Annotated in this window: 48 protein-coding genes and 2 tRNA genes; 22 read left to right on the top strand and 28 right to left on the bottom strand. The window is 49.7% G+C overall.

The features are described from left to right. Positions 1–505: 505 nt before the first annotated feature. The 4 genes from K3G39_RS05160 to K3G39_RS05145 all read right to left on the bottom strand — a co-directional run bounded on the left by K3G39_RS05160 (position 506) and on the right by K3G39_RS05145 (position 4,713). Positions 506–1,030, bottom strand: coding sequence for an NADPH-dependent FMN reductase (locus K3G39_RS05160; protein ID WP_220625097.1), 525 nt, complete (start codon positions 1,028–1,030; stop codon positions 506–508). Positions 1,031–1,179: 149 nt separating this feature from the next. Continuing rightward, on the bottom strand, positions 1,180–1,932 hold the full coding sequence (locus K3G39_RS05155; RefSeq protein ID WP_220625120.1) for a succinate dehydrogenase/fumarate reductase iron-sulfur subunit: 753 nt from the start codon (positions 1,930–1,932) through the stop codon (positions 1,180–1,182). Between the two features lie 146 nt (positions 1,933–2,078). Next, the gene (locus K3G39_RS05150) at positions 2,079–4,013 is read right to left on the bottom strand and encodes a fumarate reductase/succinate dehydrogenase flavoprotein subunit (RefSeq protein WP_220625096.1); all 1,935 of its coding nucleotides are present in this window, start codon (positions 4,011–4,013) and stop codon (positions 2,079–2,081) included. Positions 4,014–4,032: 19 nt separating this feature from the next. Continuing rightward, positions 4,033–4,713, bottom strand: coding sequence for a succinate dehydrogenase cytochrome b subunit (locus tag K3G39_RS05145; RefSeq protein ID WP_220625095.1), 681 nt, complete (start codon positions 4,711–4,713; stop codon positions 4,033–4,035). A gap of 228 nt (positions 4,714–4,941) precedes the next feature. On the opposite strand from K3G39_RS05145, the gene K3G39_RS05140 reads away from it, so the two are divergent. The 3 genes from K3G39_RS05140 (at position 4,942) to fabD (ending at position 9,300) form a co-directional block, all read left to right on the top strand. Continuing rightward, positions 4,942–7,707 carry a gliding motility-associated C-terminal domain-containing protein gene (locus tag K3G39_RS05140; RefSeq protein ID WP_255594001.1) on the top strand — a complete coding sequence of 922 codons (2,766 nt, stop codon included), beginning with the start codon at positions 4,942–4,944 and terminating at the stop codon, positions 7,705–7,707. Beyond that, positions 7,707–8,135, top strand: a complete 429-nt coding sequence (locus tag K3G39_RS05135; protein ID WP_220625094.1) for a thiol-disulfide oxidoreductase DCC family protein — start codon at positions 7,707–7,709, stop codon at positions 8,133–8,135. Before K3G39_RS05140 ends, K3G39_RS05135 begins: the two co-directional genes overlap by 1 nt. A gap of 283 nt (positions 8,136–8,418) precedes the next feature. Next, on the top strand, positions 8,419–9,300 hold the full coding sequence (gene fabD / locus K3G39_RS05130; protein ID WP_220625093.1) for an ACP S-malonyltransferase: 882 nt from the start codon (positions 8,419–8,421) through the stop codon (positions 9,298–9,300). A 95-nt stretch (positions 9,301–9,395) separates the two neighbouring features. Here fabD and K3G39_RS05125 read toward each other — a convergent pair whose 3' ends face one another. The 3 genes from K3G39_RS05125 to K3G39_RS05115 form a co-directional block, all read right to left on the bottom strand. Beyond that, positions 9,396–10,016, bottom strand: coding sequence for a hypothetical protein (locus tag K3G39_RS05125; protein WP_220625092.1), 621 nt, complete (start codon positions 10,014–10,016; stop codon positions 9,396–9,398). Between the two features lie 154 nt (positions 10,017–10,170). After that, positions 10,171–10,665 carry a 2-amino-4-hydroxy-6-hydroxymethyldihydropteridine diphosphokinase gene (gene folK / locus K3G39_RS05120; protein ID WP_220625091.1) on the bottom strand — a complete coding sequence of 165 codons (495 nt, stop codon included), beginning with the start codon at positions 10,663–10,665 and terminating at the stop codon, positions 10,171–10,173. Beyond that, a complete protein-coding gene (locus tag K3G39_RS05115; protein WP_220625090.1) occupies positions 10,658–11,515 on the bottom strand; it encodes a S9 family peptidase in 858 nt (285 codons plus the stop codon). Before K3G39_RS05115 ends, folK begins: the two co-directional genes overlap by 8 nt. A gap of 179 nt (positions 11,516–11,694) precedes the next feature. Here K3G39_RS05115 and K3G39_RS05110 point away from each other — a divergent pair, with 179 nt between their 5' ends. From K3G39_RS05110 to K3G39_RS05100, 3 genes are all read left to right on the top strand, one after another. Beyond that, entirely contained in the window at positions 11,695–12,675 is a 981-nt protein-coding gene (locus tag K3G39_RS05110) for a polyprenyl synthetase family protein (protein ID WP_220625089.1), read from the top strand. A gap of 335 nt (positions 12,676–13,010) precedes the next feature. Continuing rightward, positions 13,011–13,634: a class I SAM-dependent methyltransferase gene (locus tag K3G39_RS05105; RefSeq protein ID WP_220625088.1), complete on the top strand. Its 624-nt coding sequence runs from the start codon at positions 13,011–13,013 to the stop codon at positions 13,632–13,634. Positions 13,635–13,739: 105 nt separating this feature from the next. Next, positions 13,740–14,315, top strand: coding sequence for a hypothetical protein (locus K3G39_RS05100; RefSeq protein ID WP_220625087.1), 576 nt, complete (start codon positions 13,740–13,742; stop codon positions 14,313–14,315). A gap of 65 nt (positions 14,316–14,380) precedes the next feature. Here the strand turns inward: K3G39_RS05100 and K3G39_RS05095 are convergent, their stop codons facing one another. Beyond that, complete coding sequence (locus tag K3G39_RS05095; protein WP_220625086.1) at positions 14,381–15,556, bottom strand: peroxiredoxin; 1,176 nt, start codon at positions 15,554–15,556, stop codon at positions 14,381–14,383. Positions 15,557–15,813: 257 nt separating this feature from the next. On the opposite strand from K3G39_RS05095, the gene K3G39_RS05090 reads away from it, so the two are divergent. Further along, entirely contained in the window at positions 15,814–18,093 is a 2,280-nt protein-coding gene (locus K3G39_RS05090; protein ID WP_220625085.1) for an aconitate hydratase, read from the top strand. Positions 18,094–18,217: 124 nt separating this feature from the next. On the opposite strand, the gene K3G39_RS05085 is transcribed toward K3G39_RS05090, so the two are convergent. Beyond that, entirely contained in the window at positions 18,218–21,538 is a 3,321-nt protein-coding gene (locus K3G39_RS05085) for a S8 family serine peptidase (protein ID WP_255593997.1), read from the bottom strand. Positions 21,539–21,712: 174 nt separating this feature from the next. On the opposite strand from K3G39_RS05085, the gene paaN reads away from it, so the two are divergent. Beyond that, on the top strand, positions 21,713–23,386 hold the full coding sequence (gene paaN, locus K3G39_RS05080; RefSeq protein ID WP_220625084.1) for a phenylacetic acid degradation protein PaaN: 1,674 nt from the start codon (positions 21,713–21,715) through the stop codon (positions 23,384–23,386). A gap of 65 nt (positions 23,387–23,451) precedes the next feature. On the opposite strand, the gene K3G39_RS05075 is transcribed toward paaN, so the two are convergent. Then, positions 23,452–23,748 carry a hypothetical protein gene (locus K3G39_RS05075; protein ID WP_220625083.1) on the bottom strand — a complete coding sequence of 99 codons (297 nt, stop codon included), beginning with the start codon at positions 23,746–23,748 and terminating at the stop codon, positions 23,452–23,454. Between the two features lie 219 nt (positions 23,749–23,967). Here K3G39_RS05075 and K3G39_RS05070 point away from each other — a divergent pair, with 219 nt between their 5' ends. From K3G39_RS05070 to K3G39_RS05060, 3 genes are all read left to right on the top strand, one after another. After that, the gene (locus K3G39_RS05070) at positions 23,968–26,298 is read left to right on the top strand and encodes a TonB-dependent receptor (protein WP_220625082.1); all 2,331 of its coding nucleotides are present in this window, start codon (positions 23,968–23,970) and stop codon (positions 26,296–26,298) included. Positions 26,299–26,313: 15 nt separating this feature from the next. Continuing rightward, entirely contained in the window at positions 26,314–27,522 is a 1,209-nt protein-coding gene (locus K3G39_RS05065; protein WP_255593995.1) for a PepSY domain-containing protein, read from the top strand. A gap of 229 nt (positions 27,523–27,751) precedes the next feature. Continuing rightward, complete coding sequence (locus tag K3G39_RS05060) at positions 27,752–28,192, top strand: response regulator (protein WP_220625081.1); 441 nt, start codon at positions 27,752–27,754, stop codon at positions 28,190–28,192. Positions 28,193–28,252: 60 nt separating this feature from the next. Here the strand turns inward: K3G39_RS05060 and K3G39_RS05055 are convergent, their stop codons facing one another. From K3G39_RS05055 to K3G39_RS05035, 5 genes are read right to left on the bottom strand one after another with little or no spacing between them, the layout of a single operon-like run. Beyond that, positions 28,253–29,623 (bottom strand): sensor histidine kinase, encoded by a 1,371-nt coding sequence (locus tag K3G39_RS05055; protein WP_220625080.1) that lies wholly within the window; start codon positions 29,621–29,623, stop codon positions 28,253–28,255. Between the two features lie 3 nt (positions 29,624–29,626). Next, a complete protein-coding gene (locus K3G39_RS05050; protein ID WP_220625079.1) occupies positions 29,627–30,658 on the bottom strand; it encodes a stage II sporulation protein E in 1,032 nt (343 codons plus the stop codon). Beyond that, on the bottom strand, positions 30,648–31,052 hold the full coding sequence (locus K3G39_RS05045; RefSeq protein ID WP_220625116.1) for an anti-sigma regulatory factor: 405 nt from the start codon (positions 31,050–31,052) through the stop codon (positions 30,648–30,650). Before K3G39_RS05045 ends, K3G39_RS05050 begins: the two co-directional genes overlap by 11 nt. Further along, the gene (locus tag K3G39_RS05040) at positions 31,045–31,455 is read right to left on the bottom strand and encodes an STAS domain-containing protein (protein ID WP_220625078.1); all 411 of its coding nucleotides are present in this window, start codon (positions 31,453–31,455) and stop codon (positions 31,045–31,047) included. The genes K3G39_RS05045 and K3G39_RS05040 overlap by 8 nt, the downstream gene beginning before the upstream one ends. A 4-nt stretch (positions 31,456–31,459) precedes the next feature. Beyond that, positions 31,460–32,332 (bottom strand): STAS domain-containing protein, encoded by an 873-nt coding sequence (locus tag K3G39_RS05035; protein ID WP_220625077.1) that lies wholly within the window; start codon positions 32,330–32,332, stop codon positions 31,460–31,462. 184 nt (positions 32,333–32,516) lie between these two features. On the opposite strand from K3G39_RS05035, the gene K3G39_RS05030 reads away from it, so the two are divergent. Continuing rightward, positions 32,517–33,068 carry a DUF4136 domain-containing protein gene (locus K3G39_RS05030; protein ID WP_220625076.1) on the top strand — a complete coding sequence of 184 codons (552 nt, stop codon included), beginning with the start codon at positions 32,517–32,519 and terminating at the stop codon, positions 33,066–33,068. Between the two features lie 76 nt (positions 33,069–33,144). Here K3G39_RS05030 and K3G39_RS05025 read toward each other — a convergent pair whose 3' ends face one another. The 8 genes from K3G39_RS05025 to K3G39_RS04990 all read right to left on the bottom strand — a co-directional run bounded on the left by K3G39_RS05025 (position 33,145) and on the right by K3G39_RS04990 (position 39,619). Further along, on the bottom strand, positions 33,145–33,966 hold the full coding sequence (locus tag K3G39_RS05025) for an IS982 family transposase (protein ID WP_220625075.1): 822 nt from the start codon (positions 33,964–33,966) through the stop codon (positions 33,145–33,147). 505 nt (positions 33,967–34,471) lie between these two features. Then, on the bottom strand, positions 34,472–34,630 hold the full coding sequence (locus K3G39_RS05020; RefSeq protein ID WP_220625074.1) for a hypothetical protein: 159 nt from the start codon (positions 34,628–34,630) through the stop codon (positions 34,472–34,474). A gap of 696 nt (positions 34,631–35,326) precedes the next feature. Next, positions 35,327–35,839, bottom strand: coding sequence for a DUF6252 family protein (locus K3G39_RS05015; protein ID WP_220625073.1), 513 nt, complete (start codon positions 35,837–35,839; stop codon positions 35,327–35,329). Between the two features lie 306 nt (positions 35,840–36,145). Next, positions 36,146–36,219 (bottom strand) — tRNA-Pro (locus tag K3G39_RS05010). Positions 36,220–36,321: 102 nt separating this feature from the next. Further along, on the bottom strand, positions 36,322–37,584 hold the full coding sequence (locus tag K3G39_RS05005) for an APC family permease (protein WP_220625072.1): 1,263 nt from the start codon (positions 37,582–37,584) through the stop codon (positions 36,322–36,324). 543 nt (positions 37,585–38,127) lie between these two features. Then, positions 38,128–39,078 (bottom strand): HipA domain-containing protein, encoded by a 951-nt coding sequence (locus K3G39_RS05000; RefSeq protein WP_220625071.1) that lies wholly within the window; start codon positions 39,076–39,078, stop codon positions 38,128–38,130. Further along, on the bottom strand, positions 39,075–39,410 hold the full coding sequence (locus K3G39_RS04995; protein WP_220625070.1) for a HipA N-terminal domain-containing protein: 336 nt from the start codon (positions 39,408–39,410) through the stop codon (positions 39,075–39,077). Before K3G39_RS04995 ends, K3G39_RS05000 begins: the two co-directional genes overlap by 4 nt. Then, positions 39,407–39,619: a helix-turn-helix transcriptional regulator gene (locus K3G39_RS04990; RefSeq protein WP_220625069.1), complete on the bottom strand. Its 213-nt coding sequence runs from the start codon at positions 39,617–39,619 to the stop codon at positions 39,407–39,409. The genes K3G39_RS04995 and K3G39_RS04990 overlap by 4 nt, the downstream gene beginning before the upstream one ends. Before the next feature lie 313 nt (positions 39,620–39,932). On the opposite strand from K3G39_RS04990, the gene K3G39_RS04985 reads away from it, so the two are divergent. Continuing rightward, positions 39,933–40,151: a hypothetical protein gene (locus K3G39_RS04985; RefSeq protein WP_220625068.1), complete on the top strand. Its 219-nt coding sequence runs from the start codon at positions 39,933–39,935 to the stop codon at positions 40,149–40,151. Positions 40,152–40,642: 491 nt separating this feature from the next. Here the strand turns inward: K3G39_RS04985 and K3G39_RS04980 are convergent, their stop codons facing one another. Both K3G39_RS04980 and K3G39_RS21130 read right to left on the bottom strand, forming a co-directional pair. Further along, positions 40,643–41,041: a type II toxin-antitoxin system HicB family antitoxin gene (locus K3G39_RS04980; RefSeq protein WP_220625067.1), complete on the bottom strand. Its 399-nt coding sequence runs from the start codon at positions 41,039–41,041 to the stop codon at positions 40,643–40,645. 35 nt (positions 41,042–41,076) lie between these two features. Next, positions 41,077–41,253: a type II toxin-antitoxin system HicA family toxin gene (locus K3G39_RS21130; RefSeq protein ID WP_220625066.1), complete on the bottom strand. Its 177-nt coding sequence runs from the start codon at positions 41,251–41,253 to the stop codon at positions 41,077–41,079. Positions 41,254–41,598: 345 nt separating this feature from the next. Here K3G39_RS21130 and K3G39_RS04970 point away from each other — a divergent pair, with 345 nt between their 5' ends. Then, positions 41,599–43,158, top strand: coding sequence for a T9SS type A sorting domain-containing protein (locus K3G39_RS04970; RefSeq protein ID WP_220625065.1), 1,560 nt, complete (start codon positions 41,599–41,601; stop codon positions 43,156–43,158). Positions 43,159–43,551: 393 nt separating this feature from the next. Here K3G39_RS04970 and K3G39_RS04965 read toward each other — a convergent pair. Beyond that, positions 43,552–43,625 (bottom strand) — tRNA-Arg (locus K3G39_RS04965). A 191-nt stretch (positions 43,626–43,816) separates the two neighbouring features. On the opposite strand from K3G39_RS04965, the gene K3G39_RS04960 reads away from it, so the two are divergent. Continuing rightward, positions 43,817–44,233: an organic hydroperoxide resistance protein gene (locus K3G39_RS04960; protein WP_220625064.1), complete on the top strand. Its 417-nt coding sequence runs from the start codon at positions 43,817–43,819 to the stop codon at positions 44,231–44,233. 74 nt (positions 44,234–44,307) lie between these two features. Here the strand turns inward: K3G39_RS04960 and sucC are convergent, their stop codons facing one another. Next, positions 44,308–45,510, bottom strand: coding sequence for an ADP-forming succinate--CoA ligase subunit beta (gene sucC / locus K3G39_RS04955; protein ID WP_220625063.1), 1,203 nt, complete (start codon positions 45,508–45,510; stop codon positions 44,308–44,310). 232 nt (positions 45,511–45,742) lie between these two features. On the opposite strand from sucC, the gene K3G39_RS04950 reads away from it, so the two are divergent. From K3G39_RS04950 to K3G39_RS04920, 7 genes are all read left to right on the top strand, one after another. Continuing rightward, positions 45,743–46,789 carry an AI-2E family transporter gene (locus K3G39_RS04950; RefSeq protein ID WP_220625062.1) on the top strand — a complete coding sequence of 349 codons (1,047 nt, stop codon included), beginning with the start codon at positions 45,743–45,745 and terminating at the stop codon, positions 46,787–46,789. Positions 46,790–47,196: 407 nt separating this feature from the next. Continuing rightward, a complete protein-coding gene (locus tag K3G39_RS04945) occupies positions 47,197–47,901 on the top strand; it encodes a PKD domain-containing protein (RefSeq protein WP_220625061.1) in 705 nt (234 codons plus the stop codon). Positions 47,902–48,068: 167 nt separating this feature from the next. Continuing rightward, positions 48,069–48,734 (top strand): ABC transporter ATP-binding protein, encoded by a 666-nt coding sequence (locus K3G39_RS04940; protein WP_220625060.1) that lies wholly within the window; start codon positions 48,069–48,071, stop codon positions 48,732–48,734. A gap of 329 nt (positions 48,735–49,063) precedes the next feature. Continuing rightward, positions 49,064–49,846, top strand: a complete 783-nt coding sequence (locus K3G39_RS04935) for a hypothetical protein (protein ID WP_220625059.1) — start codon at positions 49,064–49,066, stop codon at positions 49,844–49,846. Positions 49,847–50,028: 182 nt separating this feature from the next. Beyond that, positions 50,029–51,942 (top strand): ATP-dependent DNA helicase RecQ, encoded by a 1,914-nt coding sequence (locus K3G39_RS04930; protein ID WP_220625058.1) that lies wholly within the window; start codon positions 50,029–50,031, stop codon positions 51,940–51,942. Between the two features lie 698 nt (positions 51,943–52,640). Further along, positions 52,641–53,393 carry an AraC family transcriptional regulator gene (locus tag K3G39_RS04925; protein ID WP_255593991.1) on the top strand — a complete coding sequence of 251 codons (753 nt, stop codon included), beginning with the start codon at positions 52,641–52,643 and terminating at the stop codon, positions 53,391–53,393. A gap of 90 nt (positions 53,394–53,483) precedes the next feature. Then, complete coding sequence (locus K3G39_RS04920) at positions 53,484–54,545, top strand: methyltransferase domain-containing protein (RefSeq protein WP_220625057.1); 1,062 nt, start codon at positions 53,484–53,486, stop codon at positions 54,543–54,545. 12 nt (positions 54,546–54,557) lie between these two features. On the opposite strand, the gene K3G39_RS04915 is transcribed toward K3G39_RS04920, so the two are convergent. Continuing rightward, positions 54,558–55,019: a hypothetical protein gene (locus K3G39_RS04915; RefSeq protein ID WP_220625056.1), complete on the bottom strand. Its 462-nt coding sequence runs from the start codon at positions 55,017–55,019 to the stop codon at positions 54,558–54,560. Between the last annotated feature and the right edge of the window lie 46 nt (positions 55,020–55,065).

Genomic DNA, 55,065 nt, shown 5'->3' with positions numbered 1-55,065 from the left:
GGGGGAAGAGGACCACCTGGTGGCCCGCCTGCTCCTTGAAAACAACGTTCCTGCGTTTCATGCCCACTAAAATAGCAAAAGAGGGCTAAAAGCAAAAAAAGAGGCTGCCCTTTTTGGACAGCCTCTTTTGCTTTCGTCCTTACTCACTCCATGCTATACCTCTATACCTGTTATATTCATTCTATACCTAAACCTCTAGTACCCAATCTCAAGTATAGCTGCGCCTGAACTATACCTCCATTGCAGCAGGATGAGTATAGGCTCGGTTTCAGAATAGCAGTTATAAACAGCAGTGTCAGCAACTTCAATTGGCTCTGTGGAAGATAACCGTAGTTTGTAAATTGCTCTACTCTTGGGCTAGGCAATCAGGTATAACCATGATGGTAATACCATTGGAGCCTTGTTATACTTGTATACCTGGAAGTAGGAGGTATACCAGCTGACTTGGGTTGCCTGCCAAGTACCAATGTCCATTCGGAGCCGTTTTGCAGGTATAGCCTAGCGCTTAGAAATGAATAAACTGATCGATCTGTTGATTGAGCAACTTCAGGTATAGCTCGTTTGTGATCGTGGTGCCGTCGAAGTTTCTCTCTATTTGAGCCAGGCGCGGTTTAAGTGCCAGCACGTGCATGCCCAGGTAGTTGAAAATATCAGTCAGGTGACTCATGGCAAGACCGCTGCCCTGCACACCGGAAGAGAGGCCTACCAGGGCAGCTTTCTTATTGCGGAAAGTGTTCGGATAGGAGAGCCCGTCAATAAAAGCCTTGAGGACGCCAGGGAAAGAACCGTTATATTCCGGTACGATGAACACAAACTTTTCAGAGGCGCCGATGAGAGAACTAAGCTCGTTAAAGGCCGGGTTTGTGCCAATATTATCATAGAGCGCAGAAGTTGTGAAGTCGGCCGGAAGGTCAGCTAGATCCAGAATCTGATTGTCTATCTGACGGTCGTTCAGTAGTCCAGCATATAGGTTGGCCACAGCTCTGGAATTGGAAGAGGTTCTGTTCGTGCCCGTTATAATGGTGATCATAGTGTCGTGTTGATGTATTCCTGCAAACAGCTATCAGACGCCTACGGTTTACTGAAAGGTATAGATATCTGAATTATTGTGCGAATATAAAAGCAAAAGGCGAGAACAGTTTCCTGTCTCGCCTTTTAAGCTTATTAAAATCAGGTTAACTATACGTTCTCAGAGCTAGCTTTTGCTCCGAAATACTCCCGGTTCATCATCGCGATGTTATCAAGCGAAATACCCACCGGGCACTCAGCAGCGCAGGCACCAGTGTTGGAGCAGGCACCAAAGCCTTCCAAGTCCATCTGCGCTACCATGTTCTCCACGCGTGTTTTAGCTTCCACTTTGCCTTGCGGCAGCATGGCCAGCTGAGACACCTTCGCGCTCACAAACAGCATGGCAGAGGCGTTCTTGCAGGCCGCTACGCAGGCACCGCAGCCAATACAGGTAGCGGCGTCAAACGCCTTGTCAGCGATGGTCTTAGGTATAGCAATCTCGTTTGCGTCAGGTACACCACCTGTGTTCACAGATACGTAACCGCCAGCCTGCTGAATACGGTCGAAGGCAGAACGGTCTACAATCAGGTCTTTGTGCACCGGGAAAGCAGCTGCTCTCCAAGGCTCGATTGTGATTGTATCGCCGTGGTTGAAGTGACGCATGTGCAACTGGCAGGTGGTAGTGCCGCGCTCCGGACCGTGTGCACGGCCGTTGATGAATAAGCTGCACATACCGCATATACCTTCGCGGCAGTCGTGGTCGAATGCTACAGGATCTTCACCCTTCACTAGCAATTCTTCGTTGAGCACGTCCAGCATCTCCAGGAAAGACATATCCGGAGATATGTTCTTAAGCGGATAGGTTACCAGCTGACCTGCAGAATTTTTATCTTTTTGGCGCCAAATCTTCAATGTGAGGTCCATTGGTTTAGCATTTGGATTACTTCCAGCCATTTCTTTTAAATTAGAAATTATAAATTCTGAATTAGAAATTATCAGATATGAAGCGTATACCTTATAGGCTTTTGGCAGTCATTTCTAATTATTCATTCCTAATTATTAATTAATCATTACTTATAGCTACGCTGCGTTAGCTTCACGTTTTCGAACTTCAGGTCTTCCTTGTGCAGGATTGGGTTACCGTCGTTGCCGGTGAATTCCCAGGCTGCTACATAGGCAAAGTTCTCGTCATCGCGCAGTGCCTCGTTCTCAGGCGTCTGGTATTCCTCACGGAAGTGACCGCCGCATGACTCGTTTCTGTGCAGGGCATCGTCTACCATAAGCTCTCCCAGTTCCAGGAAGTCAGCTACGCGGTGGGCTTTCTCCAGTGTCTGGTTCAGCTCTTCGTTTACGCCTGTTACTTTTACGTTCTGCCAGAACTCGTCACGCAGCTTACGGATCTCCTGCTTAGCAAACTGAAGACCTTCGGCGTTACGGGCCATGCCGCAGTAATCCCACATAATTTGGCCAAGCGCCTTGTGGAAGTCGTCTACCGTGCGGTTTCCTTTAATAGAAAGGAGACGATCTGTAGTGGATTTCACGTTCTGCTCTGCTTCTTTAAAGGCAGGGTGATCGGTGCTTACTTTGTCGTAAGGAGTTTGTGCCAGGTAGTCGCCAATTGTGTAAGGGATCACAAAATAACCGTCGGCCAGACCCTGCATCAGGGCCGAAGCACCAAGGCGGTTAGCACCGTGGTCAGAGAAGTTACACTCACCCGTTGCGTACAGGCCAGGGATGTTGGTCATCAGGTTATAGTCTACCCAAAGGCCACCCATAGTATAGTGCACGGCCGGGTAGATACGCATTGGTTTATCGTACGGGTTCTCGTCCGTAATCTTTGCATACATATCGAACAGGTTGCCGTACTTAGCTGCGATGGCCGGCTGGCCTTCACGTCTGATTGCGTCAGCAAAATCAAGGAATACGGCCAGGCCAGATGCACCTACACCGCGTCCTTCGTCGCATACCAGCTTGGCGTTGCGTGAGGCCACGTCGCGCGGTACGAGGTTACCGAAGGCAGGATATTTACGCTCCAGGTAGTAGTCGCGGTCTTCTTCTTTGATGTCGTTTACAGAGATCTCACCTTTGCGCAGGCGCTGAGCAAGCTCTACGGTCTTAGGAACCCATACACGGCCGTCGTTACGAAGCGACTCAGACATCAGCGTCAGCTTAGACTGATACTCGCCCGATACAGGTATACAGGTCGGGTGAATTTGTGTGAAGCAAGGGTTGGCGAACAAAGCGCCTTTCTTGTGTGCTCTCCAGGCCGCCGTAGCGTTTGAGCCCATCGCGTTGGTAGAAAGGAAGAATACGTTACCGTAACCACCAGTTGCCAGTACTACGGCGTGTGCGCTGTGCGATTCTACTTTACCTGTGATCAGGTTACGCACCACGATACCGCGGGCTTTACCATCTACCATCACCAGGTCCAGCATTTCAGTACGTGGGTACATCTTCACTTTGCCGTAGGCTACTTGACGGTTCAGGGCAGAGTAAGCGCCCAACAGCAGCTGCTGTCCGGTTTGGCCACGTGCGTAGAAAGTACGCGACACCTGCGCACCACCGAATGAACGGTTGGCCAGCAGACCGCCGTACTCACGCGCGAAAGGAACACCCTGCGCCACGCACTGGTCAATAATATCTACTGATACCTGCGCCAGGCGGTAAACATTGGCCTCACGTGCACGGTAGTCACCCCCTTTAATGGTGTCGTAGAACAAGCGGAAGATTGAGTCACCGTCGTTCTGGTAGTTTTTGGCGGCGTTGATACCACCCTGTGCAGCGATAGAGTGCGCACGGCGTGGGGAATCCTGGAAGCAGAATGCTTTTACGTTATAGCCTAGTTCGCCAAGTGTTGCAGCAGCAGAAGCACCGGCAAGGCCAGTACCCACTACAATAATGTCGTATTTGCGTTTGTTGGCCGGGTTTACCAGCTTCACATTGAATTTATGTTTATCCCACTTTTCAGCTAAGGCGCCTTCCGGGATTTTAGAATCTAATATCATAGCAAGTATATTAGCTTAATTACAATTTAACGAAGAAAAAGAAGTAAAGCGGGATGAGCGCAAAACCCAGGCTGATAAGCACTGAGAAAGCCACACCGAAAGTTTTGATGAACGGCGTATACTTCTTATGTGTCAGGCCAAGCGACTGGAACGCGCTCTGGAAGCCGTGGATCAGGTGATAGGCCAGCGCTATCATAGAGATAACATAAAGGCCTACGTAAATTGGGTTTTGGAATGCTTTTACGACTTCAGCGTAAAGGTTCTCGTAGTCTTTGTCCGGAATAGCCTCCAGACCACCGAAGCGGGCCGGAACGAAGAAATTCCAAAGGTGTACAAGCAGGAAAACCAAAATAATGGTGCCCAGCAGGCCCATGTTGCGGGAAGACCAGGTACTGTTTTCCTGCGGATGATTTTCAGCATACCCAACAGGACGGGCCGACTTGTTGCGGCGTGTCAACACGATCGCATCGTAAATGTGGAACAGGAACCCGAGTACCAACACAATCTCCATAACACGGATAACCGGATTATGGGCCATGAACTCAGAATAGATGTTAAACGCCTCGCCGCCATCTTTGTAAAACAGCGTAAGGTTACCCACAAGGTGCACCACCAGGAAGGAGCACAGGAAAAGGCCCGTTACCGACATGATGATCTTACGTCCGATTGTACTGGAAAACGTTTTAGTAAACCAATTCATCTGTATTTGTTAGAAGGTTAAGTAATGAATGCTTTTTAATGCTCAAAGGTACAAGCGGAGCCTGTATAAAACAATTAAATAGCGTATTTTGAATCAATCTAAATTGCAATGCGTAGGACAGAAAACCATATATTGTAAACCCACTTTTCTTGCAATTGTTGATAATAAAAAGGTGAAAATTCAGTTTTCATTTTACCTTTGTTCAGCGCCAAATCTAACTCTACGCTTATGCCAAATAGTTTACGCTTGAGCTGTTGCTTGCCTGGCCGCATTGTGCTGTTGGTATTAATGTTGTTGTTGGGATATGCAAATCAGGCGCATGCAACGCACATCCGGGCAGGGGATATCACCGCCCGCCGGGATACCGGCCCTAACCCGAACCCCCGGAAGTTCTTTTTCACCATGGTGATGTACACCAAAACAGCCTCCTCAGCCGATGACCCCTTTGTGTTCATCTCTATGGGAGCCGGTGGTGATATTGTGCGGGTAGAACGCCTGTCTGTAACCAATATCAAGCCCGATGTAGACCGTGAGGTGTTTGAGTGGGAGTATACTTATCCGGCCAACGGCACCTTTACCGTAACATGGGTAGGCGAGAACCGGAATGGGGGTATCCTGAACATGGCTGCTCCAACCGATCAGCTGACCTTTGCCATTTCAACGACAATCTCCATTAACCCGCTCCGTGGCCTGAACAGTACGCCGATTCTGGAAGTGCCACCGATCGATGAAGCAACGGCCGGTGAGCGCTGGGTGCATAACCCGGGCGCAATCGATGCTGACGGCGACAGTCTTGCCTACCGCTTAATACAGCCGCAGCACCGCAACCAGCAAACCGGCACCATCACCAACGTGCCCGGCTACCGCGACCCGCATACAGTTGACAACTGCCGTAACTCCACTAACACTGGACCTTCTACTTTCACCCTCGACCCCATTACAGGACAGCTCACCTGGGATGCTCCCTGCCGCCTCGGAGAATATAACGTAGCCTTTGTGGTAGAGGAGTGGCGTACAACAGGTGCTGCCCCCGTGCTGATCAGTACGGTCGTGCGCGACATGCAGATCCTGGTGGTGGATGCCCGTAACCGCCCGCCGGTGCTCGTGCCCCGCGATACCTGTATTGTGGCCGGCGAAACGTTGCGCACTACCATCACCGCTACCGATCCGGATGGCCATTTGATCAACCTAACCGTACCGGGTACAGGTGGTATCTTGCCTCCGGCTACTTTCAGAGGAACTGTGAACCAACCGGGTCGTGCTGCCGGGCAATTAGTATGGAACACTTCCTGCAACGATGTGCGCGCCAACCCTTACCAGCTTATTTTCAGAGCTGAGGATAATCCGCCACCACCTGGCAGGCAGCTGGCCGACCTGCAGCCTTATCGCATCACTGTGATAGGTCCGGCTCCTCAAAACCTGCTGGCTACTGGCGAGGACCGGTCTGTGCGCCTGACTTGGGACAGTTACATTTGCCAGAATGCCTCTACCATCCGCATTTACAGGCGAGAGGGACCATCAGGCTGGCGACCAGGACCTTGCGAGACAGGCGTGCCGGCTAGTGCAGGTTATACCTTGATAGGCGAGGTAGGCAAGGACGCGACAGAGTTTTTAGACAATAACAACGGGCAGGGTTTAACCGCCGGAGCAGAGTATTGCTACGTGATCTATGCGGAGTTCCCAAGACCTGGCGGCGGACAAAGTATCGCCTCGCTGGAAGCCTGTGTCGTGCTCGAGCGTGACATACCTTATATTACCAATGTAACAGTAGAGCGTACCGCCACGACCAACGGGCAGATTACGGTTCGCTGGACACAGCCTGGTCCAGGTATAGAGCGCCTCAACCCGCCTTTCGAATACAGGCTATACCGCAAAGTAGGGCAGGAGCCGGGCGGAGCCTATCAGCAGGTGTTCTCATCTCGAAGACTAACCGATACCGTGTATGTAAACAGCGGCCTGAACACGGAGGCAAATGCCTATCGATACAAGCTTGAGTTTTACAGCACGCGTACGGCAGGTGGCGCTTCTCCGAATATGCTGCGCGATACAACTTCTGCTTCCAGCGTGCGATTGGCCGCCGAAGTGCAGGGTACAGACGATGAATTGAGCGTATCGCTCAACTGGACCTATAATGTGCCATGGCGAAACGAAGTACTGGAACACCAGATTTTCCGGGTAGTGGAAGGTGAACTGGTGCAGGTAGGAAGCGTTATGGCCTCTGCTACAGGCGGTACATTTGTCGATAGCGGAACCGATTCGGCACCGCTGGAGCGTGGGCAAACCTACTGCTACGTTGTGCGCACCCAGGGCACTTACCAGATAGAAGGCCTGCCGGAGCCACTGCAGAACCTGAGCCAGGAAGTCTGCGTGGAAACGCCGCTCGTTATCTGTCCGCCAGAGCTCTCCCTGGATGTACTGAACTGTGAAGTCTTCTTTGCCAACCCGACCAGGCCACCTTACCAAAATGTGCTGAACTGGGTGCCGCAGATCGGTAACGGCTGTACAGATGAGATCGACTTCTATACCGTGTACTTCAGAGGACCGGGCGAAACCGAATATCGTTCCATCGCCACGACCAAAGAAACCACCTATACCCATACCGGGCTGGAGTCTTTTGCCGCTTGCTACTACGTAACGGCTACCAGTTTGACAGGAGAGGAGAGCGAGCCGAGCAACGAGGAATGTAAGGACAACTGCTTCTTCTTCGAGCTTCCGAACATTATCACGCCGAACGATGACGGCAAAAATGATGTCTTCAGGCCAGATCCGAGGGCAGCGTTTATTCGCTCCACTACCTTTAAGGTATTCAACCGCTGGGGGGTGAAGGTATACGAAAGCAGCGCAGATCCGTATATCAACTGGCCTGGCACCGATAATGATGGTAAGCGCCTTACAGATGGCGTTTACTACTACGAAGCCGAGGTTGACTTTATATCCATTGACCCTGAGCGCAGCCGAAGTAAATACAAAGGCTGGGTAGAAATAGTACGCTAATGACAAACGAGGAACTGGAACGGCTGCAGGATTTGCCCATCGTATTTTACGATGGCACCTGCGGCTTTTGCCAGGCCAGCATACAAATCGCTTTGAAGTATAACAAGCGGCAGAACCTGCATTTTGCCGCTTTGCAATCGGGGTTGGTGGAGCAGCTTGTGCCGCAACAGCTTATACCTGATCCTTTGCCCGATTCCATTCTTTTTCTTGAAAACGGGCAGCTCTTTACCGAGTCAGAAGCTGCTCTTCGCATTGCCCGCCATCTCAATTTTCCGTGGTCGGAGCTTTACTATTTCAGGTTTATTCCCTTATCTTTCCGCAATTTTGTGTACCGCTTCATCGCGAAACACCGCTACCGCATAGCAGGGCGCAACGAAGCCTGCATGCTGCCAAGCCCCGAAGAAAGGGCCCGGTTTGTGGCTTATTAAATTGGATTAATTGTTAAATTGTTGAGGTTTAAATGGTTGTTGGGCTTTAGCTTGCCGAACGACTATTGACTCTGTGGCTGGTCCTTATACTTCTGATTCAGGTACAGGTATAGGTATAGGTATAGGTATAGGTATAGGGCATGCTGAACATGGGCTATACCTGTAAATCCATCCGACTCTAGTGTAAATTACCTTGATAGGAGTCATACTCAGCCATTCAACAATTTAACCATTAGCAATTTAACCATCAAACACCAGCAATCAACAATACAAAAATATCAACATGAAAAAGGCATACGTTTTCCCGGGACAGGGATCGCAGTTTGTAGGGATGGGCAAGGACCTGTATGAGCAGCACGAAAGTGCTCGTCAGCTGTTCGACAAAGCTAACGAAATCCTGGGATTCAACATTACAGAGATCATGTTCAATGGCACCGATGAGGAGCTGAAGCAGACCAGAGTAACACAGCCGGCTATTTTCCTTCACTCGGTAGCGCAGGCGGCCGTTGCCCAGGACTTTAACCCGGATATGGTGGCTGGTCACTCGCTTGGGGAGTTTTCGGCGCTGGTGGCCAGCAAAGTGCTGAGCTTTGAAGACGGCCTGAGACTGGTGTATAAAAGAGCGATGGCAATGCAGGCAGCCTGCGAAGCCAACCCATCAACAATGGCCGCTATACTTGGTCTGGACGATGCGAAGGTGGAGGAAGTTTGTGCGGCAATAGAAGGCGAAGTGGTAGTGGCGGCCAACTATAACTGCCCGGGTCAACTGGTAATCTCTGGTTCAAACAAAGGGATCGAGATCGCTTGTGAGAAGATGAAAGAAGCCGGTGCCAAGCGTGCCCTCCCGTTGCCTGTGGGTGGCGCATTCCACTCGCCGCTGATGAAGCCGGCAGAAGTGGAGCTGGCCAAAGCGATCAACGAAACCACCTTCAGCCAAGGTATCTGCCCGATCTACCAGAACGTGGACGCAAAGCCGCAAACTAATCCGGAAGAGATCAAGCAAAACCTGATCAGCCAACTGACAGCCCCCGTTCGCTGGACGCAATCGGTGCAACAAATGGTAGCCGACGGTGCGACGCACTTTATAGAGTGCGGTCCAGGTAAAGTGCTACAGGGTTTGGTAAAGAAGATTGAGCGCACAGCTGAAGTTAGTTCGGTAGCATAACACTTTGAGTGGAAAAGAAAAAGACCATGGCGGCATCTGCTACCATGGTCTTTTTTGTTTGCGTGAGTAGTGTGCTGAGGTCACTCAGGTATAGCCTACCTCTTATTCTTGTCCACGGTCATTGGGGTTACGCCCATCTCACTTAACTCGTCCGACAGTTTCAACAGCTCGTCTTTGATGGCATCGCTTTGCTGTAGCTGCGCTTCCGGCAGGCTGATCACACGGGACAGGTATAGGTTCTCCTTCAAATGTAGCTCCTGCATGAGCCTGTCCATCAACTCCTGGTTCTGACCGATGTAAATAAGTGGCGAGAGCTCGATCTGGACATGCTGCTGCTTCGGATTGATGATATTCACCCTGAAATAGTAATTGCCGACTTTGCCAAACAAATAAGTCGAGATCTCCTTCACGATGGCATTGTAATCCTCGACAGCTCCACTGAATTGTAACGATGCGAAGGCGGGAAAATCATACAGACGCTTTTTTTGGAGTAGCTTTTCGTAGTTGTTGAGCAGAAGCAGGACAATAATGCCAGCCGCAATCAGTGCCGCCACCAGGGCTTTTTGTGGTATCAGTTGGCTGAAAGTTTCTAAAGGTACGCGCTGGCCGAAGATGGCAGGTATAAAAGTAAAGGGGAGCACCAGTATAAACACAACCAGGAAGCCCCTCAAAAGGCTTCTTTTTTCGTTGCTGATGATGGTGAGCAGGTCGTTCATATGCTATTCAGGAGAGGCCTTTAACAGGCAAATCGGATAACTATACTTTACAAGTATAGTTATCTCACAATATAAGTAAAACTTTGTTTCTATAGCCTAGCCAATGTATAAAGTAAGGCATTTTTAGAAAAATTCATAACCCGCTTACGATCCCTTAGTCAGTGGCTGAAACATAGAGGTGAACGGGGAGTTTATCCGGGCAATCTCGTAAGAGCTGTGTTATCTGCAAGTTGAGCACAGGATGCAGCAGGTGAGGCGCGATCTCATTCAAGGGCAGCAGCGTAAACCGGCGCAGGTGCAGTTGGGGATGTGGAATGGTCAGGCGCTGCGTCTGTAAAATGAGCTGGTCATAAAAAAGTATGTCGATGTCGATGACACGGGCTCCCCAGTGCTCTTGGCGGATGCGCCCCAACTCCTGCTCAATCTGGTTTATACCTTGTAGCACTTGCTCCGGGCTGAGCGTGGTCTGTACTTCCAGCACCTGGTTCAGGAAAGCAGGTTGGTCGGTTTTACCCCAGGCGGCGGTTTCGTAGAGGGCGGAGCTTTGCACAATCAGGCCAATCTGTGCAGCAATCTGTTCACGGGCCTGGGACAGGTATAGCGGACGGTCACCGAGGTTACCGCCCAAGAGCAGGTATAGTTTAGGCATGTTTATTAAAAAAGGCGATGCTCAGATCGGCAGCGGCTTTGGCGGCTGTAGGTAATGCTTGTTTTTCGTAAGGGTGCTGTCCCCCGAAGGAGTGGTCGGCGCCGGGCAGCAGGTGCAATTCGGCGTCTGGTTTCCAGGTATGTAGGTCATGGGCCATCTGCACAGGCAGCGTTTCGTCTTCTTCGCCATGTAATATCAGCAAAGGTTGCTGCATTTTCTGTATCACCTTCGGAATTTCCAGCCGCTCCACATTGGCTAGGTAATCTTCCACAATCTGGTAATAGAGCGGCATGCGTATACCTGTTCGGGCATTGCTCACCCACTGTACTCCCTCTTTCTTCCAGGATTCCTTTTCCAACTCATCCCAGCGCTGGTCAAAATTATTGACGGCAGCCCAGGTAGCCAGGGCTCGTGCGCGCGTGTCCTCAGCTGCTTTGAGTATCACAGACCCGCCGCCGCGGCTGTGGCCGATGAGGTAGATGCGGTCGAGGTTCATCTCGTTTTGTGGCAACGGTCCTTCTTTGTCGTGCACCAAGTCGATGAGCGATTTCAAATCCTCGAGCTCAATGCTGAAGTTGTTGCGGCCAAAAGCTTCCATATCGTGCAGATCGGAGTCGTTGTCGATGCTGGTACCGTTGTGCGAAAAGTTGAATTTGATGAACACAAAGCCCTGACCGGCAAAGTAATCGGCCAGCAGGTTGAAGTGGCCCCAATCCTTAAAACCTTTGAAACCATGGGTGTAGATGACGACCGGTTTTTTGTTGTCATTCTGGGTATAAGTGGCGTCAGCGGTGAAAGGACGCTCGTGCTCCGGGTATACCACGAAGTCTACTTTAAGTGTGTCTGCCATGGCGCGATGTGCTGTATTATCAGAAGGCAATATAGTTATTTTAAGCAAGCGGTAAACCAGCACGAGGCTATGCTGTTGGTAAACTATACTTGCGGGCTCAACTTAAGATTATTTAAACGCTGATTTGCTTTACTTGTTTGGAAACGACCCCCACACCTTGTAATATTGCGGAATATCGCATGAGCATTAGCCTAAAGGAAATACAAGCGCCCATTGCCCAGGAGATGGAGCTGTTCGAGAAGAAGTTCAGGACTTCAATGAAGTCTAAGGTACTGCTGCTCGACAAGATCATGAGCTACATCGTAAAGCGCAAAGGCAAGCAGATGCGGCCGATGTTCGTGTTCTTTATGGCCAAGCTTTTCCGTGGCGACGCCATCGGCGATGCCACTTATCGCGGAGCCGCTCTCATCGAGCTATTGCACACGGCCACCCTTGTGCACGACGACGTGGTGGACGAAGCCAACTACCGCCGCGGTTTCTTCTCTGTTAACGCACTCTGGAAAAACAAGATTGCCGTGCTGGTAGGCGACTACCTGCTCTCCAAAGGCCTGTTGCTTTCGCTGCAAAACGATGACTACGAGCTGCTTAAGATCGTGTCGAATGCCGTTAAGGAAATGAGTGAAGGCGAATTGCTGCAAATTGAAAAAGCCCGCCGCCTTGATATTGATGAATCTGTTTATTTTGATATCATCCGCCAAAAAACTGCTTCGCTGATCGCTTCCTGTTGCGCCGTTGGCGCAGCTTCGGCCGGTGCCTCCAAAGAAGACATCGAGAAAGCCCGTTTGTTCGGTGAGAAAGTGGGCATTGCTTTCCAGATCAAAGACGACCTGTTCGACTACGGCACTGCCGAAATTGGTAAACCGGTAGGTATAGACATCAAGGAAAAGAAGATGACCCTGCCGTTGATACATGCCCTGCGCGAAGCCGACTGGATGACCCGCCGCCGTGTGATCTACAACGTGAAGAACAACAGCGGCGATAACAAGCGCGTGCAGCAGGTGATCGATTATGTGAAAGCCTCCGGAGGTATACAGTATACTATCGAGGCCATGAACCGCTACCATGCCGAGGCGCTGGCTATCCTCCATACCTTCCCGGCCTCCCCATCCCGCACCTCCTTGGAGCAACTGATTACCTATACCATCGAAAGGGAAAAATAGAATTGTTAAATTGCTGATGGTTAAATTGTTCTGACCTCGCGGTGCACGCAGCTCCCGCGAGTGTCTGAAGTAACAGCTATACCTGTCTGGCAGAGGTTGATATGCCTCGTAACTCCTGTGTCATTTCGAACGCTAGTGAGAAATCCGGGATAGTGCCTCTACTCCAAAATAACGCAGATCTCTCATTTCATTTGAGATGACAAATGAAAAGCAGATAGTTCTACCTGCTATGTCTATACCTGGAGTGAAAATATCTGTAAATTTTGGAATGAAATCTGTAAGCTTTTTAGGCAGGAACGCAGGTAATTTTGGGAGCACAAAATAACCTATGAAAAATGAGTTTCAACACCAACACCTGGAACCGGCTGCGTTATACCTTATACCTGCCGATTTACGATCTTGTAGCCGACCGTATCTTCCGAAGGTATAGGAAGCGCTCCATCGAACTGCTACAAGCCAAACCAGATGACACCATCCTGATCGTCGGTGCGGGTACGGGCCTCGATCTGCCATACCTGCAAAGCTATACCCGCATCACCGCCAACGACATTACACCCGGCATGATCACGAAACTGAAATCCCGTGCCGAAAAACTAGGTGTACCTTTCGAAGCGCATGTGATGAACGGACAGCAAATGACCTATGCCGACTACAGTTTTGACGCCGTCATCCTGCACCTGATCATCGCTGTTATACCTGATCCTGTGGCTTGTATCCGGGAAGTGGAGCGGGTGCTGAAGCCGGGAGGCACGGTCATAGTCTTCGATAAGTTTCTACCCGACGGACAGCAGCCCTCGCTACTGCGTCGCCTTTTCAACCAGGTGGCTAGTACGCTTTTCTCGGATGTGAACCGCAGCATAGGCACTATCGTTGGCCATACCTCGCTGCAGGTGGAACTGAATGAGCCAGCTGCTTTTGGCGGGACGTTTCGGATTGTGCGGTTGCGGAAGGTTGCGTGATGTTATTCTGGAATATTTGACTTTAATGGAGATATATTATATTGGGGTAAATTCAAATCCGCATCGCTTGTTGTGGCAGCTACTCAACCAAACATGTGTAAACAAATGAAGCACATTACCTTAGAAAATCTCCTTGAAGAAGGCTGGGTCACGTTAGTGAGCAATGTTTATAACCAGCCAGCTAAGCCGGATTTAACAACCTATTACAAATTGGTTGAAGAAAAGGACGCATACCGAGAGAATTGGAATTGCCTCCTGCACGAAGTAAGGGCGAGTAGCAAGTTTGGGCGGATTCGGGATATGGAGTTCAGCACGGGCTTACATGCTTTTAAACTGGTATTACCCCTTAAGGATAGTGCTCACCAGGGTATAATGCTTTGTATCAGTATGATGAAAAAGCATATTGGGCTATACTTTTCAGATCTCAATAAAGAAGCTTTGGTACCGATCATGAACTGTATTTTCCCTTTTCAGGTTTCCTATTATCCGTTTTCACAAGAGCAAGCGAGCCTGGGCAGGCAAGTTTTAGATCTGGCACTGAAGCACTTTCCCGACTTTCAAAAATTTGATAATGCCTTTGCGAGCGAGGAGATTTCTGATGTAATGATTGGCTCCGATTATTTTAAAAAGATAGATCCGTTTCAGGCCGTTTTCACAACTAATGTGCATGGAGTGATATAAATACACACGGGCCGCTACATTTTATGCAGCGGCCCGTGCTATACCTGCCGATCTAATAAATACAATTATTTTTGAGCCAGCAGCTCGTCCATCGTCTTGTTAAAGTCTGCTACCCATTCTTCGTAGTATTTGCCGGTGCCGGGGCCTGAGAAACCGGTGTGGATCTTGCGCACTTTGCCCTGGCGGTCGATAAAGATAGTGGTAGGGAAGGAGAGGACGTGGTTGAGGGCCGGTAGCGCCTGAGCGGCAGCTTCTTTGTCAGCAGGGCCAGCGTAGAGCAGGTCGTACTCGATGTCGAAGCGATCTTTCATTTTCTGAAGACGCGGCACGGCCTCCTCGTAACCTTTCGTGCGCTCAAAGCCCAGACCGATGATCTCCAGGCCGCGGTCTTTATTCTTGCTGTAGTAGGGCGCCAGGAACTGCGTTTCATCCATGCAGTTGGGGCACCAGGAGCCCAGCAACTGCACCAGCACTACCTTGCCTTTATACTTCTCGTCATTCAGCGATACCTCTTTGCCTTCCAGGTCGGGGAACGTGAACGCCAGCGATTCGTAACCTGGCTTCAAGTGGGTCATTTCGTTGGCATTGGCCAGTTGGGCGTTCTCATTGCGCTTGGCTACCCAGGTTTCGTGATGGGAAGGGCCAGCGTAAAAATGGCCGCTCAGGTTGTCCCCTTCTGTCGGTGTGGCCGTGAACAGGTATGCATGGTTGCCATCAAAAGTCGACACCTTCAGCTCGTTGCCTTCCACCTGTCCTTCGAGGTAGCGGTAATCGCCCGTCTCGGTCAGGAAGGTGCCGGTCACGTTGTTGTCGTTCTGCTCAAACATGCCAATCGCGTTGTACTGCTTGCCGTCCGGGTCAGTGAACACCACTTCCCATTTGCCGGTATAGGTATAACTGGCCGGTGCTGGGTTTGGCTTAAAGCGGTTGGCCTTGCCATGCTCTGCCGTAAACGGAACAGAATAAGGGTAGTCCAGGTCATTGCGGGTGAAGCGGCCGGCCATTTTATCACCGTCTACTTTGGCGATCAGGTCGGCATCGAAAATATGCAGTCGGATTCGGAGCGAGTCGCCTTCTTGATGAAATTCATCTACCAGGATACGCTCATCTGCATTTACCAAGTATAGCACAGTCTTGCCGTCTTTTTCCTCCGCTTCCATGATAAACGGAATCTCCTGCTCCTGGGCATGCAGTGCAACCCGCCACGGACCCGGCTTGATGGTGTTATCGGTAGATGTCATAGAGCCACAGGCGCTTAAGAGTTGCGTGAAAGACATAGCCAACAACAAAATCAGCCTTGTCGGGGTATTAAAACATGTACGTATCATAAGGCAAAATTACGAGAAGGAATCGTTAAATGCGAAACATCCGGACGAATAGCACAGGTAGTGGTGGAAATGTTATATTCATCGCGGCTAATGTTGTGCTTAAACTATCATATTTCGTACATTTGTAAACTTCACAACGAAGCATTAAAAATAATAACAATAGCAAAACTATGGCATTTGATTTAGGAATGATCAAGGCATTGTATGCCGGGATGGCCGAGCGAGTGAATGCTGCCCGTAACGCAGTAGGCAGACCGCTTACCCTGACAGAGAAAATCTTATACGCGCACCTCTACGGCGGTAACGCGACACAGTCTTTTGAGCGCGGGAAGTCCTACGTGGACTTCGCTCCGGACAGGGTAGCTATGCAGGACGCAACGGCGCAAATGGCCCTGCTTCAGTTTATGCAGGCGGGTAAGCCGCAGGTGGCTGTACCTTCCACAGTACACTGCGATCACCTGATCCAGGCACGTGTTGGTGCTGACCAGGACTTACAGGACGCTTACAGCGAAAACAAAGAAGTATACGATTTCCTTGCTTCTGTTTCAAATAAATACGGTATCGGTTTCTGGAAGCCGGGCGCAGGTATCATCCACCAGGTGGTACTTGAAAACTACGCCTTCCCGGGCGGTATGATGATCGGTACAGACTCTCACACGCCAAATGCAGGTGGTCTGGGTATGGTAGCGATTGGTGTTGGTGGCGCTGATGCCGTGGACGTAATGGCCGGTATGGCCTGGGAACTGAAATTCCCGAAAGTGATCGGTGTAAAACTGACCGGTAAACTGAACGGCTGGACTTCACCAAAAGACGTGATCCTGAAAGTAGCCGGTATCCTGACCGTAAAAGGTGGAACGGGCGCTATTGTGGAATACTTTGGTGAGGGTGCCGAGGCCATGTCCTGTACTGGCAAAGGTACCATCTGTAACATGGGTGCAGAGATCGGTGCTACGACCTCTATCTTCGGTTACGACGACAGCATGCGTGCATACCTGCGCGCCACTAACCGCGAAGAAGTGGTACAAATGGCAGATGAGGTAGCAGAGTATCTGCGTGCTGATGACGAGGTATACGCTGACCCGGCTGCCTTCTACGATCAACTGATCGAGATCGACCTTTCTACGCTGGAGCCACACGTAAACGGTCCGTTCACACCGGACGCAGCGTGGCCAATTTCTCAGTTCGCAGCTGTTGTAAAAGAGCATAACTGGCCAGCTAAACTGGAAGTAGGTCTTATCGGCTCGTGCACCAACTCTTCTTATGAAGACCTTACACGCGCTGCTTCTATTGCAGAGCAGGCGGTTACCAAAAAGCTGGTAGCACAAGCCGAGTTTACTATCACGCCAGGTTCTGAAATGGTGCGCTATACCACTGCCCGCGACGGCCTGTTGGATACATTCGCTCAGATGGGCGGTGTTGTGCTGGCAAATGCTTGCGGTCCGTGCATTGGCCAGTGGGCACGCCACACCGATGACCCGACCCGCAAAAACTCGATCATCACATCATTCAACCGTAACTTCGCCAAGCGTAACGACGGTAACCCGAACACACACGCGTTCGTGGCTTCCCCAGAGATCGTAACGGCTCTCGCGATTGCCGGTGACCTGACCTTCAACCCGCTGGTTGACAAACTGATCAACTCAGACGGTGAGGAAGTAATGCTGGACGAGCCAAGAGGCATCGAACTGCCAACGCAAGGCTTCGCTGTGGAAGACGCAGGCTATGTAGCCCCTGCAGAAGATGGAAGCAGTGTAGATGTAGTAGTAGATCCGAAGTCTGATCGCCTGCAGTTGCTGGAAGGCTTTAAACCATGGGAAGGCACTGATCTGAAAGGTCTGAAGCTGCTCATCAAAGCACAGGGCAAGTGTACAACTGACCATATCTCAATGGCTGGTCCATGGTTGAAGTACCGTGGTCACCTGGATAACATTTCCAACAACATGCTGATCGGCGCGATCAACGCCTTCAACGGTGAAGCCAACAAGGTATACAACGACATGACCCGTGGTTATGACACAGTGCCTGCGACTGCCCGTACTTACAAGGCTGCCGGTATTGGTACAGTTGTAATTGGTGATGAGAACTATGGCGAGGGTTCATCCCGTGAGCACGCTGCCATGGAGCCACGCTTCCTGGGTGTTCGTGCCGTTATCGTGAAGTCATTCGCGCGTATCCACGAAACCAACCTGAAGAAGCAGGGTATGCTGGGTCTTACATTCGTGAACAAAGCAGATTACGATCTGATCGAGGAGAATGACACGATTGATATCCTGGGTCTGGAGAACTTCACGCCAGGTCAACCGCTGAAAGTGGTATTGACGCACAAAGACGGTTCTCAGGATGCCTTCATGGTAAACCATACTTACAACGAAGGGCAGATTGAGTGGTTCAAGGCTGGTTCAGCCCTTAACCTGATCCGTTTACAGCAGAAGCAGTCAGCTAACGCTTAATTAACGAGCAGTTGCTCTCAATAGAAACGCCCCGTTCGAAAGAGCGGGGCGTTTTGTTTTGATACAGCTATAGGTATAGGTATAGATATAGCTCCTGTTGGGTTATACCTATACCTGTCATTTTTTATGGTCTGATGATCAGCAGGCGTTTGGTTGTGGTATTTTGCTCGTAGGTAAGCTGAAGGATATAGAGCCCTTCTGCCAAACCGCTCAGGTCGTAAATGGCCTTGTGCGGCATACGGCTGCGTAACTTTGGACTAACCCGTCTTCCCTTCGTGTCCGTCATAAATAAGGTCAGGGCGGCGTCAGCGTTAGGCATCGCAACGTATAATTCGTACACTGCCGGATTCGGGTATACCTGAAATTGTTGAGGGGCCTCCACCGGCGGAACGACTGCTTCGCTTTCTTTGATTTCTATTCGGCGGATGACGGTGTCTTCGGCGCAGTTATAGGCATTTGCCACGATCAGGGCCACGTCATAGGTTCCGGGTAATGCGTAGGTATAGCTCGGGTGCTGCTCCGTAGAAGTGTCGCCATTGCCAAAGCTCCATCGCCAGCTACTGCCGTGTTCGCTTTCGTTGCGGAAGTCGACGCGATTGCCGGGTTCCATGGCCTCCTGTTGCTGCACGATACTGAAACCAGCTACCGGAGAATCGGCCATCACAATCTCAAAAGGTACCACCGGACTGTCAAACAAAGAGTCGGCATTGCAAACATACAGCACAGTGCTCGTATCGAGTGCGGTGATCTTGAAGTTGCTGCCTGCGCCCAGCAATTTGGTTTTCGCTTCGTCAGCATAAAACTTGAACTGTTTGCCGCCTTCTGGCGCTAGGCTAACTGAAGAGCCGACGCAGACCGTATCGCTGATGGCCAATGGGGCAGGTCCGGCTTTCATAACCTGGTATTTGAAGAGCGCCGCTTTTGCGTTTTGTTTAAGCTGCTCCAGATCATCGCCGGCTACAATGGCGAAGGAAACCAGCTGGCTTTGGCCCGGTGCTAATTTGTTGGCCGTAGTACCGACTACATGGGCCACATCGTTGCCATAGCCGCTGCCCCAGGCTTTTTTCCGGGCCACGCCACCCGACAAGGCTCTGTATTTTTCCTGGGTACTAAAGCCGTCGGCAATCGCAAAAGTAGCGGAGCCACCAGACAGGTTATCAATTGCGTAATAAGAAGGAGGTGTGACGGAAAGCAAACTTATACCTGCATAAGGCGATGCCTGTCCCATGTTATAGACGTAGCCCATCTTCAGCGTTTCATCCCAGTCGGCCACGTTCATGTAGGCGTCCGTTATATTCCAGTCAGCGAAAAGACCAGCATGGAGTGTTTCGATCGTGTCAGGCGTGACATTGCGGATGAGGTATTCTAATATAATGTAGTCGGCGTCTGGGGACTCGCTCCAGGCCATACCTTTATAGCTCACCTGCACGCCCGCCTGGGCCGGAGCCGGGAATTTATCACGCATCAAACCACTGATCTCCTGATCTGCATCACTTGTGCCATGGCGCAGCCGGGCAGCATTTAACGTTACAAAATCGTTGTCAGTTTGCCAGCTGGCGTTGCGCACATTATCAGACACCCTGTCCGGGGCAGTGGCTACTAATAGTCCGCCTTCAAAAATCAGGGAGGTACTGCCCTTGTACGTAATCCCAATGCCCTGTCCGAAATTATACCCGTTATACCCGAGGTTGCCCTTACTGTTCAGGGTGATGTGCAGGTTGTTTGCTGTCAGGGTAAGGTAGTCGGGGTTGACAGGCAACTGAAAATATTGAAAGTCCTGGTAAACGTCATCTGTAAACCCGACTCTGAAGGTAGCCTGGGCATTGTGCGGGGCATCTGCCAGCACCACGAACCGGAATGGCTTACTGTGGTTGTTTCTTGTCGCCAGCGTACCCATAGTGCCAATATTGAGCTCATTACCATCCAGCACCTTAATAAAAGGCGAGGTTGAGGTGAGTTTCAGTTGCAAGGCGGAAGTAGGATCGAGGTAGTTCATCACACTCAGGTGAATCAGCAGGGTGTCGCCGATCTGTGCTACCTTATTATCGACAATGCCGAAAGAAGTGCAGCGTACTGATTTTGCCTGTACATCCCGAAGCGCTCTTTTTACATTCAGGCGTCCTTTGCCGATCAATTCATGATATGCAGTATTGCCGGGCAGGTGGTAAACATCGTCTGCTGTAGCACGAAGCCGCTGAATAACCTGCACCGCATTGAGGTGTGGCATCTGAGAGCGCAGCAGCGCGGCAGCACCAGCTACAAGTGGTGAAGCCAGGGAAGTACCGGTGTCGTTTCCATAAGAATTGTCGCGGCTGTAGGTCGTACTGTAGATGCTCTGACTTGGCGCTGTCAGGCTTATCCTGTAGTTCCAGGTATGGCCGTTGGTTTTTACATCGTTATGCGTGCCGCCTACTGACAGCACATTGTCGTAAGCTGCCGGGTATACGTTCACAAAAGCATTGGTATTTCCGGCCGCAGCCACGATCACAACATCCTTTTCAAGCGCCGCATAATTGATGATATCCTGCTCATAACTAGAAAATCCCGTGCCTCCCCAGGACAAATTAATAATGCTGCAACCTTTGTCTGCTGCATACACAATGGCCTCGTAGCCCCCAAAGCTGCCATAGGAAGTGGATGGGAAAACCTTGATCGGCATAAACTTGGTATTGAAGCCAACACCCGCTATACCTACCCCGTTATCGGCCTCGCCGATTGCCACGCCTGCTACTTTTGTGCCGTGCCCTTTGTAAGGAGAATCATCGGTCAGAATATTGTCCCTGTCTCCAAAATCCCAGCCGTAGAAGTTATCGATCAGTCCGTCGCCATCGTTGTCAATCCCATCGATCGGATCATCGTAATTAAACTTGATCTTATTTTTGATGTCTTCGTGGCTAAAGCGGAAACCGGAATCCAGTACACCGATTACAATGTTGGTATCGCCTTTTTGTACGGCCCATCCGCCATAAGCCTGTATATTTTTCAGGTATGCCTGCGAGGTTTTAGTTGAGTCGGCATAGGGATCGTTGGGTTGGTACAGTGGCACACGTTCGTAAAGCGGTTCCACATATTCCACCATGCCGGTTGCCAGCAGGGCTTGCTGTACGGCTTCCAGGTTATGCGCGGGGTCATAAGATAGTTCGTAGATAAGCGAAAGGTCCACATGGGCTTTACGGGCAAAAGGAGAGGGGGCCTTATCCGGGAACTTCTGCTCCACTGATTTGGCGCCTACCTTTTGCAAGGCTTTTTGCATGGGATTACCGCTAGCCATACGCAGCTGGTTGCCTGACTGCGGCTTGAGCTTGTAGACGACGGTATGCGGTTTAGTCGTAGTTCCTATACCTTCCGGAGCGGGCAAATGCTGCGCAGTGAGCCGGGACGAACAGAAAACTATAAACAGGAAAGAAAGTATGCAGCGGTAAACCACTGGCCCTCGGGTAAACATTAAATCATATTAAACTATTAGGTGAATACTACCTTGGCTGAGTAGACAAAGGTATCGGGTAAAGTGCATACAGCCCGGCGAAAATTAAAGATGCTTCCCGTGCTTATTAAAAAAATACGTAACTTTCCAACAATTGATTCTAATATATGTGTTTAATTATATAAAATAAATACTATGACCTCGGATTTGAAAAATAAACATCTTTCCATTCTAGAAAACGCTGTAAAAGCCCTGCACGAACGTCGTTTTTTTGCCCAATATCCCGAAAATCCGATGCCTGATATTTATGGCGAAAATGCTGATAAAGAAGGCCGTGAAAAGTATAAGCAGCACCTTAACACGAAATTTACGGAATTGGTGCATGATGGAGCTGAAAATTGGGCTGGTCAGGAAGAATCGCCATATGAGCAGCAGCCGCTAGGTATAGAGTATCCTTATTTCAGCGCAGAAACATTAGTGTCGCGTGCTGACGAGGCTTTCCATCAGTGGCGCAAGGTAAAACCTGTTGACCGGGCTGCTATACTTGTCGAGTCGCTGGAGCGCATGAAAACCAGATTCTTCGAGATTGCTTACGCTACCATGCACACTACCGGCCAGGCTTACCTGATGTCGTTCCAGGCATCAGGTCCGCATGCGGCCGACCGTGCTTTGGAGGCAATCGCGGCAGGCTACGAAGAGCAGACCCGCTTTCCGGAACATATGGAGTGGGAAAAGCCGATGGGTAAGTATAACCTTAAACTCAACAAGAGCTGGCGTGCCGTACCGAAAGGTATAGGTCTCGTAATTGGCTGCTCTACTTTCCCGACCTGGAACACCGTGCCGGGCATGTATGCAAGTCTTGTTACAGGCAACCCGGTTATTGTGAAGCCACATCCGAAAGCAGTGCTACCTATCGCAATCGTGGTAGCGGAGGTGCAGAAAGTGCTGGTGGAAAACGGCCTTAGCCCTTACATCTGCCAACTGGGTGTAGACGCGAATGAACGCCTGATCGCCAAGGAACTGGCTGAAAACCCGAAAGTGAAACTGATCGACTACACGGGCGGTTCAGAATTCGGTAATTACGTAGAAAGCCTGCCAGGCAAAGTGACTTTCACAGAGAAAACTGGTGTGAACTCGATCATCCTGGATTCGGTGCAGGACATCGACAAAGTTGCCCAGAACCTGGCTTTCTCGCTTAGCCTTTACTCCGGACAGATGTGCACGGCTCCACAGAACTTCTTTGTGCCGGCAAGCGGCGTAAAAGTGGGCGAAGAAATGATGCCATACGAAGAAGTGGTGCAGAAACTGGCCGATGCCGTAACAGGACTGGTGAACAACCCGAAAGCCGGACCGCACATTCTGGGAGCTATCCAGAATCCGGCCACCTCAGAGCGCGTGAAAGAGGCAGCTAGCGTAAAAGGCAGAGAAGTGCTGAGCACCTGCGACATCAGCAACCCGATGTTTGCCAACGCCCGCATCTGCACGCCGGTTATTTATGAAGTGGACGCAACAGAAAAAGAAAGCTTCAGCCGCGAGTTGTTCGGACCGATCGCTCTTGTTATCAAAACCCAGGATACAGATCAGTCGATTGAGCTGGCAAAAGAGATGGCCATGAATTACGGTGCGATTTCATGCGGTGCTTACACAACCGACGAGGCTACTAAAGAGAAGATTATGGATGAAATGAGTCTGGCGGGCACTCCGGTGAGCTTTAACCTGACGGGTGGTATCTATGTGAACCAGAACGCAGCTTTCTCTGATTTTCACGTAACGGGCGGCAACCCGGCCGGTAATGCTTCCTTCACAAACCCTGAGTATGTGATCAAGCGCTTTACCTGGGTAGGCTTCCGCGAGCCTGTGGTTGGCTAATCAGCATATAGCTTAAATTATAAGAAAAGCCCTGGCACTATACCTAGTGCCGGGGCTTTTTGTTTCTATTTGAACAGGTCGTCCATGTCTTTTTTCAGGCTGTCGAGACCGTCTTTCAGGCCCTGCCATTTACTTTGACTGTCTTCCTGGTCACCCATTTTATTGGCGATCAGTTCGCGCTTGGTTTCCAGCGCTGCAATATGCTCGTGGTAGGTATGGTTTGAGTCAGCGGCGGTGGCGTTTACGCGGGCCTTTAAGGTTTTTATCTTGCTATCAAGCTCTTGCAGGCTTTTCTCTACCTCTTCGCGAGAAAGATTATTGGGGGCACGCATGTGCTCTGGCTTCAGGTTGTAAGTATCCATATCTCTTGGTTCTGGTTCAGTGTTCAGCTAAATCCACTTTCTATTGGTGGGTATCACTCTAGATACTTAAAAAGGCCTGAAAAGGATGTATGAACACAGGTATAGAAGGGGGTGAGAAGGTTTTTTTAGTTATTTAGAAATTATCTAAATAACTCTTTTGTGTTAATGGTTTGGTCTATACTTTTGCAGAACTCTTTAGAATAAATCTAAATAATATTTATGCAGCGAATACTTTTCTTTATGCTTACCCTGGTGCTTCTGGCACAGCAGGCATATTCTCAAACTACAGGCCGTATCGAAGGCCGCATCCAATCCGAAAGAGGAGAAGGTATAGCCGGTATCAGCGTAGGGCTGGAGGGCACTACTTACGGATCCACAACAGACGACGAAGGAAAATTCCTGATCAGAAACATTCCGGCCGGACAGTATACCCTGGTGGCATCCGGTATAGGCTATACCTTGCAAAAGCAACTGCTGGAAGTGGCAGGCGGGAAAGCTTCGTTTGTAGACGTGGACCTGGCTACGTCGGCGCATTCGCTTGGTGAGGTGCAGGTGACGGCACACCGCAGCGGCGAATACCTGCAGCGCACCGCTACCACGGCCACTAAAATGGAAGCTCCTATAAAATCTGTGCCGCAGTCGGTGCAGGTGGTATCGCGCCGTGCCTTGGATCAGTTGCAGGTGCTGCGCCTGGAAGATGCTATGCGCAATGTGTCTGGCGTGAGTATGGAGACGGGCTTTGGCGGCCGTTCCGATATTTTCCAGATCCGCGGTTTCCGTACTGATATGCAGAGTGTGTTCAAAAACGGTTTCCGAAATACCGTGCGTACTTACCGCGAGAGCGCCAACATTCAGCAGATAGAAGTGATGAAAGGTCCGGCCTCGGTGCTGTACGGCGTGAGCGACCCGGGCGGTATGGTGAACATCTCCACCAAAAAACCAACGGCCCATACCTTCCAGGACATCCAGATCACGGCCAACAACTTTGGTCTGGTAAGACCAGCCATCGATCTGGGCGGTGCTTTTAACGAGAGCAAAACGTTTAAATATAGATTCAATGCCGTGTACGAGCGTGCTGATAGCTATCGCGATTTTGTGGAAACCAAGCGCATTTTCGTAGCTCCAGCCCTCACGTATGATTTCTCTGACAAGACTTCCTTGACGGTAGAAACCGAATTCCTGAACCACGACCAGCCATCTGACCGCGGTATTTTCTCTGTTGATGGGAAGATCGCGCCTGTGTCGAGAAGCCGCGTGGTGATCGAGCCTGGCAATAAAGGTGAGTTTACCAATCGCATGGCCCAGTACAACCTGCAGCACAAGTTTTCTGAGGCATTGAGTTTCCGCCATGCTTTTAACTATAACTACGCTACCGAAACGCGCGATGTAGTGGAGCAAACCACTGTGCTAAAAGACGGTTCTTTCCACATCAACCGCCAGCACCAGGATCAGGATACTTATGACCGCAACATCGCCACCCAAAACGAACTCTACGCCAATTTCAACACGAGTGCACTGGTAGAGCACAAGGCTGTGGGAGGTATAGAAATTTCACGCTCTGTGTTTGATATTTGGGTGAAGCGCGCTCCTTACGACGTATTTGACATCCTGAATCCACAGTACAACCCAAAGCCAAAGGACTATTCGCTGCTCACGTACTCACAGGATTATCAGGACCGCGTGAATGTTTTGGGCTTCTACCTTCAGGACTTCATTACGATAAACCAGCGCCTGAAAGTGCTGCTCGGCGGCCGCTACGACTTCTGGGAACAGGAGAAGGAAAACCGCCTGATAGACGAAACGACCAAGCAAAAGAACAAAGCCTTTAACCCAAGACTGGGTGTGTTGTACGAGGTATACGGTCCGGTTTCGGTATATGCCAACTTCTCCAAAGGCTTCCAGCCAGGTATAGGACAGACACTGGAAGGCGAGGCGTTCAAGCCAATTACTTCGGTGCAGTATGAAGGCGGTACAAAAATCGGTCTGCTAAACGATCGTGTGAACCTGACGGCTGCTTACTTTGATATCACCCGCCAGAACGTGGTGGTACCGCACCCGACCCAAAGCGGCGCCAGCGTGCAGCTGGGCGAAGTGCAAAGCAAAGGTATAGAGACAGACATGACAGGTGAAGTACTGCCGGGCCTCAATGTGATCGCTACCTATACCTACACCGACGCCCGCGTGACAAAAGACGCCCTAAACACAGAGGATCCAAAACGCACGGTAGGCCGTCGCTTCAGGGGAGTTGGTTATAACAACAGCAGTCTCTGGACGACTTATGAGCTGCAGAGTGGCTTTTTGAAAGGTTTGGGTATAGGCGGTGGCTTTACGTATGTGGAGGACCGTCCGGTAGACGACGCCAACAGTTTTATGCTGCCGGACTATACCCGCTACGACGCCACCATGTTCTACAACAGCAAGCGCTTCCATGCGGCCCTGAACGTGAAGAACCTGACTAACGTGAAGTATTACGAAGGCTCACAATCGGTTACCGTGATCATGCCGGGTGCGCCTACCACAGTGCAGGGTACAGTTGGTGTTAGATTTTAACAGATAGAAACATAAATGATGCTATATCGGCGGTATTGTCCTGAAAAGGGCGGTGCCGCCGATATCAAGTTCGGGTACATGCGCAAATTACTTCTTCAGCTACACCTTTGGATCGGCCTGACAGCAGGTGCCATACTTGCCTTCATGGGCCTGATGGGTTCGCTTTATGTTTTCCAGCCTGAGCTGACGGTCGCGCTATACCCTGAACACTACAAAAGCTCTAAACCTGAAGCTATACCTGTGGATGTGCGTTTAGTGGTTCGCACGGCCGAAGAGCAGTTTGGTGGCCAGGTGACCAATATTTTTTTTCCGGTGCGGGAGCTGGAGAATTACATTGTCAAGGTAAAGGGCAACAAACAGTTTCAATTTTTCGACGCAGCTACCGGCAACTACATCGGTCAGCTTGAGAAACGGCGCGGTGTAATGGATACGGTGCTGGACTTGCACCGCCACCTGGCCATGGGCGAGACCGGCGCCATGATCACACGAATAAGTGCTTTGTTGCTGGCCTTTGTGTTGCTTTCGACGGGCCTATACCTGTGGATGCCTCGCAAAAAGCAGAACCTAAGAGACAAACTGCGCCCCAAGCCCAACGCCTCATTCAAACGGCGCAATTTTGATCTGCATAATGTGTTTGGCTTCTACTTTAGTGTGCCGCTTTTTCTGGCCGCAATTACCGGAGCGTATTTTGGTTTTCAGGAGCAAACCCAAAACGTAGTGGATAAACTAACACTGGCCGGCGAACCGACACCCTACGTCAAAGCATTGCAATCCGCACCCTCAACACAAGGTATAGCGCCGCTCACCCTCTACCAGGCACTTGACAAAATGGACGCTTTATACCCAGGCTACGTCAAACGCACTCTTGTTATGGCCCCAGACAGTATAGCAACGCTCAACCTGACCTACCTGGCTTCATCTGAGTTGGAGGCTGGTCCGCAGAAACGCCCGATGGTATACCTGGATCAATACACCGGCGCGACCGTGTATGATTACAATCCGCAAACGGCTCCTGTGGGTCGGCAGCTCACCCGTAACTGGTTCGTACCCATTCACTTTGGGAAAATAGGAGGCTGGCTCACCCGGGTACTCTGGTTCTTTCTGGGGATGATGCCCGCCATGCTGTGGGTGACAGGTATTGTCATGTGGCGGGGCAGAAGCAGGAAAAGCAGAAAGAAAGGGTATGTGAAAGTCGGTACTGGTGCAACTATCCGAAAAATTTAAATAGATAACCTCTTCATTAGCTTTAAATTTCACAATCAAAAATGTATTTTTGCGGCGCTAGGTATAGAATGTGTTGTATTGCTTTTGTAATTCTACTATCTGGCACAAAGGAGCCACAATATTGAACATTAATTGTATACAATGTGTTAGTGGCTCAATCGGGTAGCAGGGTAACCGATGGTACAAAATGTACTGCACCTTTGATTTAAGACAGATAAAAAGACTAACTATGAAGGAGGCATTCGAAATGCTTGACCTAGTGCTGTTGGTAGACGATGACGATACCACAAATTATCTGAACAAGCGTCTGTTGACCGATATGAAAGTATCAAAAGAAATTTTGATACTTAAAAACGGCAGAGAAGCAATTGACTACCTGAGCAAAGCCTGTGGTGAGCAGCCCGATGACACATACAAATGCCCTGACCTCATCTTCCTAGATATTAAAATGCCCATGATGGATGGCTTTGAGTTTCTGGAGGAATGCCAGCGCAAAGGTTTGGATGCCGCCGATCATGTAATCATCCTGATGCTGACTTCCTCGGCGAGCTTTTACGACCTGGAGCGGATCAAGAGCTTTAAGAAGGTGAAAAAGCACTACTCCAAAGCGCTCACTAACCACGATGTAAGAGAGATACTGGCCGATTATTTCCAGAGACGCAAAAACTAAAGGCAATCTTGTTTTATACTAACAAAGCCTGTATGCCGCAAGGTATACAGGCTTTATAGTTTATTCGGCTTCTTCCGATTCGGTTACCACTTCGTTGGCGGGCCACGAAAAAACGAAGCGCGTACCACGCCCCGCTGACTCCACCCACACATTGCCCTGTTTTTCTTCGAGTATGCGTCTCACAATGGCAAGGCCCAGACCAGAACTGTCGGAGCGTGTCCGGTTATGGCCGAGGGCTTCGTGCTTGCTGAAAATATGCTCCTGGTCTTCAGGAGGTATACCTGGCCCATTGTCCTGCACGGCAAAAAAAATAAAACCGGACTGCAGGCTGTACTCCACTTCAATTATGGCCTCTTCAGGTCTGTCATGATACTTTACTGCGTTGCCAAGCAGGTTGCTGAAAATCTGATAAAGATAGATCTCCTGGGTATAGAGCGTAGGCATGTCATCCGGGAAAATTATTTTGAAAGGCGCCGGTACGTAAAGCGACTCCACCACTTTCTGCAGTACGGTTCGGATGGATACAATCTGGCGATGCAAACTGTGATGACCAGCGAGTGAGTAAGCCAGTATACCTGTTATCAGTTTGTCCATCTTGGTGGCCTGTTCCCGTAACATAGGCAGGAGGGAGGTCGCGTCTTCGTTATTTCCGTTCTGCAGGCTGTTCTCCAGAAAGTTGATAATGCCACCGATGTTTTGCAAGGGAGCCCGCAGGTCGTGCGATACGGTATGTGCAAAGTCATCCAGGTCTGCATTCACTTTCTGCAACTCCATGTTCCGGCGCTCACGCTCTTCCGAAAGACTCTGTATTTCGAAGTTGGATTGCTGAAGTTGCAGGTTCAATCTCCTGATTTCCTGCAGCTGCTGTTCTGCTTCGAGGTTGCGCAGCCGTAGCTTTTCGAGTATTTCGAGCTGCTGCATATTCTGCTTTTTGATCTCCGCATACGGCGATATACCTTCTTCTTCGTTAAACTCCTGTAGCCATTCCTCCTTCACGCTTTTCGTGATAACAGGCGACTGGGCAGGAATACGCTTGCGAAGGGTCACGGCTGTGCCCTGCTCATGCTCGCTTTTGATCTCAAAAAAATCAACGAGCTTGCGGGAGTTGGCAATGCCCATGCCACGTGCTGTGGCGCTGCTGGCATACCTGGCCCGGTCATAGATCTGCTCGAGGTTTCCGATACCGCGCCCGCGGTCCGTCACTTTAGCCTCCAGGTAGTTGTGCCCGCTCTCCTCTACAATGCCAAACTGGATGGTACCATTGCCAACATGCTCCACCACATTGCGACATATTTCTGACACAGCCGTTGCAAACTTGGTCTGGTTTGCCTGTGCCATACCTGTTTTTTCGGAAAGCTGCATAGCCCGCCTGTAGGCCAGCACCACATCCAGCTCGTTTGCAATGTTTATTTTGAGAAGACTCTTTGGCATTGGCTACTGTTTGGCTTTACATACAAGTACGAGCGTGTCATCCGTTTGGCGACTGTTGTCTTTGTAAAGAACGGCCGCGATAGTAGTAGGCAAATGGCGGTGCAGATTAGGGTAGCGACTCAGGTCCCAGCGCGATTTCAGTCCGTCGCTGTGCACAATGAGCACCTTGTTACGGTTCCAGTCCAGGCTCTGGTTGTTGAAAGTGCCCGGAATATTATGCCCGAGTATGCCATTGTAAGAAATGACATTCTTGTAAGACAAACTACCCAGCGAACTTTCCATGGAGAACAGCTTGCCGGAAATGTTGCCAATGCCACAGTAAGTGAATTTGTTCTGAGTGAAGTCGATGCTGGCAGCAAAGCCCACCGCACCCCGGGTACGGCGAATGCCATTGTGGATGACCTGCAAGGCCTGCGCCGGATCAGGTATAGGGTTTTCGCAGAAGGTTTGGACAGCAAGCTGTGCCGCCTCCTTTGCATGCGTACCGTGTCCGAGCCCGTCGAGGGCGAGCAGGTAGGCACCCCGGTCGTGATGTATCACAGCGTACCCGTCGCCACAGTCCACCTCTTTTGGTTTAGGCACCAGGATACTGCCAATTTCATAGCGCCGTGCTGCAGGTATAGCCTTAGCCGATTTGTATATCCGGGTCACGATTACCGTGCCTACTTGCGGTTGAGAGTAAAGATCGAAAACATCAGCCTGCCGCCTGATGGCACCAAGGCCCTCGCCAGCTGAGCCATACGTCGATACGCCATCCTCCAACATGCGTTCAGGATCAGCCATGCCGGGTCCGTTGTCGAGACTGATGATCTCGATTCCCTTGATGGGTTTACTAATGGCCTTCACGAGCAGTTCGCCACCATTTGTCGTGTGCTTCTCCAGGTTGGTGAGCATCTCCGACACAATGATATTGACCTTGCCTACGGCTCCTTCCGACAAGGCGAAGCTCTCGGCAAGGCGTGTAATGTCTTTTTTGGTGAGACTAGCGTAGCTCCGGTCGGGTACTGCGAAGCGGTAGTGTTGATTAACGTCCATGTTTCCAGTGGATGACGGTAACGGTGGTGCCTACTCCCGGATTACTTTTGAGGTCGAACTCGTTGACTAATCGCTTGGCACCGGGCAGTCCAAGCCCGAGGCTTCTGCCAGTAGAAAAACCGTCGCGCATGGCCATGGCGATGTCTGCTATACCTGGACCTTCGTCCTGAAAGGTTAGTCTTATACCTGTTTTGGCATTGTGGCTGATGACTTCGAGTATAACTCTGCCTCCGCTGGCGTACTTAAGCATATTACGCACCAGTTCGCTCGCCGCCGTAATCAGCTTGGTCTGGTTAACCAAACTCATACCTATGCGGGTGCCAAATTCGCGTACGCGGTTGCGGAATGGTACCACATCCTGTTCGCGCACGATCTCCATCGTGTCCTTAGTCATTACGATCATCCTGGTCTTCCTCCTCGTCGTCGTCTAGTTCCAGGTTATCGCCTAGTTTAGTGTTAAGTAATTCCATGCCCTTTTCTACGTTTAGGGCAGTGTATACACCTTGCAGGGTCAGGCCGAGTTCTACAAGTGTAATGGCTACAGCGGGCTGCATGCCTACTACTACGGTTTCGGCATCCATAATGCGCGACATAGAGGCAATGTTGCCTAAAATGCGGCCCATAAATGAGTCTACGATGCTTACCGCGGAAATATCTATTAAAACGCCTCGTGCTCCGGTCTGGCTTACCATGTTTATCAGGTCATTCTCGAGTGTCAGGGCCAGCCTGTCGTAGAGGTCGATCTGAATGGTAACCAACAGGAAAGGCCCCATTTTTAAAATTGGTATTCTTTCCATCGTACTAGCGCATTAGTTTCAGGCCTTTGTTTCGCTCTGTGCGGCGCACTTCCAGGTTGGTCATGCTAAAGGCAAGATGCAGTGCACTGGCCAGACTGGCCTTGGTCTTGATGTTGGATAGGTCGATGCCCAGGTGCACAATGGTTTGCGCAATTTCAGCCCGAATACCGCTGATAATACACTCGGCACCCATCAGGCGGGTGGCGCTTACTGTTTTGATCAGGTGCTGTGCTACCAGTGAGTCCACAGCAGGTACGCCCGAAATGTCCAGAATGGCGATGTTACTGCCTGTATTCACGATTTCCTGTAACAGGTTTTCCATCACAACCTGTGTACGTGCGCTATCCAGTGTACCGATGATTGGCAGGGCCAAAATACCATCCCATACCCGGATAACGGGCGTAGAGATTTCACTGATCTCATCCGTTTGTCGCAGAATCACTTCTTCACGCCCCTTGATGAATGTTTCGAAGGTGAGGATACTCAGGTTGTCGAGCAGGTTGTTAAGCTGCATGATTTCCTGGTAGAGCATGCTTGTGTCATCCTTCCGCTGTTCAACCAATACCTCAATTACTGCTTGCTTCAGGCTCAGCACATAGGCGCCGGTTTCGCGTGGACTAAACCCTTGTCTTGCTCTGGTGATGGAAATATCGCGAAGTGTATCTGTTACCTGCTCAAATTCTGTGTCGTAAATGTTGTCGTAATTGCCTTTGGAAACAGCTCGGAGCAGGCCGTCCAGCATCTCTCTTGATTGACGCTGCAATTCATCATTTGTCATCAGGTCATCACGCAGTGCTGCATCAGACAACTGATTCTGCATCCATTTTTCCAGGATGCGCTCTTTGTTTTTTTCTAGTACTTGTGCTGTGGTGTTCATGGTAGGGCAAAACGTAGCTTGTGGCCGTATGGTTATAAGGTTGTTGAATATTTATGCTACAGACAGAATCCTGTAATAAGATAAGTGCTAAGTTAGGTATAAATTTTGCATTCGAAACACACATCACAGATTACTGTGTACGTATATATCGTAATTATTTGAGTGAAGACCCAAAGCTTTTAAAATGAGAAACCTGTTGTCTTATACCTCTTTGCTGCTACTCTTACTGCTGTCGGCTTGCAGCCCTGCTACCAGTGTTCACACCGAACCAGCCCCTGGCTTTGCCCTGGATACTTACCGTCAGTTTGCCTTTATGGAAGTGGAATCTGATGTAGAGGATATGGGGCCTGATTACCAGGCGCATGTGCACTTCCTGAAGCAGGAACTTGCCCGGCAGTTAGAACAGCGCGGTCTGAATCAGGCGCCGTCTGCAGATGAAGCTGACTTACTGATCAACTTAGGTATAGTAGTAGACAGGCAGGTGCAGACGAGGGAAACGAACATTATAACGGACCCACCCCGCTACATGGGGCAGCGCCGCTATACTTGGCAAAGCAAAGAAGTAGAAGTTGGACGGTATAGCGTCGGAACGGTGTCGGTGCACCTGGTAGATCCTGTGCAGAACGAAATGGTGTGGCAAGGTACCGCAGAGCGGATTATTTCCGATAAGCCTGAAAAACTGCGCGAGCAAATAGAGAAAGGTATAGCGCGACTGGTGGGGGAGATTCCGTCGTGAGTAGTATGATATCTAATTAAAAATAGTCCTTGCAGCAAACTGTAAGGACTATTTCTTAATTAACTCAAGTTGCGAGCTACTCGATGACTTGGGTTAGGGTATAGGCGAAGATAAAGAGGATGAGTTTGAGGATGAAGCCCTGGGCTGTGACGGCGTGTATTTTCTTTGGAAAGAAGCCGGTGATGCCAGAGAAGGAGGTTTCGATGCGCTTGCGGTAGTGCTCCTTGAGAAAGGCCCTGTGCGGCTCGTCCTTTCGCCTGCTGTTGGACTTGCGGCAGCAGCGGAATTCGATCTGCTCGCACTCGGCCAGCAGGTCCTCCACCTCATAGCAGGTGTAGGCGGCATCGGCGTAGAGTTGGCTGTCCTGAGGCAGGTCGAGTTCCATGGCCTTAAAGGCGGTGATGTCGGCAAAGGAGCCGGCATGGATGTAGAACTGCACCGGCACCCCGTCCGAGGTGGTGACGACCTGGACGCGGAAGCCGTAGAAGTAGCGCCGCTTGCTGACGCACTTTCCGCGGTAGGCCTCGCTCTCGAGCAGGTGACAGCAGGGAATGGGGATGTTATCGCAGACCGGGACGGGGAAGGAGTCAATCAGGTAGACGCACGAGCAGTTAAGCTCCTTGATGACGCGGCCCAAGGCAGTGAACAGGGCCAGCAGCTGGGGCTGCAGCCTGTGCAGGCGGCGCACGAAGCCCGACTTGTCGATGTGCCTGACTCCGTGGTGGGCCTGCATGTAGCCGTAGGCCGAGTGGAGGTTGCCGTAGAAGAAGCGGGCTGAGAGCAGAGCCGTGGTCAACAGCTCGGCGTCAGTTATTTTGCAGTGGGCGTCATCTTTTCTGCCCGTGGCATGGAAGAAATCATCGATAAAGCAGTAAATTGTAATGGTCTGTTCTCTCATGGCTGTTACGGTTTAAGAGTCTTTGCAAACTTTAAAACGTAAGCACGGCCACTGGCAGAACAGATTTTTTTGTTTTATACCGCCTGCACTATCACGCAACTTGAGTTAATTAGTATGGCGAGATTCGAACGTAAATATCAGCTATCTACACCTTGTGAAATTGACTCTGAAGCACAGGTAAAATGTTTTATTCTATTAAAATTTCGATGTTTTTGGCCCCTGCTGACGTAGATTCTGCCGCAAGCGCTACTGACGCAGTAAGTGAAGAAAGGTGATTTTTGACGGTAGTGTGTGCTCGATAGCGCTCATGTTATTGAATACACAATCGGGAGTATTGTCAAACGTAATTCTATTGCATCACACTTTCAAAACTGAGCGCTATTGTATATGCATTGTGTCGCTGTTGCACTTAGCCTTAACGACATAAATACTTGCACCCTGGTTGAATTTTCGTGTGCAGGTTTGGTAATAGTGTGGCACCTGATGACAGATATCAAATTTTGACTCAGCCAAACAGTGCAAAATACATAATCACTAAAATAATTCCCACTAATAGAAAAGTAACCGCCTTAACCACTTTTCTAAATTTGTTGGTCTCTTCTTTGACCCATTTTATACCCAATACATCGCTGAGCCACAATAGTATTCCTGATACTAATTCCATATTGACCTATTTATTTATATACAATGTAATTAATTGCCCACTTCTATTCGGGGAACTCAACTTATATAAAAGCCATCAGAGTGCTTTCATCATCAATTTTAGTCGTTTTTGCTGCTTCGAAATTAGTTTCCCTATGTGAGTGAGACCTTTTCATATCGGCATCTTGTTCTAGCATTTTCTGTGCAGCAAGCAATTGTAGAAATGCCTGATGGATACTACACTATCATAGTGGCAATACGTAATTAGTCCAGATATTGGGAGTATAGTTGTCTCTTATTTTAAAAGAATGAATATAAGAAGAAATACTAAAATTAGGTGCGTCTTGCTTGGTAATTCCATAGGATTGGCGAGGTGAAAAACACCACTTCAAGTGCTTGGATATGTAGAAAAGTGACTTACAGTCTCACAGAGGCTGATTTTGCCTGAAAAGCTGCGTCAGTTTGCGTCACTTTTGCGTCAGTAGAAAGGGCCTCTACATGCTGTAAAGGCCCTTTTTTGTCGGAGTGGCGGGATTCGAACGCAAATACCACCAATCTATGCTTTGTAAAATTGCCTCAGAAGCGCTGGTTAAATGTTGGTTTGAGCTAAAATTTCGAGGTTTTTGCATGCCACTGACGCAAATACTGACGCAAGGTCAAGTGACGCAGAAACTGACGCAAGGGTGTCTTTTACTTGTTGACTAATGGTAATTAAGCACTAATATTTCCAGTAAAATGTATTGAATGAGCCATTGGATATATCTGCTATTTTTCCAGTAATTGGGTTTCTGGCTTTGAAGTAGAAGTTTCCTGATATCCGTCCTTTGACCTTGTCAATATTTGTCACCGTTACCAAACCAGTATAGGTGGAGTCGGTCATAAACTCTTCACCAGATGCGCTCAGGTAAAACCCGCCGTTCCGAAGGCCATCAGGCAGATCTCCACCTTTCCCATTTAAAACATAGGAGCCTTCACGAATTAGATTTACGCTGTCCACAATTCCAAAAAATACAATGGAGGAATCAAGTTGGTTTGTTGCTCTTATCCAGAGATTGTTTCCATGCATTAAATGAACTATAAGCGAGCCTCCAGTTTGAGGGTCTCCATCATCGACTGGGGACCACTTCTTTCCATCAATCTCTGCACAGTAGCTTTCATTCGTGCACAGCTCGTCCTTCTTACAAGCAAATAGAAGAAGTGCCAAAATAAATAGGCTGAGTTTTGTTTTCATTTGTGTGAAGAGAGTTAGTTAAATACGACTAAGATTTATATGAATAGCAAATATAATATATCTATTATTATATGCAGATTATCTATCAGGCTTCTATGTTAATTGAATAATGTAATGATGAGTAGTAAGTAATAGTTAAGTAGGGATGGCGGGATAATAAGTGCTTAAATATTATAGAAGAATATACTTAAACGAGCGCTTGGACTGTTTTTTTTTTAAGAAGCTTAAGTTGATTTTTGAACGTCTTGCGTCAGTATTTTATAATTAAAAATGCCTTTTACACGCTGTAAAAGGCATTTTTAATAGTCGGAGTGGCGGGATTCGAACCCACGACCTCCAGCACCCCATGCTGGCGCGATACCAGGCTACGCTACACCCCGATAATTTTCTGCAACATAGCAAAATCACGGCTTTGCCGCAAGACTATTTTTTCGCCTATACCTGAGTTATTCACTGGTTTTATAATCTGCTTTTCTAGCGGGTTAAGAATATACCTTATGAAACAGAAAACGCATCATAAATCCAACTACCAGCAAGCTAAGGCCCGAAAGAATTACCTGGAGTGGTAATGCCACAGACATGGCCAGGCAGCCAATAAGTCCAAGTGCTGGTATGATCCTGCCGTAGATCTGCTCCGAACCTAGTTGTTTTAAAGCAGCGATGTTAGTGATGCTGTAGTATAGCAAAATCGTGAAAGAGGCGGAACGCAGAATAAATTCGAAAGAGCCCACTAGGGTCAGAAGCAGAATGATTGCTCCCGTGAAAAGTACGCCTACATGCGGGACTCTAAAGCGGTGGTATACCTGCTCAAACACCGGCGGCAGATCGTGCCGTCTTCCCATGGCCAGCATCATCCGGCTAATCCCCAAAATCTGACTTAACAGCACCCCGAGCATAGCCGTACATGCGCCAATCTTGACCACGGTTTTGATCGCTGGCGTACTCAGCGTATTTGCCACAACATGCAAAGGCGATTTGCTGTCGGCCATACGCTCCGTGCCAATTATACCAACTGCTATCAGCGAAACGGCTGCATACAGCACGATGGCAGAAACAATGGTGATGATAACAGCACGGGGAATCGTTTTATGAGGTTCGCGAACCTCCTCAGCCAACGTGGCAATGCGGGCATACCCGGTAAAAGCAAAAAACAGCAGTGCGGCCGCCTCGGCTATACCTGCCATCCCAAAAGGGGCAAAGGGCTGAAAGTTCTCCTGTTTGACAGCAGGTATACCGCTGAACACCAGGTATAGCAGCGAAATAAGCGTAATGGAAACAATGACAAGATTGAGCATCCCGGCTTTTTTGATGAAGTAATTAGCCACCGTCAGCAGGAGCACAGCCAGTACCGAGAGGACTAAAGGAGAAAAGACAGGTATAAGCTGGTAGAAGTAACTACCAAAACCAATGGCGACAACACAGGCTGCCGAGAGTTTGCTGATCAGGAACATCCAGCCGGCCGCGAAACCGAGCGTAGGGTTAAGGAGCCGGTAGCCATACTCATAAGTACCTCCGGAGTGCGGGTATACGGCCGCCAACTGGGCAGAAGACAGCGCATTGAAGCCGGCAATTATACCTGCAAATAGTAACCCGATTAGAAAGGCCGGTCCGGCCAGACCAGCCGCCACACCGGTCACAACAAATATACCTGCCCCGATAATGGCCCCCAGCCCAATTCCCACCGCATCTTTTAGTGTGAGTACACGCAGTAGGTCGTGTTGTTTGTTTACGGTGTTTTCCTGCATAAATCAAAAAATCTTACTGCCTGTAAATGCAGAATAGTACGCTTTCTGAGGTAGGGATTAGCTGGCCAATTTTATACCTTTGCCTAATCAGATTCGTCTCTGATGCCCTAGCTGCGATCTAATAAAATTACATTTAAAATTGTTAAAAGCGCTCCTCTACATTCTGATCATCATAGGCATTGTATATTTTCTGTTTTACCCGTTTTTAAAGCGTTTCGTCAACAAGAAGCTACTTTTTAGATGGTTACTCCTGATTTATGTGATCGCACTCGCAATCTCTTCAATAAATAGTTATTTCCTGTAGAAGGTCTCAGAAAAGCCCATCAAACAAAAAAGCGCTAACCACCTTTAAGTAGCTAGCGCTTAAAATTGTACTTGTGCTCTTGAGTGGACAAATTTCGAACCATTTTAGGGAGGATTTGAGGAAGCTAAGTGTCTAAGGTTTTTGTCCAGTCACAGTGGGGCAGGACTGCCTGGGCCGGATCAGGATCTCAGAAGCTTCCTGTTGAGTTGGTTTCTTTGTGAACTTCTTCCCTTTGCATATTACCCATCAAGCCCCAGCCTGGAGAACCGCATCTGCAGCACATTTTTGTAGGCGGACTTAAGATCCTGGCTCAGGAAGCTGAGATCAATAAAGGCAAGCCATTTTGGTTTTGCTCTCCTCATCTTTCCGAACATGTTCTCCTGTTGCTTTTCGCTGAGCATGGAGGAGCTAAGGGCCGCAGTGAAATCCTTGCGGTTGATTCTTTTCTTTTTGCCGTTGAGCGTTAGCGCCAGGTCCTCATCGTCTGCCGGGTTCACCAGCACCGTTGCCACAAGATCATAGGCCGGGGCAAGCACCGGGCCCAAGCCGGGCTGGTGGAGCAGAGAGAAGTTCTTCAGATGCATATCGGCATTGCCCGTCAGGAAAGAGAATAGCACCTGCTCGTAGAAGTTAACCACATCCAGACCCGGGTTGGCTGAGTATCTGAGAATGGCCTTGGCGATTTGCTCATAGGAGCCCCGGTACTTGTCCTCCGTCAGCCGCTCTGTGAGTTGGCACATGTCCTCCATGTGCAGTTTGCCCTTCCGGGCACGGTCAATGCGCCTGGTAATGTAGGCCAGGCTGCCAGACTGCAGGCGTATCAGGCTATGTGGCACCACCGCGATGCCAGCGATCGCTGCCAGTTGCATCGTCAGGTCCTCCACCTCCGGCAGATTCCGGTAGTGCTGGCTCGGGGGCTTCAAGATATAGCCTCCCCACAACCCTACGATCGTGAGGCGCTTTGGCTCTCCTTCTCTCTCCGCGGGGCCCAGTTCCAACGAGAGTTTGGGCTGCACGCCGGTCACCGCGATCTGGCTTCGTATTGTCTGCTTGGCCAGGTCCTCCATCTGTTCTTCGGTGTAAGGCAGGATGGGAGCGGTAGCCTGGCCAAAGAGCTTTCTGCTACAGGCCGGATGGAAGTCTGCTTCTCCTCCTGGCAGGGGCTGGTAACAGAACAGGCACTTGCTCATGACTCAGCCTCCTCTGCTGCCACAGGGTGAATGCTTACAGCGCCTATGCAGTCCTTACAGCAGGCCAGCAGCAGCCCCATCCGGTCTCTTGGGTTCAGCTTCCAGTTCTTTTCGGCTATGTCCAACAGCCAGCCCTCCGGTATCAGTCCGTCGAAGAAAGGGAACAGCACCCGGTCATCGTAAGGTTCTTCCCGCAGGGGGAGGGTCAGGCTGACAGGCTCCGGGTTTTTCGACCGGAGATAGGCCGCGTCATAGGTGTAGTGGTACCCGGTTTCATCCTGTGTGAGCCAGCCGGCTGTATTGTCCATGTATTTGACTTCTGCTTTCCTCATTGTAGTAGTTCGTTTCGGTTGATGGGCAGCGGGCCTACCCGATAGCCAAAGAGCTGCAGCACCTGGTTCACCTTGTCCAGGCGCAGGCTTTCCTTCCCTTGCTCCAGGTCGCGCAGAAAGCGGAGGCCGACGCCTGCCTTGGCCGCCAGTTCTGGCTGTGTGAGCCCGGCCGTTTTCCGCCGCTCCTTTACAAATTCGTGTAACAACATGTTTTATACCTTATCGGGTATAAAGATAAGGAAAATTGTTATCTTATACCTTATCGGGTATAAAATAGTATGACCAGAAAATAATTATACCTTATAGGGTATAATCTTGAGTAAGTGTATAAGGTTATAGCCTATAAGGTATAGAGAACCAATAGCGGAAATGATATAATACTGCAGAGCGAATATGCTGCTGCAGGGAGTTGGAACGGCCTATATCGGCTAACCAAAAGTGGAGCAGCCCCCTACCACCAGATATTCCACACCGTGCTTGTTCAGCAGGCCGATGAACTCCTCGAAATCCCTAGCTAAGACCATGAGAAAGCTTTCTTCTGGTCACAGCACTTTTGTCCATCCTTTGCCTCGGCTTGAGAAACTGGGAAATGATGAAGGTGACCGCCTCTATTCTTTCTTTAGGGGAGCGGCTGAGCCAGTAGAGCAGGTCCTCTTGCTCATCTATCTCTTTCATATGGCCTTTTCGTACGATAGCTTTTATGCGCATGATATTCAGTTAACTATACACAAAGTAGGTTAAGATATGCCCTTTAACATAAATTGATTAATCAGACATTTGTTGTGACCTTGTTGTTGTAACATTGATTATGATTTAAATATGACTATATTAATATTATATGTTTAGTGATGAGTGTTATGTTCGGTACGAAATTGCTTGATTTTGATTGTAGATGAATAAAAAAGCGTCAGCCACTTCTGCAGTGACTGACGCCTGAAATTGTACTTGTGCTCTTGAACGGACAAATTTCGAACCATTTCATGGAGGATTTGAGGAAACTGAGCGACTAACTGCGCCGTGGTAAGTATATATCATGGGAAGGTGACGCAGTCCCGTACAGGCTTGGCCCTGCCGTCCGACGGTGGTTCGTAATCAGGTATCGATTTGAATAAAGGGTTGTCGTAAGGGCGGAGCTTACAATGTAGGACACAGATATTGATTCATAACGCAGGCAAACGAAAAGCCCACCCCGCACTCCTGCAGGGTGGGCTTTTGCTGTTTCATGGCCAGCGCTATAAGTGTACCGCCAGCAGCTCTTTGCCTAAATTATGCAGCGCATTCTCTATTTTCTCGGCCTGAGGTTTACGGGGCTTCTTCAATCCCGATGCGTAGTGCTGTAACTGCTTCTGGTTGATTCCTGTTATTCGCTCCAACGCAGCGTTTGTAAAGATGCCCTTGTAGTAGCTTAAAAGACTGACAGTGTCAAACTTGTAAACAACCCCGTGATCGCCCTTTAGCACATCGGGCACATTTTCCGGGGTGTTGTACTCTTTTATCAACCGTATGGTCTCCATCACGGACTGCAAAGCTTCATCAACGGTATCACCGCCACCATAGACACCTTCCACGTTTTCTGCGTACGCGCTGTAGAGGTCGTCTGTTCGTTCGATTATGATTTTTACCTGCTCCATCTTATTAACTGCTTCGACTGTAACTGTAAGGGGGATTAAAGCCCCATCTCCTTCTTGATTTTACTTGCAAGTCCTGTGCCTACCTCCTTAGAGCCATGAAACGGGACTGGAAAGACCCTGCCATCCTTCTTGTAGATATAATGGCTCCCAGTCACCCGGATACACACCCACCCTGCTTGTTCAATGAGGCGGTGCAACTCTTTTGACTTCATTGGACTTCTAATTTGTTAACGCATCAAAGGTAGTAAAAGTTCTACCATTTATCAAGGTGCTAATTTGGTTCGCATCAAAAAGTGGGTGATGGTGCAAGGCGGTGGCAAGCAATTGAACTCGTTTAAATTAGCAGACGAGGCATTTATATGAGATGGCTCAATACGTCTCACACCTCCTGTGCAGAATCTTTGATTAATTGTGTCTTCATTGACACTCATTGATAATCAATTCATGATTAGCTAACGATGGGCAGCATCTCAAGCCTTCTGAAATTGCGTTAAACTACCGTAGACCTGGTAAAGGTTGTGACGCTTTTTTGTATCTTGCCTTAAACCAGCACTGTTATGAAAAGCCTCTTTCTTTTGCTGCTGTCACTACTGAGCCTGCAGGCGGCGGCTCAGCAGGAGGCCGTGAACTGGTACTTCGGAAACAGGGCGGGGCTGGATTTCAGCAGCGGTCAGGCCGCCCCTTTGCCTGGCGGTGCGCTGATCACCGAAAGCGCTTCGGCCGTCATGTCCGATAGGGAGACGGGGCAGCTGCTCTTCTACACGAATGGCCGAAACTTTTGGAACAGGGAGCACCGCCTGATGCCCGGCAGCGACGAGTTCCCTCCCGAGTGCCCCTCTGCCATCAGCCAGCCGTCCCTGATTGTGCCCGTGCCCGGCGATGCGCACCGCTTTTATGTTTTCTCCATCCGTTTCAGCCAGCCAGCTGACAGATATAACTGTAGCTTTGGCTATATCGTTGATTCCATAGAGCCTGCCTACAGCTGCGAGTTGCGCTACTCGCTGGTGGACATGCGCCTGGACGGCGGGAGAGGGGGAGTGGTGGCCGAAGGAAAGAATACACTTTTGCGGCAGGGGTTGACGGAGAAGCTGACGGCCATTCCTCACAGCAACGGACGGGACTATTGGCTCCTTGTCCATGCCTGGGACAGTGACGCTTTTCTTGTCTTCCCTATTTCGGCAGTTGGCGTTGGCGAGCCGGTAACGCAGCGTATTGGCTCTGCGCACCAGCGCCGTATGGCGGGAGACAGAGTGGACAACAGCGAGATCAGGGGCATGATGAAAGCCTCGCCTGATGGCAGGAAGCTGGGATGCGCCGTTTCGGCGAAGCTGGAACGGCCATTCGACCTGTTTGACTTTGACCCGGAAAGCGGCGTGCTCTCCAATTACCTCAGCCTGGGCAATCTGGAGGCACAGTATGGCGTGTCCTTCTCCCCTGACAACACCAAGCTCTACGTAAGCTGCCTGAGTCCGGCTGGTGCCACGGCCAAGGACATCATCAGACAGTATGACCTGGCGGCTGGCAGCCCGGAGGCCGTCATTGCCTCGGGTCAGAGCATTATCAGGGGCAACCGCAATACAGACATTCCCTCCACAGAGCTCGGCACGGGCTACTTCGACCTGCAGCTGGGTCCCGATGGGAGACTCTACGGCACGAGTCATCACGTGTACGACAAGCAAGACAGCCGGGAGGGGCGCACGGTACTTGTGATCGGAAAGCCCAACGAGCCAGGATACAGCTGCGAAGTCAGCCTCCGCGAGTTTAACTTCGGGGGCGGCAATGTGGCGCTTGGGCTCCCAAATTTCATCCAGTCCTACTTCAAAGGCCTAGAGCCGGGGGAACGGGAGCCGGGTGATTGTGATCCTGCCATCGCACTATACCCCAATCCGACACCGGATGCGGTGCGATTAAGGGTGGGTGGCGCATGTCCACAGCAATTTGAAGTGCAGGTGATCAATGCCGTTGGCCAGCGGCTGGTAAACAGGTTTCCGCTGGAGAGTCCGGGCGTTGCCGAGCTGAGCCTGGCAGGTCTAGCAGATGGGCTGTACCTGTTTGTGTTGACTTCCCCGCAGGGTAGGATTGTTAAAAGAGTGATAAAAGTGCAGGCGTTGAATTAAGCACGTGCAAGACTGTGCCAATAAACTTTCACCTCAGGCTGCTTTCAGAAAATGCCCAGTACTCTCCTCAGAAGCGCGTGGTCTATTGAAATGCGTTAGCAGTACCCCTTCCAGCCGACTCCAACAGATTGTTCATCAGACAGCTACCTTTATCTCTTGATGTCTGTCGCTGCCATGAGCTAAGCAAAACCACTGCGGCGACGTAGCTCAACAGTTAGAGGAGCGTGAAAAGTGAAAATATGCTATACACATAAAGATGTAATAGGATAATTCGAATACAAGTATCTTTGTGTATTTAGGTGGGCTTATGGTGAAAAAGCTGTTTAATTTAGCAGGAGCAAACAAAAAAGCGCCAGCCACTTTTAAAGTAGCTGGCGCATTAAATTGTACTTGTGCACCCGAGAGGATTCGAACCCCTAACCCTCGGAGCCGAAATCCGATATTCTATCCAGTTGAACTACGGGTGCTTTCCGTGTTGCAAAAATAGGAACAATGCGCTAAAAAGGAAATTTTAGCACCAATAATTATATTCCTGTAAGGTATAGAAGGCAGGTAATAGACAGCGAAAGTTTCTTAATTGCATCATACCCAAAACAATAAGCAGATTTCGGGAGTTAGTAAATAATATTTCAAATCAAGCAAACAGAATCAGGAAGCTATGGAAAAAGTATATACGGCAGAGGTTACTGCCACCGGCGGCCGTCGTGGCCATGTTGTGTCATCAGATGGCGTTATCGATATGCCGCTTTCGTTGCCCGAAGGTTTGGGAGGGGAGAAGGGGAAGTCTAACCCCGAGCAGCTGTTTGCGGCAGGGTATGCCGCCTGTTTTCAGAGTGCCTTGCTGTTGGTAGCCGGAAAGCAGCATATCCGGTTAAATCCAGAGTCTACTGTGAAGGCCCACGTGGATCTGCTTAGGTCGGAAGATGGGAAATATGGGTTGGGCGTTAAACTGGAAGTGCACCTGCAGGGACTCGAGAAGGACATAGCAAAAGAGCTGGTAGACAAAGCGCACGAGGTATGTCCTTATTCTATTGGCACACGAGGCAACATAAATGTGGAGTTGGAAGTGGTGTAAACCTGCAACAAGTATAAATCAAAAGGGGCTGCCATCACTGGCAGCCCCTTTTGATTATATGATATGTGCTGGAATTAAGCTCCTACTTCAGCTAATACCTGCTTCACTTTCTCAGCAGCTTCTTTCAGCGCTACAGCAGAGTATACCTTTAGGCCAGACTCGTCGATGATGCGGGCGCCTTCCTCGGCGTTTGTTCCCTGCAGACGAACGATGATCGGCACGTTGATGTCACCGATGTTCTTGTAAGCCTCCACTACACCATTAGCAACACGGTCGCAACGTACGATACCGCCGAAGATGTTGATCAGGATCGCCTTCACGTTCGGGTCTTTCAGGATGATGCGGAAACCAGCTTCTACGGTCTGTGCGTTTGCCCCACCCCCTACGTCCAGGAAGTTAGCAGGCTCGCCGCCAGAAAGCTTGATGATGTCCATGGTAGCCATGGCAAGACCGGCACCGTTTACCATACAGCCTACGTTGCCGTCCAGCTTCACGTAGTTCAGGTTAGACTCGCTTGCCTCTACTTCCAACGGATCTTCTTCCGAAGTATCGCGCAGGGCAGCCAGGTTTTTGTGGCGGAACAGGGCGTTGTCGTCCAGATCCACTTTGGCGTCTACTGCCAGAATTTTGTTGTCAGAAGTCTTTAAAACCGGGTTGATCTCGAACATAGAAGAGTCGGTTTCAACATAAGCCTTGTAAAGGTTGATGATGAATTTCACCATTTCCTTGAAAGCCTCACCCTGCAGACCAAATGCAAAGGCAATTTTGTTGGCCTGGAAAGGACGCAGCCCTACAGCCGGGTCAATCCACTCTTTGATGATCTTCTCAGGAGTTCTCTCAGCTACTTCCTCGATGTCCATACCACCTTCAGTAGATGCCATGATCACGTTGCGGCCTTTGGCGCGGTCCAACAGGATGCTCAGGTAGTACTCCTTCGGATCAGATTCGCCAGGATAGTAAACGTCCTGCGCTACCAGTACTTTCTGTACCAGTTTGCCTTCAGGACCAGTCTGGTGCGTTACCAGTGTCATGCCCAGGATGTCGTTGGCGATCTGCTTTACCTGATCCAGGTTTTTAGCCAGTTTCACGCCACCGCCTTTACCACGGCCACCCGCATGAATTTGCGCTTTGATCACGTGCCAGCCTGTACCGGTTTCTTCGGTCAGTTTCATAGCCGCTTTCACAGCCTGGTCTGGCGTTTCTGCCACGATGCCTTCCTGTATGCGAACGCCGTAGCTTTTTAGAATCTCTTTAGCCTGATATTCGTGTATGTTCATGCTTTCAGTTTTATTGGACGCACGAAAGTAAGCCTTTATCGGCTTAAATTCAAGTAATAGGTTTTTAAAATATTGGTGATTCGCCACCAGGGGCATGTTGCCTGTAGCGGGCGTAACCTCCCGCCAGATCAGGCAGTCTCTCCGCTGTGTGCCGCAAAAGTAACTGTAAAAGATAGTTTGTAGTAAGTATACGCAATTGCTGAAACTTAACTGAATTTAGAAAAAGCGGACTATGCAACCAGAATTTACATTTGCCAAACGTGTGGCGCTGGCCGCTTTCATCGTAATGTTGATTGCCGCCGGGTTTTATCTGCTGGCCGAGGCAGCCTACTTTTTCCTGTTGGTTTTTGCCGGTATTCTGCTGGCTGTGCTGCTTTGTGGACTCACCGACTGGTTAGTGCGACATATAGGCGTGAAGCGCTGGCTGGGTTTATTGCTGGTAACGCTGTTGGTTTTTGGATTGTTGATAGGAGCCTTTTGGTTTGTAGCGCCCACGATTTATGATCAGGCAGACCAAATGCGCGAAACGATTCCGCAGGCATTTAGCAGTTTGCAGGAATGGCTGGGGCAGTACAACTGGGGCCGCCGCCTGGTGGAGCAGCTACCCGATGACTATAACCGGATGATGCCGGAGCAGAAGGAGCTACTCAAGCGCATTACGGGTGCTTTTTCTTCCACGCTTAGCATACTGGCAGATTTTTTCATTGTCGTGATCACGGCCCTCTTTTTTGCGGCAAATCCGTCGCTCTATACCCACGGATTTGTAGAGCTCTTTCCAGAACGCAGCCGCACCCGCATACTGGAAGTGCTGCATACCTGCTACCAGACCCTGAAAATGTGGCTATTGGGTATGTTGTCTGCCATGGCGATCATCGGTGTCAGCACGGCCATTGCGTATACCATTATCGGCTTGCCTTTGGCTTTTGCATTGGGTCTGATCTCTTTTTTCCTGGCCTTTATACCTAACATCGGACCCTGGCTGGCCGGTATACCTGCCGTGTTGGTCGGGCTCACGGAAAGTCCCGATATGGCGCTGCTTGTCATTGTCGTGTACGGGGGCATTCAGATGGTGGAGTCTTACGTCATCACCCCGATTATTTTTCAGAAAACAGTCGACCTGCCACCTGCTCTGCTGCTCTTTTTTCAGGTGCTCTTAGGTATACTTCTGGGCGGTTTGGGTTTGTTAATGGCCGCGCCCATACTGGCTGTGCTGATTGTGGTAATTAACGAATTGTATGTAAAAGACGTGCTGGAGCGCAAAAAAGTAGTGAAGACGTAATGCCGCAGAAAGGAGAAAACACAGAGCCGGAAGGTTAGGTCTTCAGTCAGGTGCTGCGGGCCGGGTTTGATTTTAAGAAGGTTTTTGCTGTTTCCAGCGTTTGTTCTGGAGCCGTCGCAAATAGATCCGGTGCTGTCAGATAATGTATAAAAGTGAATGGTGCGGTGCGTCCTTCCGCAGCTAATAAAACCAGATTCCAGGCCTTATTTATTAGGTATAAGTTTTGGTGACTTTACCTGAGACTGCTGTGGTTTTACCAAATAAACCAGATGCCCGGTCTTATAACTCAACGTAGTTGCCGTACAATTTATATCGACAATTGCTTACGGGTTACAATTCTTATAATCAATGATTTGTATTTGAAAATGGATGATATATGATAAAAAATAGTTTCAATAATAGGGCACATGAAAAGGTACCTTTATACCTCCAAAAGCGTAATATTTACACTCCTCCTGATATGCATCGCCTGTAACAAAGAAGAAGATGCTGTTACCCCTGACATTCCAACCACACCCATTGCCCCGATTGCCCACGCCGGCAATGATACGACCATGTATCGTCCTTATAAAGAGTATGTTTTAAACGGCGGTGCCAGCACAGATCCGGATTCAAATATTGTCTCCTATCAGTGGAGATTAATGGCAGGGCCTTCCGCTGTCAATATCAAGCAACAACATTTTTCTGATGTCAAGGCGTATGCAAGTGAACTTACCATGCCTGGCAATTATGATTTTGAGCTGACTGTGACCGATGCGGATAAACTGACTGCTAAAGATACAGTGACAGTTACAATTATTGTTCCGACAGAAGTACCCGTTTGCTCTGATCCAAAAGAATTCATCTTCAAAGATCTTATCTGGGACTATTCCTGGATCATGGAGATCGATATTTATAATTTCTACTCAAACCTTCCGGCCAACAGCCAGATTCAAAAGATTTACATAAAAAGAGACAATTCTGAGGAGTGGGAGCCTGCCGTATACCTGGCAGAGTCTTCCGGGTATACCTTACACACATGGGATTATGGGAATGGAATATTGGTTATTTTCCCGAGTGAAAACAATATGGGAGATGACACCCCTGATGTGAAAATCGAGTACTGCAACTAGGTACACCTGACATCAGGCATTTTTGTCAAAACAGAAGCTAACTTTGCTCCCGATAGTTGGGTCTGGAGCTAAGGTGACTTCTAAATTTTGGACGGCAGGTACCTCACTTATACCTTTTGTTTTGTAGCTTTGGCAGATAATCCATTGTCAAACATTATCGCCAGATCGTGCTGCAAGTCGTTAACGTTCACAAGAAATACGGTTCATTGGAAGTGCTCAAAGGTATAGACCTGACCATTCATGCCGGCGAAGTTGTTTCTATTGTAGGTGCTTCGGGCGCTGGCAAAAGCACACTGCTGCACATTCTGGGTACGCTCGACTCTGCCGACACGGGTGACGTAATGTTTGACGATAAGAACATTTCACGCCTTAATGCGTCTGAACTAGCGCGTTTCCGTAACCGGCACATTGGCTTTATCTTTCAGTTTCACAACCTGCTGCCTGAGTTCACGGCCCTGGAAAACGCCTGTCTTCCCGGCTTCCTGGCCGGTCGCCCGGAGATGGAAGTAACTGAGCGTGCCGCCGAACTGCTGAGCATGCTCAACCTGGGTCACCGCATGCATCACAAGCCCTCTGAGATGTCAGGTGGTGAGCAGCAGCGCACGGCCGTGGCGCGCGCGCTGATCAACTCGCCGCGTATTATTTTCGCTGATGAGCCCAGCGGCAATCTCGACTCACAAAATGCGCACGAACTGCACGAAATTTTCTTCAAGCTGCGCGACGAGTTCAACCAGACCTTTGTGATCGTTACTCATAACGAACAGCTGGCCACCATGGCCGACCGCAAACTCGTCATGAAAGACGGCTTGATCGTGCAGGAGGTACAGGCGTAAGCTATACCTATACCTATACCTTTTCCTTTACCTTTCTTTCCGAGGCTATACCGGGCCCTTCCCGGCGGAGTTTTCCTTGCGTCTTTTCCCTGCTATCTGCATTTATTTTGCGCTTATACCTCAATTGTAATTTTCACGTAGAATATATCCCCCCTTTGCTTTCTTGTGCTAAATGAGAGGCGAATGAAAGGGGAAATATATCTCTCTGAAAATAATTTATAAATGATTGACAATCAGTTATTTATAATGAATATTTTTTGTTATTTTTTGCACCATTTCAGGAGCAGGTATGTTTGATATATGTACTAAAACATGAAAACTAACTAGATATGAGTCAAGTAAATAAAGAGACAAAAGTGGAGAAGAAGCCGAAGGTGGAAAGCTATGACATAGCCAAATCTGATGAGACGCTTCACTTAGCTGTTGACCTGGCTAAGTTTATAAAAGAGAATAGGTTATATCAAAATATACAAGGTAAAGAGTACGTGAACGTGGAAGGCTGGCAGTATGCCGGTTCCCGTCTGGGTATCTTGCCGGTGGTGGAGCATGTCGTGAACATCAGCACCGACGACGAGATCAAGTACCAGGCGAAGGTGAACCTGCTTGACCTGCGCAGTCAGCAGGTGGTGGGTGCCGGCTTTGCGATCTGCTCTAACAAGGAGCAGGGCAAGAAGTACTATCAAGAATTTGCGATTGCTTCGATGGCGCAGACCCGTGCTATTGGTAAGGCCTATCGTAACATTCTGGCCTGGATTATCCGGGCGGCTGGATACGAGCCAACTCCGGTAGAGGAGATGGACTACGGAGGCAACGAATCGTCAGCGAAGCCAGCTGTGCCAACTGAGAAGAAGGCAACCATGAAAGCGGCCTCTGCCACACCAGTAGCCGAGAAAGCGCCGGTGGATGAGCAGGTAACTGGCGTGCGTTACGCTTCTGCCAAGCAGAAAGAGGAGATCATCCGTCTGCTGAACAACCCGGTAATCACACGCCAGGAAAAGACCAAGATGCTGCTTAACATCAACCGTTTTGACGAAGAGCGTGCCGCGCAGGCGATCGAGAAGCTGAAGAAAGTGATCGAGGACCGTGAAGATGGTCAGTCTGCTGCTGCTTAATACGACTACAACTTATATAGTAAAAGCCTGCCTCCTAAGAGGCAGGCTTTTTTTGTATACCTTTCGGCTATACCTTTCGGCTATACCTTTCGGCTATACCTTTCGGCTTACTTTTTCTCAGTCCTGACTGCCCGGAAGTTTAGCTGATATACCTTATCTTCGCCTTTGTAAAGCACGCACCCTTGCACGACATCCACCACATATTGCGCACCTATTGGGGCTATGACCAGTTCAGGCCATTGCAGGAGGATATTATCCAATCTGTGCTGGCAGGGCAAGACACGCTGGCGCTGTTGCCAACGGGTGGGGGCAAGTCGATTTGCTTTCAGGTACCGGCCATGGCTGTGGAGGGGATTTGCCTCGTGATCACACCGCTTATCGCGTTAATGAAGGACCAGGTGGAGCAGCTCAAAAAGCGTGGTATTCCTGCCGTAGCCATTTTCTCAGGTATGAACCGCCGTGAGATCGACATTGCAATGGACAACTGCGTGTATGGCAACGTGAAGTTCTTATACATGTCGCCGGAGCGACTGCAGACTGAGTTGTTTCAGGAGCGGGTGAAGCGGATGAAAGTGAGTTTGCTGGCCGTGGACGAGGCACACTGTATCTCACAATGGGGCTACGATTTTCGTCCGCCATACCTGGAGTTGGCCGCCCTACGCGAAACACTGCCCGCTATACCTGTGCTGGCCCTTACGGCTACCGCAACAGAGCAGGTGCGCGTTGATATACAGGAGAAGCTGGCTTTCAAAAAGCAGAACGTGTTTGTCAAGAGCTTTGCCCGGGCCAATCTTTCTTACTCCTGCCTCTATACAGAAGACAAAGTGGGCCGTCTGCTCGAGATCCTGAACCGTATGCCGGGGCAATCCATTGTGTATGTGCGCAGTCGCCGGCAAACCGTTGAGATAGCCCGTTTCCTGCAGAGCCGGCGTATACCTTCAGCGGCATATCATGCAGGTCTTAAATTTGAAGAACGCAACAAAACACAGCAGGCCTGGATCGAAGACAAAGTACGGGTGATCGTGGCAACAAACGCCTTCGGGATGGGCATCGATAAACCGGATGTACGCCTGGTCGTGCACCTTGATCTGCCCGAGAGTCTGGAAGCTTACTACCAGGAGGCAGGCCGTGCTGGTCGTGATGAGAAGTATGCTTACACCACTTTGCTTTATGGCCCCAGCGACACCAAAGACCTGCTGCAGAAAGTAAAGGAGGCACATCCACCGCTTGAGCTGATCCGGCGGGTATACCAGTGCCTGGCTAATTACTACCAGATTGCGGTGGGCAGCGGCTTCATGAGCAGCTTCGATTTCGACCTGGCTGCATTTTGCAAGAATTACAAGCTGTCTGCACTCGAAACCCACCACGCCATCAAACGCCTGGAAGGGGAGGGCTACGTGCAGCTCAACGAAGCCTATTACAGTCCTTCGCGGCTATACCTGTTACTTGATAATATGGCGCTTTATGAGTTTCAAGTGGCCAATGCGGAGCACGATGCCTTGTTGCGTCTGATTTTGCGCATGTATGGTGGCGAGGCCTTTACAGGTTTTGTTAAGATATCGGAACGGAAACTGGCCGAGCAGCTTAAGAAGCCGGAACAGGAAGTGCGCCGCAAGCTCGAGTACCTGCACAAACTGCAGGTGCTGGTGTATGAACCGCAGCATGACGCCCCGCAACTGGTCTTCACTTCTCCACGACTGGATGCTGCCAATCTGCCACTCAACCACAAAAAACTGGCGCAATTGCGCGACCGTGCCATGAAACAGGCCAGGGAAATGGCGCATTATGTCGAAACAACCGATCGTTGCCGCACGCAGTTGCTACTAGAGTACTTTGCCGAAGTTAGTGACAAAAGCTGCCGCATCTGCGACTACTGCCTGGCGCAGCGCAAAAAGGAGCGGGCGGGGCAGGAGCAACAGGACTTGCGACAGCAACTGCTTCGGGCTGTGCAGACCAAAAACCTGCTACCAAACGAACTCGTGCAGCAGTTCGAAGCCAAATATGCCGAGACTGTGACAGAGTTGCTGCGCGAACTGGTAGACACCGACATCGTGAAATATGCCGAGAGCGGCAAGCTATACCTGGCAACACAATAAATATAACCCGACAAATTTTACTGGAGTCCAACAAGGTGCATTTCGGAGCCGGTTCGGCGCATTGCTACTTTCGTAATCATTCTCTCAGGTGCGGCATCATTTTCAATCACATCTCTCAAACAGACAGCTCACTCAGATTTTCCGCCAGTCTTGGTTATTTATATTTAGTAAGGCTAGTGGCCAGTTTTTTGATCTAGCACTCGATTCTGGTAAATCAGACGCCTTAGGCTAGCACACTTTTGCCATATTCTGATGCAATTCAGTTTGATCCACTACAGCTACAGTTTTTGTTTGCTTATTTCTTAAGACCCTACATCAGTGTTGAAGCACGGTTCACCCAAAAGCGGTTGTGCACTTTGATTAAATGCTTAAAAATTGATACTTTTTCGAGTGAAAAAGTGTTGTAGTTAGTAGATAAACCCTGTAAATTTTGAGGGTGATGAACTCAAGTGAAAGCAAAGCACTTCTTGCAGTGAAAGCTTCCATCGCAATACGGGCGAAATAGACGAGGAGGGTATGTAGAGGAATTAAAAAGGATATTTGTGCCCAGAAATGAAATATTGACCTTTGAAACAATTGCTGCCTTTGAAAGAAAAATAAACCACGATACACGGCCCTATGATCCGGGCCTTCAGCTCCTGCCGGGACGCATGGAGGAGAGGCACCAAAATGTTGATTCAAAGCTGGGAATTCCAGCCTTGCGGAGAAATTTTAACCTGATCTACCTGCTGCTCGACGGCCTGCACGATATCCGGCTTGATGACAAACACCGCTGGCTGATGCCAAATGATCTGGTTATCGTTCCGGCCAATGTGCTGTATGCCTCACCTAATATAAATGGTTGCAAGGGCTTCTGCATAGAGTTCACCACTACCTTTCTGGAACCAGTTGTACAGGGCGCCTTGTCAGAGCAATTCCCTTTCTTCGACTTGGAAGCCGAGCACGTCATCAACCTCACTGCCAACGAAAGCAACCTGGTACAGCGGTCCTTTGAGAACATTCTGGAGGTATACAGCGGCCACTCCAGGGAAAAAACGCAACTTCTCCGCGACTACGTTCACATTCTGCTGCTGCTCATCCGCGATTGCTACAAAGCCAGGTATACCGTTTACATCAAAGAGAAAGCGACACGTGCCGTGCAACTGACAAGCGCCTACCAGCACCTGGTAGATGAGAACTTCCGCGAAATGCATGAGGTGCAGCAATATGCCAGTATGCTCAACATTACACCCAAGCACCTGGCTGATGTCGTGAAAAGTACCACCGGCAAACCTCCCCACGAAATGATCCATAACCGGCTGCTGCAGGAGGCCCGTGTGCTGCTTAGTAACACAGAAATGAACATGGCCGAGATTGCTTATACCCTGCATTTTGAAGACCAATCGCACTTCAGCCACTTCATGAAGCGCAAGACTGGACAGACACCGCTTGAGATAAGGAAAAGCTTCTAGTTTGCACAAATTATTCCGAATTATATACAATACTTCTTTCTGTAAGTGCTTTAATTTTAGATTATTAACATCACACTAAACACTACTGCAATGAAAGAGAATACAATTCAACGGAAAAGAGGCCGACCAGAAAGGGTAGCAGATTTTGCACACCACGTACTGGACGACCTCAGTGCTGCTGAGCGGGTGAGAATGTCATTCCTCGGCAGCCAACTGGGACTCTACAGGGTGATGGCCAACGCAGGCCCCATGACGGTAGGCCAGATTGCCCGAAGCGCCGGAGCCAGTGTGAAACTGGTCAAGCATTGGGCAGATAGCCTGGCCGCAGACGGTTACCTGCTGCACGAGCCGGAAGCCGATACTTTCTGCCTTCCTGAAGCCCACGCCATCGCCATGACGGATCCAACCAGCCCTTATTATGTGGGAAACCGCTTTATGAAAGGAAACGGAGATCAGAAAGGCAGGTCTCACGACATGCCGGTGCTTTTGGCGGGCAACCATGCAAAAGAAAGAAACCTGCTGCCTGTAGATGTATCCGGAAGATTCTTTAGTGAGGAGTACCTGGCCAGTCTTCTGCACAGCTGGATACCGGGCGTAGAGGGGCTTGCTGCAAAACTGGAAACAGGTATACTGGTAGCAGACCTGGGTAGTGGCCGCCACGGCGCCTCCACGCTGGTCATGGCACGGGTCTTTCCAAACTCCACATTCCTCGGTTTCGACAGGTATAATTCCTCAGTTGAAAGGGCTAACCTGCTGGCCAAAGAAAAGCACATTCCCAATGCACACTTCGAGCTGGCTACCGATGTGCAGGTATACGCCTACCAATACGACCTGATCACCCTGATCGAGAGCGCAAACCACATGGGAGACACTTTGCAGGACCTGCTGACCGAATGCCGCCAGGTACTAAAAACGGATGGTGTGCTGGTGGTAGCAGAAGCGAAGGACAGCAGCAGCATCAGCGAAGAGCAGTACCAACGCCTGCGTTCCACCAGAGTTATACCTACGGTGGCAGAGCATGTTTACCGGGTAGAGCGTGGTATTGACGGGCACGAGCACGAACTGCAAAAAGCGGCTACGGCAGCTGGTTTTTCGGTTGTCCGGAAGGTAGCTGAAACCTGGTACGACAAGGTATACGAAATGCGACCTTAAGTTGCCGGCGGACTAGAGTTTCACATCAACAGTTTCCTGCGGCTTGTCGTGGCTTAGCCTCTGGTCGTAGCGGAACACAGTTTCATACCCGTTAATGGACACAACTTTGGTGACATCCAGCACGAACTGATCCTGTTCTTTGTGCACCTCCTGCAGTTGCTCTTCCAACTGCAGAGGGGCGCCTCTGAGCGGGAGTTCATGAAAGGGCATCCAACCGAAGGTGGTGTCAAGCACGATCATTTCTTTCGGCAGCACCGTGCTGATGCGGCGCAGTTTTAAAGTCAGATTCATTTTAGAGCCTTCCCAGCGTGCTTCGCTGTAATCAGTCTCTGTGAAAATTCTGAAGGTGACCTCTTTGTTGTAAACAGCCGGAGCTGGCAGAGGTGATACGTCTTCTTTTTCTTTATCGCAGCTGCTTGTGAGCAGCAACAAAAGCGCCAGAAGGGGCGCGAGGGTGCGTAAAGTTAAAACCATGGTATGCGTAAGCAGAAGCTGTTCGGAAATGCAACATGCGGCGTTG

Source organism: Pontibacter sp. HSC-14F20, assembly GCF_019599265.1.
Classification (GTDB): Bacteria; Bacteroidota; Bacteroidia; order Cytophagales; family Hymenobacteraceae; genus Pontibacter.
Note: the sequence above shows the minus strand (reverse complement) of the source record. Positions and strands in the feature narration are given on the sequence as shown.

Excerpts from the sequence above, each read along its gene's own strand:
- K3G39_RS05040 (WP_220625078.1), bottom strand. The coding sequence starts at position 31,455 with ATGGAAAGAATACCAATTTTAAAAATGGGGCCTTTCCTGTTGGTTACC.
- paaN (WP_220625084.1), top strand. The coding sequence starts at position 21,713 with ATGACCTCGGATTTGAAAAATAAACATCTTTCCATTCTAGAAAACGCT.
- K3G39_RS05065 (WP_255593995.1), top strand. The coding sequence starts at position 26,314 with ATGATGCTATATCGGCGGTATTGTCCTGAAAAGGGCGGTGCCGCCGAT.
- K3G39_RS05045 (WP_220625116.1), bottom strand. The coding sequence starts at position 31,052 with ATGACTAAGGACACGATGGAGATCGTGCGCGAACAGGATGTGGTACCA.
- K3G39_RS04980 (WP_220625067.1), bottom strand. The coding sequence starts at position 41,041 with ATGGAGCAGGTAAAAATCATAATCGAACGAACAGACGACCTCTACAGC.
- K3G39_RS05085 (WP_255593997.1), bottom strand. The coding sequence starts at position 21,538 with ATGTTTACCCGAGGGCCAGTGGTTTACCGCTGCATACTTTCTTTCCTG.
- K3G39_RS05005 (WP_220625072.1), bottom strand. The coding sequence starts at position 37,584 with ATGCAGGAAAACACCGTAAACAAACAACACGACCTACTGCGTGTACTC.
- K3G39_RS05095 (WP_220625086.1), bottom strand. The coding sequence starts at position 15,556 with ATGACATCTACCGATAACACCATCAAGCCGGGTCCGTGGCGGGTTGCA.
- K3G39_RS21130 (WP_220625066.1), bottom strand. The coding sequence starts at position 41,253 with ATGAAGTCAAAAGAGTTGCACCGCCTCATTGAACAAGCAGGGTGGGTG.
- K3G39_RS05155 (WP_220625120.1), bottom strand. The coding sequence starts at position 1,932 with ATGGACCTCACATTGAAGATTTGGCGCCAAAAAGATAAAAATTCTGCA.
- K3G39_RS05035 (WP_220625077.1), bottom strand. The coding sequence starts at position 32,332 with ATGAACACCACAGCACAAGTACTAGAAAAAAACAAAGAGCGCATCCTG.
- folK (WP_220625091.1), bottom strand. The coding sequence starts at position 10,665 with ATGCCTAAACTATACCTGCTCTTGGGCGGTAACCTCGGTGACCGTCCG.
- K3G39_RS04920 (WP_220625057.1), top strand. The coding sequence starts at position 53,484 with ATGAAAGAGAATACAATTCAACGGAAAAGAGGCCGACCAGAAAGGGTA.
- K3G39_RS04995 (WP_220625070.1), bottom strand. The coding sequence starts at position 39,410 with ATGAGGAAAGCAGAAGTCAAATACATGGACAATACAGCCGGCTGGCTC.
- K3G39_RS04935 (WP_220625059.1), top strand. The coding sequence starts at position 49,064 with ATGAGTCAAGTAAATAAAGAGACAAAAGTGGAGAAGAAGCCGAAGGTG.
- K3G39_RS05000 (WP_220625071.1), bottom strand. The coding sequence starts at position 39,078 with ATGAGCAAGTGCCTGTTCTGTTACCAGCCCCTGCCAGGAGGAGAAGCA.
- K3G39_RS04960 (WP_220625064.1), top strand. The coding sequence starts at position 43,817 with ATGGAAAAAGTATATACGGCAGAGGTTACTGCCACCGGCGGCCGTCGT.
- K3G39_RS05070 (WP_220625082.1), top strand. The coding sequence starts at position 23,968 with ATGCAGCGAATACTTTTCTTTATGCTTACCCTGGTGCTTCTGGCACAG.
- K3G39_RS05090 (WP_220625085.1), top strand. The coding sequence starts at position 15,814 with ATGGCATTTGATTTAGGAATGATCAAGGCATTGTATGCCGGGATGGCC.
- K3G39_RS05020 (WP_220625074.1), bottom strand. The coding sequence starts at position 34,630 with ATGGAATTAGTATCAGGAATACTATTGTGGCTCAGCGATGTATTGGGT.
- K3G39_RS05105 (WP_220625088.1), top strand. The coding sequence starts at position 13,011 with ATGAGTTTCAACACCAACACCTGGAACCGGCTGCGTTATACCTTATAC.
- K3G39_RS05150 (WP_220625096.1), bottom strand. The coding sequence starts at position 4,013 with ATGATATTAGATTCTAAAATCCCGGAAGGCGCCTTAGCTGAAAAGTGG.
- K3G39_RS04945 (WP_220625061.1), top strand. The coding sequence starts at position 47,197 with ATGAAAAGGTACCTTTATACCTCCAAAAGCGTAATATTTACACTCCTC.
- K3G39_RS04950 (WP_220625062.1), top strand. The coding sequence starts at position 45,743 with ATGCAACCAGAATTTACATTTGCCAAACGTGTGGCGCTGGCCGCTTTC.
- K3G39_RS05075 (WP_220625083.1), bottom strand. The coding sequence starts at position 23,748 with ATGGATACTTACAACCTGAAGCCAGAGCACATGCGTGCCCCCAATAAT.
- K3G39_RS05110 (WP_220625089.1), top strand. The coding sequence starts at position 11,695 with ATGAGCATTAGCCTAAAGGAAATACAAGCGCCCATTGCCCAGGAGATG.
- fabD (WP_220625093.1), top strand. The coding sequence starts at position 8,419 with ATGAAAAAGGCATACGTTTTCCCGGGACAGGGATCGCAGTTTGTAGGG.
- K3G39_RS04985 (WP_220625068.1), top strand. The coding sequence starts at position 39,933 with ATGAGAAAGCTTTCTTCTGGTCACAGCACTTTTGTCCATCCTTTGCCT.
- K3G39_RS04990 (WP_220625069.1), bottom strand. The coding sequence starts at position 39,619 with ATGTTGTTACACGAATTTGTAAAGGAGCGGCGGAAAACGGCCGGGCTC.
- K3G39_RS05100 (WP_220625087.1), top strand. The coding sequence starts at position 13,740 with ATGAAGCACATTACCTTAGAAAATCTCCTTGAAGAAGGCTGGGTCACG.
- K3G39_RS05055 (WP_220625080.1), bottom strand. The coding sequence starts at position 29,623 with ATGCCAAAGAGTCTTCTCAAAATAAACATTGCAAACGAGCTGGATGTG.
- K3G39_RS05050 (WP_220625079.1), bottom strand. The coding sequence starts at position 30,658 with ATGGACGTTAATCAACACTACCGCTTCGCAGTACCCGACCGGAGCTAC.
- K3G39_RS05145 (WP_220625095.1), bottom strand. The coding sequence starts at position 4,713 with ATGAATTGGTTTACTAAAACGTTTTCCAGTACAATCGGACGTAAGATC.
- K3G39_RS05015 (WP_220625073.1), bottom strand. The coding sequence starts at position 35,839 with ATGAAAACAAAACTCAGCCTATTTATTTTGGCACTTCTTCTATTTGCT.
- K3G39_RS05060 (WP_220625081.1), top strand. The coding sequence starts at position 27,752 with ATGAAGGAGGCATTCGAAATGCTTGACCTAGTGCTGTTGGTAGACGAT.
- K3G39_RS05140 (WP_255594001.1), top strand. The coding sequence starts at position 4,942 with ATGCCAAATAGTTTACGCTTGAGCTGTTGCTTGCCTGGCCGCATTGTG.
- K3G39_RS05025 (WP_220625075.1), bottom strand. The coding sequence starts at position 33,966 with ATGAGAGAACAGACCATTACAATTTACTGCTTTATCGATGATTTCTTC.
- K3G39_RS05160 (WP_220625097.1), bottom strand. The coding sequence starts at position 1,030 with ATGATCACCATTATAACGGGCACGAACAGAACCTCTTCCAATTCCAGA.
- K3G39_RS05030 (WP_220625076.1), top strand. The coding sequence starts at position 32,517 with ATGAGAAACCTGTTGTCTTATACCTCTTTGCTGCTACTCTTACTGCTG.
- K3G39_RS05125 (WP_220625092.1), bottom strand. The coding sequence starts at position 10,016 with ATGAACGACCTGCTCACCATCATCAGCAACGAAAAAAGAAGCCTTTTG.
- K3G39_RS05135 (WP_220625094.1), top strand. The coding sequence starts at position 7,707 with ATGACAAACGAGGAACTGGAACGGCTGCAGGATTTGCCCATCGTATTT.
- K3G39_RS04915 (WP_220625056.1), bottom strand. The coding sequence starts at position 55,019 with ATGGTTTTAACTTTACGCACCCTCGCGCCCCTTCTGGCGCTTTTGTTG.
- K3G39_RS04970 (WP_220625065.1), top strand. The coding sequence starts at position 41,599 with ATGAAAAGCCTCTTTCTTTTGCTGCTGTCACTACTGAGCCTGCAGGCG.
- sucC (WP_220625063.1), bottom strand. The coding sequence starts at position 45,510 with ATGAACATACACGAATATCAGGCTAAAGAGATTCTAAAAAGCTACGGC.
- K3G39_RS05115 (WP_220625090.1), bottom strand. The coding sequence starts at position 11,515 with ATGGCAGACACACTTAAAGTAGACTTCGTGGTATACCCGGAGCACGAG.